This is a genomic window from Arthrobacter sp. AD-310 (genome assembly GCF_054656615.1).
In genome coordinates, this window is record NZ_BAAHNO010000042.1 from 1 (window position 1) to 56,422 (window position 56,422).

47 protein-coding genes and 2 riboswitches are annotated in these 56,422 nt (G+C 67.8%); of the genes, 12 read left to right on the plus strand and 35 right to left on the minus strand.

Translation table 11 applies throughout. From position 1 onward, the window contains the following. The 4 genes from dnaG to ACYQ1Z_RS19250 all read right to left on the minus strand — a co-directional run. Positions 1–1,400, minus strand: a 1,400-nt coding sequence (dnaG, locus tag ACYQ1Z_RS19235) for a DNA primase (RefSeq protein ID WP_459794151.1), incomplete at its 3' end; no start/stop codon positions are given. A gap of 64 nt (positions 1,401–1,464) precedes the next feature. Beyond that, positions 1,465–2,763 carry a deoxyguanosinetriphosphate triphosphohydrolase gene (locus ACYQ1Z_RS19240; RefSeq protein ID WP_459794152.1) on the minus strand — a complete coding sequence of 433 codons (1,299 nt, stop codon included), beginning with the start codon at positions 2,761–2,763 and terminating at the stop codon, positions 1,465–1,467. Beyond that, positions 2,756–3,937: a tRNA dihydrouridine synthase DusB gene (dusB, locus tag ACYQ1Z_RS19245; RefSeq protein WP_459794153.1), complete on the minus strand. Its 1,182-nt coding sequence runs from the start codon at positions 3,935–3,937 to the stop codon at positions 2,756–2,758. Before dusB ends, ACYQ1Z_RS19240 begins: the two co-directional genes overlap by 8 nt. Positions 3,938–4,048: 111 nt before the next feature. Further along, the gene (locus ACYQ1Z_RS19250) at positions 4,049–5,515 is read right to left on the minus strand and encodes a YibE/F family protein (RefSeq protein WP_459794154.1); all 1,467 of its coding nucleotides are present in this window, start codon (positions 5,513–5,515) and stop codon (positions 4,049–4,051) included. Positions 5,516–5,686: 171 nt separating this feature from the next. Here ACYQ1Z_RS19250 and ACYQ1Z_RS19255 point away from each other — a divergent pair, with 171 nt between their 5' ends. Both ACYQ1Z_RS19255 and ACYQ1Z_RS19260 read left to right on the plus strand, forming a co-directional pair. Next, complete coding sequence (locus tag ACYQ1Z_RS19255; protein ID WP_459794196.1) at positions 5,687–6,409, plus strand: alpha/beta hydrolase; 723 nt, start codon at positions 5,687–5,689, stop codon at positions 6,407–6,409. Between the two features lie 63 nt (positions 6,410–6,472). Next, entirely contained in the window at positions 6,473–7,294 is an 822-nt protein-coding gene (locus ACYQ1Z_RS19260) for a lysophospholipid acyltransferase family protein (RefSeq protein WP_459794155.1), read from the plus strand. A gap of 82 nt (positions 7,295–7,376) precedes the next feature. Here ACYQ1Z_RS19260 and ACYQ1Z_RS19265 read toward each other — a convergent pair whose 3' ends face one another. The 3 genes from ACYQ1Z_RS19265 to ACYQ1Z_RS19275 all read right to left on the minus strand — a co-directional run bounded on the left by ACYQ1Z_RS19265 (position 7,377) and on the right by ACYQ1Z_RS19275 (position 10,962). Further along, positions 7,377–8,426 (minus strand): GNAT family N-acetyltransferase, encoded by a 1,050-nt coding sequence (locus ACYQ1Z_RS19265; RefSeq protein ID WP_459794156.1) that lies wholly within the window; start codon positions 8,424–8,426, stop codon positions 7,377–7,379. Positions 8,427–8,428: 2 nt separating this feature from the next. Then, the gene (locus ACYQ1Z_RS19270) at positions 8,429–9,814 is read right to left on the minus strand and encodes a glycine--tRNA ligase (protein WP_459794157.1); all 1,386 of its coding nucleotides are present in this window, start codon (positions 9,812–9,814) and stop codon (positions 8,429–8,431) included. 161 nt (positions 9,815–9,975) lie between these two features. Beyond that, entirely contained in the window at positions 9,976–10,962 is a 987-nt protein-coding gene (locus ACYQ1Z_RS19275; RefSeq protein ID WP_459794158.1) for a DMT family transporter, read from the minus strand. A 32-nt stretch (positions 10,963–10,994) separates the two neighbouring features. Here ACYQ1Z_RS19275 and ACYQ1Z_RS19280 point away from each other — a divergent pair, with 32 nt between their 5' ends. Continuing rightward, positions 10,995–11,228 carry an RNA-binding S4 domain-containing protein gene (locus tag ACYQ1Z_RS19280; protein ID WP_459794159.1) on the plus strand — a complete coding sequence of 78 codons (234 nt, stop codon included), beginning with the start codon at positions 10,995–10,997 and terminating at the stop codon, positions 11,226–11,228. 51 nt (positions 11,229–11,279) lie between these two features. Here ACYQ1Z_RS19280 and ACYQ1Z_RS19285 read toward each other — a convergent pair whose 3' ends face one another. Continuing rightward, complete coding sequence (locus tag ACYQ1Z_RS19285; protein WP_459794160.1) at positions 11,280–11,930, minus strand: alpha/beta hydrolase; 651 nt, start codon at positions 11,928–11,930, stop codon at positions 11,280–11,282. Positions 11,931–12,009: 79 nt separating this feature from the next. On the opposite strand from ACYQ1Z_RS19285, the gene ACYQ1Z_RS19290 reads away from it, so the two are divergent. Genes ACYQ1Z_RS19290 through ACYQ1Z_RS19300 form a run of 3 tightly spaced genes read left to right on the plus strand, consistent with a single transcriptional unit; the run spans position 12,010 to position 14,647 of the window. Beyond that, entirely contained in the window at positions 12,010–12,879 is an 870-nt protein-coding gene (locus ACYQ1Z_RS19290) for an SGNH/GDSL hydrolase family protein (RefSeq protein ID WP_459794161.1), read from the plus strand. 44 nt (positions 12,880–12,923) lie between these two features. Then, positions 12,924–14,060, plus strand: coding sequence for a winged helix DNA-binding domain-containing protein (locus ACYQ1Z_RS19295; protein ID WP_459794197.1), 1,137 nt, complete (start codon positions 12,924–12,926; stop codon positions 14,058–14,060). Positions 14,061–14,083: 23 nt separating this feature from the next. Further along, a complete protein-coding gene (locus tag ACYQ1Z_RS19300; RefSeq protein WP_459794162.1) occupies positions 14,084–14,647 on the plus strand; it encodes a hypothetical protein in 564 nt (187 codons plus the stop codon). 7 nt (positions 14,648–14,654) lie between these two features. Here ACYQ1Z_RS19300 and ACYQ1Z_RS19305 read toward each other — a convergent pair whose 3' ends face one another. Together ACYQ1Z_RS19305 and mmsB are read right to left on the minus strand one after the other, a co-directional pair. Continuing rightward, positions 14,655–16,139, minus strand: a complete 1,485-nt coding sequence (locus ACYQ1Z_RS19305) for a CoA-acylating methylmalonate-semialdehyde dehydrogenase (protein WP_459794163.1) — start codon at positions 16,137–16,139, stop codon at positions 14,655–14,657. Positions 16,140–16,164: 25 nt separating this feature from the next. Next, on the minus strand, positions 16,165–17,067 hold the full coding sequence (mmsB, locus tag ACYQ1Z_RS19310; protein ID WP_459794164.1) for a 3-hydroxyisobutyrate dehydrogenase: 903 nt from the start codon (positions 17,065–17,067) through the stop codon (positions 16,165–16,167). 124 nt (positions 17,068–17,191) lie between these two features. On the opposite strand from mmsB, the gene ACYQ1Z_RS19315 reads away from it, so the two are divergent. After that, the gene (locus ACYQ1Z_RS19315) at positions 17,192–18,109 is read left to right on the plus strand and encodes a LysR family transcriptional regulator (RefSeq protein WP_459794165.1); all 918 of its coding nucleotides are present in this window, start codon (positions 17,192–17,194) and stop codon (positions 18,107–18,109) included. 18 nt (positions 18,110–18,127) lie between these two features. On the opposite strand, the gene ACYQ1Z_RS19320 is transcribed toward ACYQ1Z_RS19315, so the two are convergent. The 4 genes from ACYQ1Z_RS19320 to ACYQ1Z_RS19335 all read right to left on the minus strand — a co-directional run bounded on the left by ACYQ1Z_RS19320 (position 18,128) and on the right by ACYQ1Z_RS19335 (position 23,647). Further along, on the minus strand, positions 18,128–19,246 hold the full coding sequence (locus tag ACYQ1Z_RS19320) for a zinc-dependent alcohol dehydrogenase family protein (RefSeq protein WP_459794166.1): 1,119 nt from the start codon (positions 19,244–19,246) through the stop codon (positions 18,128–18,130). A gap of 86 nt (positions 19,247–19,332) precedes the next feature. Next, on the minus strand, positions 19,333–20,715 hold the full coding sequence (locus tag ACYQ1Z_RS19325) for an MFS transporter (RefSeq protein WP_459794167.1): 1,383 nt from the start codon (positions 20,713–20,715) through the stop codon (positions 19,333–19,335). 253 nt (positions 20,716–20,968) lie between these two features. Then, positions 20,969–22,084: a homoserine O-acetyltransferase MetX gene (gene metX, locus ACYQ1Z_RS19330; RefSeq protein ID WP_459794168.1), complete on the minus strand. Its 1,116-nt coding sequence runs from the start codon at positions 22,082–22,084 to the stop codon at positions 20,969–20,971. A 12-nt stretch (positions 22,085–22,096) separates the two neighbouring features. After that, a riboswitch (SAM riboswitch) is annotated at positions 22,097–22,212 on the minus strand. Positions 22,213–22,321: 109 nt separating this feature from the next. Continuing rightward, positions 22,322–23,647 carry a bifunctional o-acetylhomoserine/o-acetylserine sulfhydrylase gene (locus ACYQ1Z_RS19335; protein WP_459794169.1) on the minus strand — a complete coding sequence of 442 codons (1,326 nt, stop codon included), beginning with the start codon at positions 23,645–23,647 and terminating at the stop codon, positions 22,322–22,324. A 44-nt stretch (positions 23,648–23,691) separates the two neighbouring features. After that, positions 23,692–23,807: riboswitch (SAM riboswitch) on the minus strand. Between the two features lie 167 nt (positions 23,808–23,974). Here ACYQ1Z_RS19335 and ACYQ1Z_RS19340 point away from each other — a divergent pair. Both ACYQ1Z_RS19340 and ACYQ1Z_RS19345 read left to right on the plus strand, forming a co-directional pair. Continuing rightward, the gene (locus tag ACYQ1Z_RS19340) at positions 23,975–24,613 is read left to right on the plus strand and encodes a VOC family protein (protein WP_459794170.1); all 639 of its coding nucleotides are present in this window, start codon (positions 23,975–23,977) and stop codon (positions 24,611–24,613) included. A gap of 203 nt (positions 24,614–24,816) precedes the next feature. Next, the gene (locus ACYQ1Z_RS19345; protein WP_459794171.1) at positions 24,817–26,550 is read left to right on the plus strand and encodes an HNH endonuclease signature motif containing protein; all 1,734 of its coding nucleotides are present in this window, start codon (positions 24,817–24,819) and stop codon (positions 26,548–26,550) included. Positions 26,551–26,564: 14 nt separating this feature from the next. On the opposite strand, the gene ACYQ1Z_RS19350 is transcribed toward ACYQ1Z_RS19345, so the two are convergent. The 6 genes from ACYQ1Z_RS19350 to tdh form a co-directional block, all read right to left on the minus strand. After that, complete coding sequence (locus ACYQ1Z_RS19350) at positions 26,565–27,341, minus strand: CPBP family intramembrane glutamic endopeptidase (protein ID WP_459794172.1); 777 nt, start codon at positions 27,339–27,341, stop codon at positions 26,565–26,567. A gap of 56 nt (positions 27,342–27,397) precedes the next feature. Next, positions 27,398–28,186: a DeoR/GlpR family DNA-binding transcription regulator gene (locus ACYQ1Z_RS19355; RefSeq protein ID WP_459794173.1), complete on the minus strand. Its 789-nt coding sequence runs from the start codon at positions 28,184–28,186 to the stop codon at positions 27,398–27,400. Between the two features lie 96 nt (positions 28,187–28,282). Then, positions 28,283–29,494 (minus strand): imidazolonepropionase, encoded by a 1,212-nt coding sequence (hutI, locus tag ACYQ1Z_RS19360; protein WP_459794174.1) that lies wholly within the window; start codon positions 29,492–29,494, stop codon positions 28,283–28,285. Between the two features lie 11 nt (positions 29,495–29,505). Next, positions 29,506–30,618, minus strand: a complete 1,113-nt coding sequence (locus ACYQ1Z_RS19365) for an NAD(P)/FAD-dependent oxidoreductase (RefSeq protein WP_459794175.1) — start codon at positions 30,616–30,618, stop codon at positions 29,506–29,508. Positions 30,619–30,713: 95 nt separating this feature from the next. After that, positions 30,714–31,922, minus strand: a complete 1,209-nt coding sequence (locus ACYQ1Z_RS19370) for a glycine C-acetyltransferase (RefSeq protein WP_459794176.1) — start codon at positions 31,920–31,922, stop codon at positions 30,714–30,716. 8 nt (positions 31,923–31,930) lie between these two features. After that, positions 31,931–32,977, minus strand: coding sequence for an L-threonine 3-dehydrogenase (gene tdh / locus ACYQ1Z_RS19375; RefSeq protein WP_459794177.1), 1,047 nt, complete (start codon positions 32,975–32,977; stop codon positions 31,931–31,933). 129 nt (positions 32,978–33,106) lie between these two features. Here tdh and ACYQ1Z_RS19380 point away from each other — a divergent pair, with 129 nt between their 5' ends. After that, positions 33,107–34,018 (plus strand): LysR family transcriptional regulator, encoded by a 912-nt coding sequence (locus tag ACYQ1Z_RS19380; RefSeq protein ID WP_459794178.1) that lies wholly within the window; start codon positions 33,107–33,109, stop codon positions 34,016–34,018. A gap of 6 nt (positions 34,019–34,024) precedes the next feature. Here the strand turns inward: ACYQ1Z_RS19380 and ACYQ1Z_RS19385 are convergent, their stop codons facing one another. The 5 genes from ACYQ1Z_RS19385 to ACYQ1Z_RS19405 form a co-directional block, all read right to left on the minus strand. Further along, the gene (locus tag ACYQ1Z_RS19385) at positions 34,025–34,693 is read right to left on the minus strand and encodes a hypothetical protein (RefSeq protein WP_459794179.1); all 669 of its coding nucleotides are present in this window, start codon (positions 34,691–34,693) and stop codon (positions 34,025–34,027) included. Positions 34,694–34,950: 257 nt separating this feature from the next. After that, entirely contained in the window at positions 34,951–36,459 is a 1,509-nt protein-coding gene (gene gatB / locus ACYQ1Z_RS19390; protein ID WP_459794180.1) for an Asp-tRNA(Asn)/Glu-tRNA(Gln) amidotransferase subunit GatB, read from the minus strand. Then, a complete protein-coding gene (gatA, locus tag ACYQ1Z_RS19395) occupies positions 36,459–38,033 on the minus strand; it encodes an Asp-tRNA(Asn)/Glu-tRNA(Gln) amidotransferase subunit GatA (protein ID WP_459794181.1) in 1,575 nt (524 codons plus the stop codon). Before gatA ends, gatB begins: the two co-directional genes overlap by 1 nt. 3 nt (positions 38,034–38,036) lie before the next feature. Further along, positions 38,037–38,333: an Asp-tRNA(Asn)/Glu-tRNA(Gln) amidotransferase subunit GatC gene (gene gatC, locus ACYQ1Z_RS19400; protein ID WP_459794182.1), complete on the minus strand. Its 297-nt coding sequence runs from the start codon at positions 38,331–38,333 to the stop codon at positions 38,037–38,039. Between the two features lie 146 nt (positions 38,334–38,479). Next, on the minus strand, positions 38,480–39,973 hold the full coding sequence (locus tag ACYQ1Z_RS19405) for a CitMHS family transporter (RefSeq protein WP_459794183.1): 1,494 nt from the start codon (positions 39,971–39,973) through the stop codon (positions 38,480–38,482). 208 nt (positions 39,974–40,181) lie between these two features. Here ACYQ1Z_RS19405 and ACYQ1Z_RS19410 point away from each other — a divergent pair, with 208 nt between their 5' ends. Together ACYQ1Z_RS19410 and ACYQ1Z_RS19415 are read left to right on the plus strand one after the other, a co-directional pair. After that, positions 40,182–41,912, plus strand: a complete 1,731-nt coding sequence (locus ACYQ1Z_RS19410; protein WP_459794184.1) for a sensor histidine kinase — start codon at positions 40,182–40,184, stop codon at positions 41,910–41,912. Between the two features lie 2 nt (positions 41,913–41,914). Beyond that, the gene (locus ACYQ1Z_RS19415) at positions 41,915–42,583 is read left to right on the plus strand and encodes a response regulator (protein ID WP_459794185.1); all 669 of its coding nucleotides are present in this window, start codon (positions 41,915–41,917) and stop codon (positions 42,581–42,583) included. Positions 42,584–42,604: 21 nt separating this feature from the next. Here ACYQ1Z_RS19415 and ACYQ1Z_RS19420 read toward each other — a convergent pair whose 3' ends face one another. From ACYQ1Z_RS19420 to ACYQ1Z_RS19465, 10 genes are all read right to left on the minus strand, one after another. Next, positions 42,605–42,985, minus strand: a complete 381-nt coding sequence (locus ACYQ1Z_RS19420; RefSeq protein WP_459794186.1) for a RidA family protein — start codon at positions 42,983–42,985, stop codon at positions 42,605–42,607. A gap of 48 nt (positions 42,986–43,033) precedes the next feature. Continuing rightward, a complete protein-coding gene (locus tag ACYQ1Z_RS19425; protein WP_459794187.1) occupies positions 43,034–43,537 on the minus strand; it encodes a GNAT family N-acetyltransferase in 504 nt (167 codons plus the stop codon). Between the two features lie 100 nt (positions 43,538–43,637). Next, a complete protein-coding gene (locus ACYQ1Z_RS19430) occupies positions 43,638–44,447 on the minus strand; it encodes an inositol monophosphatase family protein (RefSeq protein WP_459794188.1) in 810 nt (269 codons plus the stop codon). After that, entirely contained in the window at positions 44,444–46,783 is a 2,340-nt protein-coding gene (gene ligA, locus ACYQ1Z_RS19435; protein ID WP_459794189.1) for an NAD-dependent DNA ligase LigA, read from the minus strand. The genes ACYQ1Z_RS19430 and ligA overlap by 4 nt, the downstream gene beginning before the upstream one ends. Before the next feature lie 38 nt (positions 46,784–46,821). Then, positions 46,822–47,436 carry a hypothetical protein gene (locus ACYQ1Z_RS19440; protein ID WP_459794190.1) on the minus strand — a complete coding sequence of 205 codons (615 nt, stop codon included), beginning with the start codon at positions 47,434–47,436 and terminating at the stop codon, positions 46,822–46,824. Positions 47,437–47,537: 101 nt separating this feature from the next. Further along, positions 47,538–48,134: a hypothetical protein gene (locus tag ACYQ1Z_RS19445; RefSeq protein ID WP_459794191.1), complete on the minus strand. Its 597-nt coding sequence runs from the start codon at positions 48,132–48,134 to the stop codon at positions 47,538–47,540. A 131-nt stretch (positions 48,135–48,265) separates the two neighbouring features. Continuing rightward, positions 48,266–52,711 (minus strand): FtsK/SpoIIIE domain-containing protein, encoded by a 4,446-nt coding sequence (locus ACYQ1Z_RS19450; RefSeq protein WP_459794192.1) that lies wholly within the window; start codon positions 52,709–52,711, stop codon positions 48,266–48,268. Next, entirely contained in the window at positions 52,708–53,412 is a 705-nt protein-coding gene (locus ACYQ1Z_RS19455) for a hypothetical protein (RefSeq protein ID WP_459794193.1), read from the minus strand. The genes ACYQ1Z_RS19450 and ACYQ1Z_RS19455 overlap by 4 nt, the downstream gene beginning before the upstream one ends. Positions 53,413–53,461: 49 nt before the next feature. Continuing rightward, entirely contained in the window at positions 53,462–55,210 is a 1,749-nt protein-coding gene (locus ACYQ1Z_RS19460; RefSeq protein WP_459794194.1) for a serine/threonine-protein kinase, read from the minus strand. Then, positions 55,207–56,422, minus strand: a 1,216-nt coding sequence (locus ACYQ1Z_RS19465) for an FHA domain-containing protein (RefSeq protein WP_459794195.1), incomplete at its 5' end; no start/stop codon positions are given. The genes ACYQ1Z_RS19465 and ACYQ1Z_RS19460, both read right to left, overlap by 4 nt.

The following is a 56,422-nucleotide window of genomic DNA, read 5'->3' on the forward strand; positions in this document are numbered from 1 at the left end:
CCGCTGGCCGGGGCAGCGCCGGCGTGGGTTCCGGCACCGGAGGGGCGCCCGTTGTCCCCGCGCCTGGCGGCGTTCTTCACTTCGGCGTTGACCAGGCGCAGGACCTCGTTGGGGTCGGGCATGCCCAGCCAGCCGGTCAGGGCCTGGCAGTAGCCCGTCCGGGTGGACGCGTCACGGATGGCGGCCACCACGGGCACGGAGGCCTTCAGGCCCTGCACACGGCCTTCCACGGTGTCCAGGTTGAACTGCTTGAGCGTTGTGCGGATGGCGAATTCGAACAGCGGCCGGCGTGACTGGATCAGGCCGTGCACGGCGTCGTCACCCCTGGCCTGGCGGAGGTCGCAGGGGTCGGCACCTGTGGGTTCAACCGCCACATAGGTCTGGGCCGTGAACCGCTGGTCCTCCTCGAAGGCGCGCAGCGCCGCCTTCTGCCCGGCGGCGTCGCCGTCGAAGGTGAAGATGACCTCTCCCCCGGTGCCGTCGTCGGACAGCAGCCGGCGGGCGATCTTGATGTGCTCGGTGCCGAACGCGGTGCCGCAGGTTGCCACCGCCGTCGTGATTCCTGCCAGGTGGCAGGCCATCACGTCAGTGTAGCCCTCAACCACCACCAGCTGGCGGTCCTTGGCGATGCTCCGCTTGGCGAGGTCGATGCCGTACAGGACCTGGGATTTTTTGTAGAGGGCGGTCTCGGCGGTGTTCAGGTACTTGGGGCCCTGGTCGTCCTCGTACAGCTTGCGCGCGCCGAACCCGATGGTGTCCCCGGCGATGTCCTTGATGGGCCAGATCAGGCGGCCGCGGAAGCGGTCGTAAATACCCCGGTTCCCCTCAGAAAACATGCCGGTCAGCTTCAGTTCCGCATCGGTGAAGCCGCGGCCGCGGAGGTGCTTGAGCAGCGCGTCCCAGCCCTGCGGCGCGTAGCCGCAGCCGAAATGCTCGGCAGCGGCGCGGTCAAAGCCGCGGCCGAACAGGAAGGTCCTGGCCTCGGCGGCGCCGGGGGTCAGCAGCTGGGCACGGAAGAATTCGTCGGCGATCTTGTGCGCGTCCAGCAGCCGCTGCCGGCGGCCGACTTCCTCGCGGCTGGGTCCGGACCCGCCGTCCTCGTAACGCAGCTCGTAGCCGATGCGCGCCGCCAGCTTTTCCACGGCTTCCTGGAAGGAACTGTGGTCCTGCTTCTGGACGAAGGCAATGACGTCGCCGTCCTCGCCGCAGCCGAAGCAGTGGTAGCGGCCCACCTGGGGCCGGACGGTGAACGAGGGCGAGCGCTCGTCATGGAACGGGCACAGGCCCTTGAAGGTGCCCAGCCCGGCGCCCTTCAGGGTGACGTAGCCGTCAACCACTTCCTTGATGTCCGTGCGCTGGCGTACTTCATCAATGTCTTCGCGTTTGATCAGCCCAGCCACAGAAAAATCCTATTCTGCGGGTACGACGGCGGCCGGCAGCCTGCCGCGTTCCCCGCTGCGTAATTCACCACAGCGACGGCAGGCTGCCCACCAGGCGCTCGTACATGGCCAGGGCGGAACCGTCCGTGAGGGACGCCACCTGGTCGATGACCACGCGAAGCCGCGCACCGTCGTCGGCAGCGTCCCGCCAGTCCGCGGCGAACATCGGTTCCAGGTGCCGGTCCCCCGTGGCGCTCAAGGCGGTGACCAGCGCGTGCAGGACTTCCCGCTGGCGTTCGTAGATCGGCTGGCGGTGCTCGGTGGTCATCACGAAGGTCGTGGCCAGGCCCTTCATGACCGCGATTTCCATCACGGTCTCATCCGGAACCATCAGCTCGGCCCCGTAGCGCGTGAGCCGGCCGGGACCGTACACGGCCCGGGTTGTCTCCAGGGCGCTCTGGCAGAACCGGCCGATGAGCTGGCTGGTCATGTTCTTCAGCGCGGCCATGGATTTGCGGCTGCCGTCGGCTTCGCGGACCCACACATCGGTGGCCTCCAGCCGGGCGAGGGCGGCGTCGATGGCAGCGGGATCGTTGTGCGGCAAGTACCACTGCCTGGCGTAGCCCACCACCCGGGCGCGGTGGTCCGGGTTGTCCATCCACCGCAGCTGGAAGTGCCCGGCCACGATCGCGTCCTCCACGTCGTGCACGGAATAGGAGATGTCATCTGCGAGGTCCATGACCTGGGCTTCCAGGCAGGACCTTCGCTCGGGTGCGCCCTGCCGGATCCACTTGAAGATGGGGAGATCGTCCTCGTAGGCGCCGAACTTGCTGGTCCGCTGGCCGTGGATCACCGGTGCCTCCAGCGCGGACCACGGGTATTTGGCGGCCGCGTCCAGGCTGGCGCGGGTGAGGTTCAGCCCGGCGGGCTGCCCGTCGGCGGACAGGACCTTGGGCTCCAGCCTTGTCAGCAGGCGCAGGGTCTGGGCGTTTCCCTCGAACCCGCCAATCGCGTGCGCCACCTCGTTCAGGGCCGATTCCCCATTGTGGCCGAACGGCGGGTGGCCCAGGTCGTGGCTCAGGCAGGCAGTGTCCACAACGTCGGGATCGCAGCCCAGCGCCCGCCCCAGTTCCCGGCCCACCTGGGCAACTTCCAGGCTGTGCGTCAGCCGGGTGCGGACGAAGTCGTCGGTGTCCGGCGCCACCACCTGCGTTTTCGCGCCCAACCGGCGGAGCGCCGAGGAGTGCAGGACCCGGGCACGGTCGCGTTCGAAGTCGGACCGGTAGACACTCTTGGGCGGTTCCTCCACCCAGCGGGCGGAATCGTCGGCGTTATAGCCGGACGTTGTGACAGCCGGGGTCTCGGCCACGGGAGTCTCAGCCACCGGACACGTCCAGTTCAGCGGCGGCGATGTCCCGGGACTGGGCGTCGTTGAGGGCGCGGGAATCGAGCCAGTCCTTGGGCAGGGCGGGCTTCTTCGGAGTGCCGGCACGGCCGCGGGGGCCTTCGGAGTCCACGCCGGGGTACGGCATATCCTGGTCAAGCTCGTCCAGGAGGGACCGGAGTACCTCCAGCGTGGGCACCGTTGCCAGTTTGGCGCGCAGGTCGCCGCCCACCGGGTAGCCCTTGAAGTACCACGCCATGTGCTTGCGGATCTCCCGCAGCGCCTTGTATTCGTCCCCGCCGAACGTTTCGATCATGAGCTGCGCGTGCCGGTACACCCCGGCCGCCACTTGGCCCAGGGTCGGGCGGTGCCGGACGTCGCTGCCTTCGAAGGCTGCCTGCAGGTCGCCGAACAGCCACGGCCGGCCCTGGCAGCCGCGGCCCACCACCACGCCGTCGACACCTGTTTCCCGGACCATCCGGACGGCGTCCTCGGCGGACCAGATGTCGCCATTGCCCAGGACCGGGATGTCGGGGAGCGCTTCGCGCAGCCGTGCGATGGCCGACCAGTCCGCCTGGCCCGAGTAGAACTGCGCGGCCGTGCGGCCGTGGAGCGCGACGGCGGCGACGCCGGAGTCGCGGGCGATCCGGCCGGCGTCGAGGTAGGTGAGGTGGTCGTCGTCGATGCCCTTGCGCATTTTGATGGTCAGCGGGATGTTGCCCTTGGCTGCTTCCTTGACGGCAGTCTGCACGATGGCGGTGAAGAGGTCGATCTTCCAGGGCAGGGCGGAGCCGCCGCCGCGCCGGGTCACCTTGGGCACCGGGCAGCCGAAGTTCAAATCGATGTGGTCGGCACGGTCCTCTTCAACCAGCATCCGTACCGCTGCACCCACGGTGCCCGGGTCCACGCCGTACAGCTGGACGGAGCGGACTTTCTCGTCGTCGTCGTGGGAGATGATGCGAAGCGACTCCGGGGTGCGTTCCACCAGGGCGCGGGACGTGACCATCTCCGCGACGTACATGCCGCCGCCGTATTCACGGCAGAGCCGGCGGAACGCGGAGTTGGTGATTCCGGCCATCGGCGCCAGGATCACCGGCGTGTCGACGGTGATGGGTCCCAGCTTCAGGGGCGGGAGTTCCAGCTTGGGGGCGGGAGGAGTTGCTGCAACAGTCACCATTCCATTGTTGCAAAGCCCGGCAAATCGTGATTCCGGCAGGTGTTCGGCCCGGACCTGTGGCTGGCTGACCAGCAGGAACCAGCCCGCCCGCCCCGCTGCAGTCCGGCGTCAGTTGCCGGCAGCCCGCCGGCCGCGGCGCGTCGCCGGCATGCCGTCAGGCGGGCTGTCGGGTTCTTGTTCCCGCCGCGCGCGGCCTTCCAGCGCCGCGGCGGCGAGGGCCCCCGTGTCGTCGACGCCGTCCGCAACGCTGCGGCCGCCGTCGTCCTGAAGCGCCCTGTCCTGCACCTGCACCCTGTCCTGCTGCTGCACCGTGTTGTGCTGCTGCGCAGCGGGTCCGGCGTCCTTGATGCCGGTCGCCTTGACCACCAGCACGGCGATCAGGGTGGTGACCGGGATGGCCAGGACCAGCCCGATCGAACCCACGAGCGTACGGATGACCTCCTCGGAGAGCTCGGCGCTGGTCAGGGTGTCCGCGAGCGGGCGGTCGTACAGCATCACGATGATGAGGATCGGCAGCGCTGCGCCCGCGTAGGCAAAGGCGATGGTGTACACGGTGGAGGCGATGTGGTCGCGGCCGATCCGCATGGCGGACGTGAAAAGTTTCCGCGCGCTGCTGCCGGGCGCCAGTTCGTACAGCTCCCACACCGCCGAGGACTGGGTGATGGTCACGTCATTGAGGACACCCAGTCCGGAAATGATCAGGCCGCACAGGATTACCCCGGAGATGGAGATGTTGGCCGACGTGTTCACCAGGGTGGTGGCGTCGTGGCTGCCCACGCCGGCGAGGTTGGCGGCGCCGGTCGCCCATGCCGCCAGGAGCGCCGTGATGCCCAGCCCGAAAATCGTCCCCAGCAGGGCCGTTGAGGTCCGGGCCGAAAAACCGTGCGCGAAATACAGCACCCCGATCATGATCACCGTGGATCCCACCAGGGCCAGCAGCAGCGGCGGTTTCCCTTCCACCAGGCCGGGCAGCATAAAGGTCGCCAGCACGAAGTAGGCGCCCACGAGGCCGATCAGCGCCCGGAGGCCGCGCCACCGGGCCACTGCAATCACCACCGCGGCGTACAGCACCGCCAGCAGCACGATGGGCAGGGAACGGACGAAGTCCACGAAGATGTAGGCCGGCGATCCTTGGGAGCCCGCGGCGCCCTGGGCTTGGGACAGGTTCAGGTACCGGATCTGGTCGCCGGGCTTCACCCCGTGGGATTTGGCGACGTCCGGGTTGATGACCACCTTGACCGGGCTGCCGCCCTTGTCCGGCTCCGTAAGGGCAAAGGTGCAATCGGCCCCCTGCTGCGCGGGCGGGTTTTGCGCCTGGCCACCGGAGTCCTGCTGGCCCTGCCCCTGCTGGCCCTGCCCCTGCTGGCTGACGCCCTGCATGCAGTTCTCAACCGACACGCTTTGGATGGTCCCCGTGTCGAACGTGACCCCCGGCGCCGCAGCATACGGGTTGGCCAGCGAGATGCCTTCCTTGCTGCCGGACGGCCACAGCATCGCCATGCCGGCCAGCGTCAGGATGGCGATGGGAATCAGCACCGCCGCCAGGATCCGGTTTGCCCTGCGCCGTGCAGCCATCGCCTGCGGCGTCGGCTCCGAATGACTTTCTGACGTATGGGAGTGGCCGGCGCCCATCAGCAGTGAAACCTCATACCTTGAACTCTACGTCCGGCACCGTAGGGTTGATAAATGGATCAGCGGGAGGTACCAGGCGTGGCCAACCCAATCAGCGAAGACAGCAGCTCCAGGCTGTCCGGGGGCATTTCTGCCGCACCGGCCCACCAGGCGGTGCTGAGCGTCCTGCGGCCCTCGGTTCCCACCCGCGCGGTGGCCCTGGTCCTGCACGGCGGCAAGTCGCACAGCCGCGAACCGGTGGAAGCCAGGCACCTGAGCCCCGCACGGATGGTGCCCTTCGCCCGGCACCTGCACCGCGCCGGGCGCAAGCACGGGCTGGAAGTGTGGCTGCTCCGCAACAGCGTCCGCGGCTGGAACGGCCCGGACATGAGCCCCTTGCAGGACGCCCGGTGGGCCCTTGCGCAGATCACCGAACAGCATCCCGGCCTCCCCGTCTTCCTGGTGGGCCACTCGATGGGCGGACTCACGGCGGTCTGCGCCGCCGACCACCCCCAGGTGGAGGCTGTGGTGGCGCTCGCCCCCTGGCTGAGTCCCCAGACGCCGGTCCGCAATGTGGCGGGCAGGAAGGTCCTGATTGTCCACGGCACCACAGACCGCTGGACCAGTCCCTCCCAGTCGCTGGCGTTCGCCCGCCGGGCAAGCAGTGAAACCGCCAGCGTGCAGTACGTGGCGCTGACAGGCGCGGGCCACTTTATGCTGCGGAAGTTGCGTCTGTGGCAGACCCTTGCCACTGGCTTCGTCATCAAGGCGTTCGCCGAGAGCACCGGCGCCAAGGTCCGCCCGCCCCGCGGCTTCGGCCATCTCCTGCCGGAGTCCGCGGTGCAGGTGACGTTATGACCGGAGGCTGCCCCTTCCAGCCCTGCCCGGCCTCCGGCGTTCGGGCGGGGTAAGGCGGCCTGCATGCTCCGGGGCGTCCCGCCCGGTGACGGACTGTACCGGTTCATGCTGCGGACCGGGCAGTTCCTGCGGTGGGCCTTCCGGATCCGCATCTTGGCGTCGGGGCTTGGACACCTGCCCGCACCGGGGCCGAGGCGGGGTTCCCGCGCGGTCATGCCGGGCAGCGGGGCGGTCTTTGCCGTCACCCACTTCGGCTACCTTGATTTTGCGGTGGCAGAACTCGTCCTGTGGAGGCATTGCCGTGCCAGGCTGCGGTTCCTGATCCACCAGGGTGCCGCCGACCACTGGCTCGCCGGGATGGCGATCAGGACTTCCGGCCAGGTGGTGGTGGGGCGCACCGACCGCAGGGCGGCCTATGGGGAGGCCGTGGCGAAGCTGCGCGCCGGAGAGTATTTGGCGGTGTTTCCCGAAGCCGGGGTGAGCCGCAGCTTCGTGGTCCGCGAGTGCAGGACGGGCGCGGTCCGGATGGCCGCGGAGGCGGGCGTTCCGCTGATACCGGTTTCGGTATGGGGTGCCCACCGGCTGTTGACCAGGGGGCACGGATTTTCGGCTCGGAGGGCCTGGCACGCCCCCGTGCGGATCCAGATCGGTGACCCGCTGCGTTTCGGGCCGGACACAGATGTTCAGGATGCCACGGAGCGGCTCCGCGGTGTGCTCCAGGCCGGGATCGACGCCTGTATTGCCGGTTTCCCGCGGGCACCGGAACCGGGTGCGTGGTGGATGCCGGCGCACCTGGGCGGCAGCGCGCCCACCGAACGGGAACGGCAGGTGATGGACGCGCAGGACGCTGCCGCGCGCCGCCGTCGTGATTCCCGCGCCACGTAGCACCACCCCAAGCAACTAGCGCGAAGTGCCGTTTTGGGCGGTCAAAACGGCACTTCGCGCCACATAGATGGATAGTTGGGTGTCAGTCCGAGACGACGAGGGTCTCTGCGCCCGCGAGCCGGGCTTTGCCGCTTTCCAGGAGGGGTTCGACGGCGGCGCGCAGGGCTGTCATCGAGTCGTCCAGTTCCAGCATCACCGGGTGCTGGTACGCGATGAGTGCGAGGATGTCGCGGACGGCCTCTGCGGCGTCGTCCGCGTCCAGTGCGGGGTCGTGGCCGACGAAAACGTCGGTGGGGGCCCCGGGAGCCGTGCCCTCCGCGCCCTGTTGTTCCAGGTGCGGTGCCGCGTCAGGGTCCGCGGGAGCCGCGTAGCTGACGGCGAAGGCCCGGATCCGGCCCTTCCTGCCCGGCGCGACACCCGCGCCGAACGCGGATTCCGGCTGGGCGCGCAGCACGATGGCGCCGTGCGCTCCCGTGAGGTCGTCCAGGAACAGCTTTTGCACCTGCCCGACGGACAGCACCCCTGGCGAGTCCCAGCCGTGGATGGACGTGTAGTACCGGCCCACGACGTCCGTGAGTTCCACGGAGCCGGTGGCCAGGTCCATCACCACGTCCGAGCCGGCGTTTTCGCCGCTGACGGGCCGGCCGCCGTAATCCTTGTCCGGGAACACCGGAAGTTTCAGCGCCGCGGGCTCCACCACCACCAGGCGGGAGCGCTGGATGGGCGCGAGTCCGGCGGCCTCCGCGAACGCGGCTCCGGGAGTTCCCGGCTCCACCTTGGCGCGCAGCCTGGTGACACCCGACGGCGCGTGTTCGGCTTCGCGGCGCAGCATGGCCAGGAGGCTCGCACCAATGCCTGAGCGCCGGTGGTCCCGGGCCACCTCGATGTAGGTCCAGAGCCGTTCCGGATGCAGCGAGGCTTCATACACGACGCCGGCCGCGACGGGAATGCCGACGCCGTCGATGACGTCCTCGGCCACGATGCAGCGGCGCCACGGGATGCCGCCGCCCCCGTTGGAGGAAACGGCGAGGGCGCCGCGGAACTGACGGGCCTGGGCGGTTTCGGGGTCGCCCCAGATCTCGAGGAGGGCGAGGTCGTCGCCCTCCTGCCATTCGCGGTACTCGATGGCCATGGCTAGGCGCCGATCAGCCGGGCGGCCAGGTAGCCCTCCACCTTGTCCAGGGACACGCGTTCCTGGCTCATGGTGTCCCGCTCGCGGATGGTCACGGCCTGGTCCTCGAGGGTGTCGAAGTCCACGGTGATGCAGAACGGGGTGCCGATTTCGTCCTGGCGGCGGTAGCGGCGGCCGATGGCGCCGGCGTCGTCGAAGTCGATGTTCCAGTTCTTGCGGAGCTGGGTGCCGAGGTCCTTGGCCTTCGGGGACAGTGCCTCATTGCGGCTCAGCGGCAGCACGGCGGCCTTAACCGGCGCCAGGCGCGGGTCAAGCTTCAGCACGGTGCGGACGTCGACGCCGCCCTTGGCGTTGGGTGCCTCGTCCTCGGTGTAGGCGTCGATCAGGAACGCCATGAAGGACCGGGTGAGGCCGGCGGCGGGTTCGATCACGTACGGGATGTAGCGCTCGTTGGTGGCCTGGTTGAAGTAGCTCAGGTCCGTGCCGGAGGCCTTGGCGTGGGTGGAGAGGTCGAAGTCGGTCCGGTTGGCGATGCCTTCCAGCTCGCCCCACTCGGAGCCCTGGAACCCGAAGCGGTACTCGATGTCCGTGGTGCCCTTGGAGTAGTGGCTGAGCTTTTCCTTCGGGTGTTCGAAGAAGCGCAGGTTCTCTTCGCGGATGCCCAGGCCCGTGTACCAGGCCATGCGCTCCTTCATCCAGTACTGGTGCCACTCTTCGTCCGTGCCGGGCTCAACGAAGAACTCCATTTCCATCTGTTCGAACTCGCGGGTGCGGAAGATGAAGTTGCCGGGCGTGATCTCGTTGCGGAAGGACTTGCCGATCTGGCCGATGCCGAACGGCGGCTTCTTCCGGGACGTGGTGAGCACGTTGTTGAAGTTCACGAAGATGCCCTGTGCGGTTTCCGGTCGGAGGTAGTGCAGGCCTTCCTCGCTGGCCACCGGGCCCAGGAAAGTCTTGAGCAGGCCTGAGAACTCCTGCGGTTCGGTCCATTGGCCCCGGGTGCCGCAGTTGGCGCAGACGATGTCCTTCAGCCCGTTTTCGGCGGGGTGGCCCTTCTTTTCCTCGTACTCTTCCTCGAGGTGGTCCGCCCGGTAGCGCTTGTGGCAGGACAGGCACTCGACCAGCGGGTCGGAGAAGACCTCGACGTGGCCGGAGGCTTCCCAAACCTGGCGGGGCAGGATGACGGAGGAGTCCAGGCCCACCACGTCCTCGCGTCCGCGGACAACGGACTGCCACCACTGGCGCTTGATGTTTTCCTTCAGCTCGGCGCCGAGGGGGCCATAGTCCCAGGCAGAGCGCGAACCTCCGTAGATCTCACCGGCCTGGAACACGAAGCCCCTCCGCTTGGAGAGGGAAATGACCTGGTCGAGAACGGATTTTGCTGCCATGGGGGTAACTCCAATTTCTACAGGGCCGCTGGGTGCGGTCCGCGGTTTTTCAGGCCCCGGGCGCTGCCGGCCGTAAGGCACGTCCGGGAGCGCGGCGGGGCGGATGAAGGGATGCGTAAAAGCTGCGTGTCCTAGCCTACCGGCCGCTGCCCGCCCGGATGTTATCGGCGCAGCGCGCCCCGCGGCCACGGCAGGGTCGCCAGGATGATGGCCGCCAGGGTCAGGACTGTGCCCAGCACTGTGGGGAGGGCCACGACGCTGCCCGGGGCGGGAAGGAACACATCCAGCGCCAGCGAACCCAGCAGCTGGCCGGCGATCATCCCGAGGCCCGTGACCAGGACGCCGAGGGTCCGGACCAGCAGGGCCCCGAGGCCAATGAAGACGCAGCCCATGGGTCCGCCCAGGTAGTACCACCACTCCCCCGGCAGCGGGTTGCCCGGACCGGCGACGGCCACCTTGATGCCCAGCACCGTCCACAGGACCAGGCAGCCGGCGATGAAGTTGACCAGGGTGGCGGCAATCGGGGTGCCGTAGTGCACGGTTGCGGTGCCGTTCATGGCCTGCTGGAAGCTCATGAGGAAGCCCGCCGCCACGGGCAGCAGGAGGGGCAGCAGCAGCGCGGCAGCTCCGCCGTCGGGGCCTGTTCCCGGGCCCGACGCAGCAAACCGCGGAGACACGGCCCAGGCGACGGCGGCGATCGTGAGGATACAGCCGATGATGCGGATGCCGGTGACGGACTTCCGGCCGGCGGGGCCAAGGCCCAGCCGGTCCACCAGCAAACCGCTGACTGTCTGGCCCGTGACGGTGGCAACGGTGAACAGCGCGACGCCCAGGATGCCGACCGTGAAGGTCTGGGCGAACACGAAGAGCGCCCCGATGCCGCCGGCCAGGACGTAGGGCCGGGGGAACGCCCGGCTGCGGACGACCGGAAGTATGCGGGCCAGTCCCGCACGGCCGCGCGGCAGGACGAGCGAGATCAGGATCATGACAAGCAGGCCTGTGCTGAAACTCACCACCGCGGCGGTGACGCCGTCGTCGAGCCGGGCACCGAGCGCGCCGTTGATCCGGCCCTGGGCGGGGATGGCAAGGCCTGCGCCCACCGCCAGCGGCAGGCCTGCGAGCACGGGCAGGCGGGAGGTGGAGGTCATTGGATCCACCTTACGTCAGGCATTATTGCTCTATGAGCAACCCCGTTGACGACGTCCCCATCCGCGACAGCATGATCCGCCTCGGCCAGTTGCTGAAGCTCGCCAACCTGGTGGAGGACGGTGTGGAGGCCACCGAGCTGATCAGGAACGGACTCGTCAAGGTCAACGGCGAGATCGACGACCGGCGGGGCCGGCAGCTGCGCAACGGCGATACTGTCACGGTGAACAACCAGACGGTACGCGTGGTGGCGCCCACGGAGGACTGAGCCGACGGAGGACTGAGGGGTCCCACCCTGGCGCGCCCCGCCGTCGTACTCCTATTTCTTTAGGACCTCGTGGGTGAGGAACTCGCCGACGTGCCCGATCTCCTGCTGGTTGATGCCGTGCCACATGCCCGTGTAGAGCACCTTGGTGAGCTTGACGTGCTTGCGGACCCAGCCCATGGTGTAGTCGATCTTGTCCGGCGTGATCACCGGGTCCTGCTGGTCCCTGCCCCAGAACATCGGAATGGTGCCGTCCAGTTCGTCGTCCCGGAAGCTGGGATCGTCGCCTGCGTCCACCACGAAGCCTGAGAGCCCGACGACGGCGGCGAAGTCCGTGGGCCGCTGGCGCAGGAGCGTGGTGGCCATGGCCATGCCCATCGAGAAGCCGAGCAGGGTGACGGACGGGTGCCCGACCCTGATGCTGTCGATCCAGTCCAGCACGTACTCCGATGCACGCTTGACGCGCTCGAGCGAGTAGTCGATGGACGCCGTCAGCGGGAACCACGTGAAGCCGGGACCCATGGCGATCGGCGCCCGCACGGAGGCGACCGCGAAGTCCCCCGGGAGGAGGTCGGCCAGGCTCAGGAGGTCCTGTTCGTTGGCGCCGTAGCCGTGCAGCAGGACGAGCAGCGGTTTGCCGTCGCGCTGGTCCTCCGGGTGGGACCACAGGACAACAGGGGCAGGAAATACTTCGGCTTCAGTCATGGTTTCCATTTTTATCAGCTACCCGAAGGTAACAACCTACGTTCGCGTAGCCGGAGCGGCGAAAGGCAGGATAGGGACCGTGACTGACGCAAGTGCCATCCAGACCCCGCCCGCGCACTCCGGATCCCACCCCTGGACCCGGTACGTGGCCATGGGCGACTCGTTCACCGAAGGCATCGGCGACCCCGAACCTTCAAGCCCCGGCGGCTACCGCGGCTGGGCCGACAGGGTGGCCGAGGAACTGGGCCGCAGCCACCCCGACTTCGCCTACGCCAACCTGGCTGTGCGCGGCCGCCTGCTCCAGCAGATCGTCGACCAGCAGCTGGCACCCTGCCTTGCGCTGAAGCCGGACCTGGTGACGCTGTCCGCCGGCGGCAACGACCTCATCCGTCCCGGCGGCGACCCCGACGCGCTGGCCGAGAAACTCGATTCGGTGGTCCAGATCCTGGCCATGGGCGGAACCACGGTTGTCCTCTTCAACGGGCCTGACACCGGCTCCTCGGTCCTCAGCCGGATCCGCAGCAAGGTGGCCATCTACAACGAGAACCTGCGCACGGTAGCTTCCCGGCACGACGCCATCATCGCCGACATGTGGTCCCTGCGGCAGCTTAGCGACCCGCAGATGTGGGACCAGGACCGGCTGCACTTCTCCCCGCTGGGCCACCACACCATCGCCGCCATGGTGCTGGACGCGCTGAACGTGGATCACACGCTGGAGCCGCTCCAGCCCAAGCCGCTCCCGCCGCGCACCTGGCGGGAAGCACGGTCCGGGGACCTGGTGTGGGCCCGCGAGTACTTCGTCCCCTGGGTGCTCCGCCGGCTGCGGCACCAGTCCTCGGGCGACGGCATCACGGCCAAACGTCCGACGCCGGGTCCCGTCTTCGGCCCGGGAGTTCCACTGGGGTCCGGCGAGGGACCCCTGGGCAGCAGCGAGCCCGCCCGGCGATAACACGCCAGGGCCTGCGGCGCTGGACCCATGGTGGCCAGGTGACGATGGAACCGGACGAGGTGGTTCAGCGGAGGCTGCAGGCACAGATGCTCCGGGAACCGGGTGCGGTGACTGCCGAGGCCGCCCTGCGGAAGCTCCTGGCCGTGCAGTCCCAGGAGTTCGCCTACGCCCGGTGGAGCCTGGCGCAGCGCGTCCCCCGGGCGGCGCCGGTCACCGCCACAGAAATTGAGCAGGCAGTAGGCGAGGGCACGATCCTGCGCACGCATATCCTGCGGCCCACGTGGCACTTCGTCCACCGGGACGACCTCCGCTGGCTGCTGCCCTTGTCAGCGCCGCGGCTTGAGCTGATGAACGCTGCCACCAACCGGCAGACGGGGATCGATGCCGCCACTGCCGCGCGCAGGGCCTCGGTCCTGGCCGGAGCGGTGGCAGGCGGGAACCACCTGACACGTGATGAACTCGCAGGGTCATTGCGGGCAGCGGGGTTCCCGGCGAAGGGCCTGCAGCTGGCGTACCTCATCATGCATGCCGAGGTTTCCGGCATCCTGGTCAGCGGGCGGCCGGTCCGCAGCGCCGGGGGCGCCCTCAAACAGACGTACGCGCTTTTTGACGAGCGGGTGCCCGCCGGATCCGGGACCGCCCGCGCGGACGCGCTCACGGAACTCGTCCGGCGCTATTTCACCAGCCGAGGGCCGGCCACAGTAAAGGACTGTGCAGGCTGGTCCGGGCTGACCGTAACGGACGTCCGGCAGGGAGTGCAGCAAGCACTGGAGGCACATTCCGGCGAGTTGGCGGAAGTGGTGATTGACGGCGTCGACCATTACTGCGCATCCGGGGAGCTCCCGCCTGCTGCTGCGGGGCCGCGGATCGACCTGCTGCAGTGCTATGACGAATACGTGATGGGGTACTCTGCCACCCGGCATTACCTGGGTGGCAGCGCTCCCGCGTTCCCGTTTGGGGGTGAGCCGATGCACGTGGTGCTGTTGGACGGACGGATGGCCGGTTCCTGGCGGCACAACCTGCGAAGGGACCGGTGCGAACTCGACATCCGGCTCGCAGGCTCCGCCGCCGACAGGCCGGCCCCACCCCTGGCAGCTGCGCTCCAGGCGGCCGTGGACCGGTACGAACGGTTTATTGGCGTACCCGTGGTGGCTGTGTCCTCCGGCACTAAGCTTGGATGAGACAACATGAGAGGTGCAGCATCGTGCTCGACCTGTTTTTCTGGATCATCATCCTGTCACTCCTGATCCCGGTGGGGATGCGGATGTACCGCAAATCCGTTGACCGCAGGAACCAGGACCAAGGCTTCTCCGGCGGGTATCCGGGGCAGTTTCCGGAGCCAGGGCAATTTCCGGGACAGTTCCCGGGCTCCGCCGGCCCGCAGAGCAAAACGCCCCGCGACGGCTACACCCAGCAGGACTACTTCGCCGGCGGATTCCGCAGCATCGAACGCCGGCAGCAGCCCGCCGACAATCCCCAGCCGCTGCCCTACCAGTATGGACAGCCGCCGGTGCCCCCCGTGGGTAACGGACCGTGGGCACCCCAGGAACCACCATTCCAGCAGCCCCCGTCCCAGCAGCCTGGGACCGGTCAACCCGGCGCCTACCAGGCCCCGGAGCAGCCGGGCGGGCCAGGTACTCCCCCGCCGCCGTCGGCCCCGCAGGGCTTCCGTGCCCGGAAGCTTGCGGAGCTCGACCAGCAATACAGCAACGGCGAACTGTCGGTCGAGGAGTACATGGCCCGCCGCGGCGAGATCATGAACGGCTGACGGGCGCCTAATCCACCTGCGGGAATCCGAGGTCGATAACGGAGGTGGACGGATCCGGCCACCGCGTGGTCACCACCTTGCCGCGCGTGTAGAAGCGGATGCTCTCGGGACCGTACATGTGCGTGTCGCCGAACAGGGAGCTCTTCCAGCCGCCAAAGGAGAACGTGCCTACCGGCACCGGGATGGGCACGTTGACACCCACCATGCCGGCTTCGACGTCGAACTCGAACTGGCGTGCCGCGCCGCCGTCGCGGGTGAAAATGGCCACGCCGTTGCCGAATTCGTTCTCGTTGACCAGGCGTACGGCGTCACTGTAGGTGTCAGCGCGGACCACTGACAGGACCGGGCCGAAGATCTCGTCGTCATAGACCTTCATGCCTGGCTTGACGTGGTCCACCAGGCTGACGCCGATGAAGAACCCGTTCGAGTCGAACTGCTGCTCGCGGCCGTCAACCACCACCGTGGCGCCTTCGCCCTCGGCGCCGGCAACGTACGACGCCACCCGGTCCCGGTGTTCGGCCGTGATGAGCGGACCCATCTGGGATGCCGGATCCGTTCCGGGGCCGATCTTCAGGCCCGCCATCCGGCTCTTGATCGCCGCCACCAGGTCATCGGCGATATTGCCCACCGCCACCAGGACGCTGACTGCCATGCAGCGCTCACCGGCGGAGCCGTATGCCGCGGAGATGGCGGCATCGGCTGCCATGTCCAGGTCGGCGTCGGGCAGGACCACCATGTGGTTCTTGGCGCCGCCCAGGGCCTGGACCCGTTTGCCGTGGTCCGCGGCGCGCTTGTAGATGGACTGGGCGATGGGCGTTGACCCGACGAAGCTGACCGCCTTCACATCCGGGTGCTCCAGCAGCACGTCCACTGCCTCCTTGTCCCCCTGGACAACGTTAAGCACGCCGGCCGGAAGTCCGGCCTCGGCGAACACCTCGGCGATGAAGACGGCGGACGACGGGTCCTTCTCGCTGGGCTTCAGCAGCACGGTGTTGCCGCACGCCAGCGCGCTGCCGATCATCCACAACGGCACCATGGCGGGGAAGTTGAACGGCGTGATGCACGCGACCACACCCACCGGCTGGCGGACGGAGTGAACGTCCACACCGCTGGAAACCTGCTCGGAGCGTTCCCCCTTGAGCATGTGTGACAGTCCGGTCGCAAACTCGATGTTCTCGAGGCCGCGGGAGATCTCACCCTCGGCGTCGGAGAGGACCTTGCCGTGCTCGCTGGTCAGGATCGCTGCCAGCTCGGATTTGCGTGCCGTGAGGATTTCGCGGACGCGGAAGAAGATGTTGGTGCGCTTGGCCAGGGAGGTGGCCCGCCACGCCGGCAGGGCAGTCTTCGCGGCGGCAATGGCCTCCTCCACCCGGGCGGCGGAGGCGAGAGCCACCTGCTTGTCCTGGGCGCCGGTTGCCGGGTTGAAGACCGGGCCGAACCGTTCGGCGTCGGATACAAGGGCGCCGTTGATGAAATGGGGAATGGTCTGCATGGGTGCCTCTTTCGGAAAAACGTTGTTACTCGGCTGCTGCCAGCGTGCCGTCAACGAGCTTGATGATCATGGAACAGTCCTTGCCTGCTTCGCCGGCATCGATAAGCCGCTGGAACAGCTCCTGGACGTGCCTGCCGATCTCCAGCGGTGTGCCGGTATCCTCTGCCGCGCTGATCGCCAGCCCGATGTCCTTGTTGGCCAGTTCAGTGGTGAAGGTCGGCGCGAAATCGTTGTTGGACGCGGCCGTGGGGACCACGCCCGGGACGGGGTACCAGGTGCGCAGGGCCCAGCTGTCCCCGGAGGAAACAGACGCGATGTCCCAGAAGACCTGCTTGTCCAGGCCCAGCCGGTCCGCCAGGACGGCGCCCTCGGCGGTGGAGGCCAGATTGATCAGGAGCATCAGGTTGTTGCAGATCTTGGCGGCCTGGCCGGTGGTGGCGCCTCCGGTGGGGATAATGTTTGCTGCCATGGGCCGGATGTACTCCGTGGCCTCCGCCACCGCCCCGTCCTCGCCGCCCACCATGAACGTCAGCGTCCCGGCCTTTGCCCCGCTCATGCCGCCCGAGACCGGCGCATCGACGAAACGGAAGCCGGCGGCAGCAGCGGCGTCGTGCAGTTCCTTGGCTGCGGCGATGTCAATGGTGGAGGAATCCACCAAGAGGGTGCGTGTGGCGGCGTGAGCCAGGATGCCTTGGTCCCCCAGATACACCGCCTTGGCGTGCTCCCCCTTGGGGAGCATGGTGAAGACGACGTCGGCGCCGTCCACAGCGTCGGCGATGCTCCGGGCTGGCTTGACTCCTGCGGCTTCCGCCCCGGAGACAGCAGCCGGGTTCAGGTCGAATCCCCGTACGTCGTGCCCTGCTTTGACGAGGTTCGCAGACATGGAGCCGCCCATGTTTCCCAACCCGATCCAACCGATTACCGCCATGGCATAAGCTCCTTCGCTCTGCTCCCGGCCGCCTTGGCCGGAATGCTCAGTGTCCACCGTCACATCCTGTTAGAGTGCAATCAAGGAGAAAAATCACAGATGGCATGTGCATGGATGCACACTGATGGAAAGGTTCGGACGAGTGGGCAGGCTTCCCAACCCGGACGACTTGCTGATCCTGCTGACCGTGGCACGGCTGGGACGGTTCAATGCGGTAGCGGAGGCACTGGGCACCACGCACACCACAATTTCGCGGCGGATCCTGGCGCTTGACAGGCAGCTGGGCGGGCGGACACTCGAACGGAGCCCGCACGGCTGGGAGTTGACAGAGCTCGGCACTTCGGCCGTGGCAGCCGCAGAAGCCATTGAAGAGACGCTCGGCTCGCTGGCAGGAGCCATTTGCCAGGAACACGGCGCCCTCTCGGGCATGGTCCGGATCAGCACCTCCGACGGTTTCGGCGCCGAATTCGTGGCGCCTGCCCTGGTCCGCCTCCAGCAACGCCACCCCCTGCTGAATGTTGAAATGCTCAGCGCCACCCGCAAAGTCAGCCGCAACAGGTCCGGCGTGGACCTCGAAGTGGTGGTGGGCGGAGCAGATGTCAGCAACGCCCAGACGATCTTCCTCACGAACTACTACCTCCGGCTCTATGCCAGTGCCGGGTACGCCCAGCGGCGCGGCCTGCCTGAAACGCCCGACGACGTGGGGCAGCACGGCTTCGTGTCGTACGTTGAGTCGGCACTCCAAGTTGCGGAGTTGGGCCATCGCTCATCCCAGCTGCCCATGCCAAAATCCAGCTTCCAGGCGACGAGCATCTTTGCGCAGGTGGAGGCCGTACGCAGGGGTGCGGGCATCGGGCTGCTGCCGAACTTCATGGTGGCCCGGGACCCCGCCTTCGTGCCCGTCCTGCCGCACGATTTCGAGCGCCAGCTGCCCATCTGGGCTGTCGGCCGGCCGGAATCACTGCGCTCGGGGCGCGTGCAGGCAGTCCTTGCCGCCCTCAGGGAGGAAGTGTCGGCCCGGCAGGACCTGCTCGCAGCCTGAGCTCCGTTCCGGAAGCTTTTACGCCTGGAACAGCCGCCTGACTACCCGCCCGGCTGCCAGCGCGTCCAGCCCTTCGTTGATCTCGGCGAGGGGGCGGGTGTCCGAATGCAGCAGTTCGACCGGCAGCCGGCCCTCCCGCCAGTATCCCAGGTACCTCGGGATGTCCCGTTCCGGCACGGCATCGCCCATGTAGGACCCCAGCAGCCGCTTGCCGGCACCGGCAAACTGCAGCCCCGGAACGGTCAGTTCCGCCGAGGGGTGCGGCAGGCCTACGGACACTACAGCGCCGCCGCGGGTCACGTGCTCCAGGCACGAGGCGATCACGCGGGCGGAACCGACCGCTTCCACGGCAACGTCCACGCCGTCACCGGTGGCATCGGCTACCAGGCGGGCGGCGTCGTCGGGCGTTCCTGCCGCAGTAGCGCCGCAGTCAAGGGCCAGCTGGTGCTTTCCCTGGTTCGGATCGATTGCGATGACCGAACCGGCACCGGCCAGCCGCGCCGCCATGATGGCGGAAAGGCCCACAGCGCCGAGGCCGAAGACGGCAACGGATTCCCCGTCGTCGAGCTTTGCTGTATTGAGCACGGCCCCCATGCCGGTCAGCACTGCGCAGCCGAACATCGCCGCCACCGTGTCCGGAACGTTGTCATCGATGACCACCACCGATTCCCGTGCCACCACCGCGTAATCAGCGAAAGCGGAGACACCCAGGTGGTGGTTGATGCGGCCTCCCTGGCGGGTCCGCAGCAGCGCCTCGCCGTGCAGCAGGTCGCCGGACCCGTTGACCTCGGCCGCCCGGTGGCACAGGGCAGGGCGGCCGGCCCGGCAGGCCCGGCAGTCACCGCAGCTCGGCACGAAGACCAGGACGACATGGTCGCCCACCGAAACATCAGTGATTCCGCTGCCCACGGACAGCACCCGGCCCACCGCTTCATGACCAAGCGCCATCGGCAGTGGACGGACCCGCGAGCCGTCCACGACGGAGAGGTCGGAGTGGCACAGGCTCGAATAGGTGATGGCGATACCGAGTTCACCGGCGCGCGGATCCGGCCGTTCCAGCTCCTCCACCACAAGGGGGCGTGCCTCGGAGTACCTGGCTCCTGAGGGAACGGTGTTGTACAGGACAGCGGCTCGCATGGCAGCTCCTTGCTGTGGCTGGATCGTGGGACGCACAACTGCCCGGATCCGGGCAGCTGCCTTGGCTCGTGCCGCCTGGCGGCTTGCTACTTCTTGTTGGCAGCGAGGAGCGCTGCGGTGCCCTTGGCATCCGCGGCATCCACGTCGTGCAGCGAGATGCCCTTCGTCTCTTTGAGGAAGAACACGGATACTGCGGTCACGATGCAGGCACCCAGCAGGTACAGGGCCACCGGGGTGGAGGACTTGAAGTTGCTGAGCAGCGCCGTGGCGATGATCGGGGCCAGTGAACCGGCCACGATCGAGGTCACCTGGTAGCCCAGGGATACGCCGGAGTAGCGCATCCGGGTGGGGAACATTTCCGCCATGATGGACGGCTGGCCCGCGTACATCAGCGCATGGAAGAGCAGGCCGATGGTGATGGCGGCCAGGATGACCATGTCGTTGGCGGTGTCCATCATGGGGAAGGCAAAGAATCCCCAGGTCCCGCCGAGGATTGCGCCTGCCATGTAGACGGGGCGCCGGCCAAAGGTGTCGGAGAGCTTGCCGACCAGCGGGACGGCGCAGAAGTGGATGAAGTGTGCCACCAGCAGGAGGAGCAGGATGCGGGAGGTGTCAGTCTGGACGACGACCTTCAGGTAGGTGATGGAGAATGTCACCACAAGGTAGTAGAGGATATTCTCGGCGAACCGGAGGCCCATCGCGGTGAAGACGCCGCGGGGGTAACGGCGGAAGACCTCGGCGACGCCGTAGCCCTTCTTTTCCGCGGTGACTTCCTTGCGTGCCTCGATGAAGATCGGCGCATCCTGGACCTTGGTGCGGATGTAGTAGCCGATGATCACGATCACGGCAGACAGCCAGAACGCCACGCGCCAGCCCCAGCCGAGGAAGGCTTCCTGGGACAGCGTGGAGGACAGCGTGAACAGCACACCCGTGGCAAGCAGGTTCCCCATCGGAACTGCGGACTGCGGCCAGCTGGCCCAGAACCCGCGCGAGTGGCTGGGGCTGTGCTCGGCGACGAGCAGCACGGCGCCGCCCCATTCACCACCGACGGCGAAGCCCTGCACGAACCGCAGGAAGACCAGCAACGCCGGGGCCCAGTAGCCGATTTCGGCGAAGGTGGGCAGGCAGCCCATGAGGAAGGTGGCGACGCCAACCATGATGATGCTCAACTGGAGCAGCTGCTTGCGGCCGAACTTATCGCCGAAGTGGCCAAAGACAATGCCCCCGATGGGCCGGGCAACGAAGCCCACGGCATAGGTGACGAAGGCGGCGATGATGCCGTCCAGCTCTGTACCCGAATTGGGGAAGAACGTCTTGCCGAACACGAGCGTGGCGGCCGACGCGTAGAGGAAGAACTCATACCATTCCACGACCGTGCCTGCCATGGAGGCCGTGACGACCTTCTTGAGGCCTGAAGCTTTGACGTCGGTTTCCTCGAGCCGCCCTGCGGCGGAGCGTTCCGTACTCATTAGTGAACTCCTTTGGCGTCTTCGTCGACACCACATGGGACCGGATGGCGGTTTTGTGATTTGCATAACAAAACCGCAGATTCACATGAGTATTCCTCGGGGAAGCTGGGAGCTCAACGGCGAATACCGCAGAAGCGGTGTGCAAAATTGCACAATCGTTCGGTGTGCGCACGGCAGGGCGCGGAAAGACCCGCAAAGCGTCCGGTTTTTCCCTCAGTGCCGGCGCGCCTCCCAGGTCCGGGTGGCTGCATCCTCAGGGCAAGAGGTGACAGCGAAGCTGTGCGCCCAGCTGCCCGATCTCGGTGAGAAAGCCGTCGTGCCCGATCGGGGCTTTGATGAGGTGCACGTCCACGTCCCCCGGGAGCGCCTCTGCAAGCTCGCGGGACTGGGAAGGGAAGTAGAGCCGGTCGGAGTCCACGGCGGCCACGAAGAAACGGGCATCCGAGCGGGCAAGCGACTCGGCGAGGGTGCCGCGGCCCCGGCAGACATCGTGGCTCATCAGCGCTTCTGTCAGGGCGATGTAGCTGTTGGCGTCGAAACGCTTCACCAGCTTTTTGCCCTGGTGGTCAAGGTAGCTCTCGACCTGGTACCGGCCCCGCGCCGCCAGTACTTCACCCTGCAAGGGAGACTCAGGTGCCTGGGGTGCCCGCCCGAACCTGCCGTCGAGCTCCGCGGCGGATCGGTAGGTGATGTGCGCAATGCGGCGCGCCAGGGCCAGCCCGCTTTCGGGGAAGGGCCCGTTGTAGTAGTCGCCACCATTGAAGTGCGGGTCCTGGCGGATGGCAAGGGTCTGGGCCTGCGCGAAGGCGATCTGCTCGGCCGTGCTGGCGGCACCAACGGCGATGACTGCGCACCGCTGCACGCGCCCGGGGTAGGTGATGGCCCACTCCAGGGCCCGGGCCCCGCCCATCGAGCCGCCGAGGACCGCGTACCAGCTGCGGATCCCCAGCCGGTCCGCCAGCCGTGCCTCCGCAACGGTGCTGTCCCGGAGCGTCACCAGCGGGAAGCGGGAACCCCACGGGCTGCCGTCCGGGGAGGGCGACGACGGGCCGGTAGACCCGTAGCAACCGCCGACGATGTTGATGGACACTACGAAGAACCGTTCGGTATCTACCGGCGCGCCGGGGCCTGCCAGCTGTTCCCACCAGCCTTCTTCGTCGCTGTCACCGCGCGTGACGTGGGTGCTGCCGGTCAGGGCGTGTTCAATCAGGATGGCGTTGCTGCCGTCAGCGTTGAGCGTGCCCCAGGTTTCGTAGGCGAGCGTGACATCCGGCAGGTAGCCGCCGCCTTCGAGCTCCAGCCCGCCGATGGAGGCATAGCGGACAATTCCGTGTTCGGGAACGGTGGTACGGGCGACGGTAACCGTCATGGCAAGACCTCTTCTACGCGCTTGCCCACCGGCGGATGACCGGCAGGCCAGGTCTTCACCCGGGGCACCCCACCGCGGAAGGAGGGTTGCCGGCCAGCAAGCCGGGGCTGTCGCTGGCACTCATGACCTGGTTCGAGTGTACGAAACACCACCCGCTCCGGGCCAAGAGTGTGACTGGTTATGACTTCCCGGATTGCCGCCCGCCTGCCGGACCGGCCGCCGTCGTGATTTACCTGCTCAGGCGCCTGGCGCCTCCTTGGCGGCACGGAAGCCGGCCTCAAGGTCGGCCAGGATGTCGTCGATATGCTCCAGGCCCACCGAGAGCCGGACCAGTCCGGGTGCGACTCCGGCGGCCGCCTGCTGTTCGGGGGTGAGCTGGCTGTGCGTGGTCGACGCCGGGTGGATGACCAGGGAGCGGACGTCGCCGATGTTGGCAACATGGGAGTGCAGCTCCAACGCGTCGACGAACCGCTTCCCCGCTTCGGCGCCACCGGCGAGGTTGAAGGCGACAATCGCGCCGGTGCCCAAGGGACCATACTTGCTGCCGCGTTCGTACCAGGGGCTGGAGGGCAGCCCTGCGTAGGCGACCGACTCGACGTCGTTCCTCGCTTCAAGCCAGCGGGCAACCTCGGTGGCGTTGGCCACGTGCCGCTCCACGCGCAGGCTCAGGGTCTCCAGGCCCTGGGAAATCAGGAAGGCGTTGAACGGTGACACAGCCGAACCGAGGTCCCGCAGGAGCTGGACACGGGCCTTGAGGATGTATGACAGGTTGGCTCCCAGCGCCCCGCCCTCGCCGAGGTCCCGGCCGTAGACCAGGCCGTTGTAGGTGGGATCGGGGGTGTTGAAGCCGGGGAAGCGTTCGGGGTCCTTGCTGAAATCGAACTTTCCGGAGTCCACGATGACGCCGGCGATCGCCGCACCGTGGCCGCCGAGGTACTTGGTTGCCGAATGGACCACGATGTCAGCACCCCACTCCAGCGGGCGGATCAGGTACGGCGTGGACAGGGTATTGTCCACTATCAGGGGCACACCCGCCTCATGGGCCACCGCCGAAACGCCCTCGATGTCCAGGACGTCCTGTCGTGGATTCGAAACCACCTCACCGAAGAACAGCTTGGTGTTGGGCCGGACTGCGTTGCGCCACTGGTCGAGGTTGTCGGGGTCCTCGACGAAGGTGACGGAGATGCCGAACTTTTTTAGGGTGTGCGCGAACAGGTTGTAGGTGCCGCCGTAGAGGCTGGGGCTGGCGACAATGTGGTCACCGGCTTCTGCGATATTCAGGACGGCGAACGTCTCCGCCGCCTGCCCGGAGCTGAGCAGCAGCGCGGCCAGGCCGCCTTCCAGGCTTGCGATCCGCTGTTCAACGGCGTCCTGCGTGGGGTTGCCGATGCGGGTGTAGATCGGAGCAAGCTCGGCCAGCGCGAAGCGGTTCGCAGCACTTTCGGCGCTCGGAAACACAAAGGAAGTGGACTGGTAGATGGGGAGTGCACGGGCGCCGGTGGCGGCGTCCGGTTCCTGGCCCACGTGGATCTGGCGGGTTTCGAAGGACCAACCGTTGGACATTTCAAGGCTCCTTTGACATGGGCCCGGCATGCTGGGAGCACCTCGGGCCGCGCTTGCCATCCGGCCGTTACCGGACAGCCCGGTCCTCACCCGGGGCACCCCACCGCGGAAGGAGGGTTGCCGGCCAGCGAGCCGGGGCTTGGCGCTGGCACTCATGACCTGAGCCCAGTGTAGGAACTTCGGTCGCGCGCCGGACAGCATTGTGACGAACATGGTCCGGCAGCTTTATTACCGCTCCCCGGGCAGCCGGAAAGGGCCTGGCCTCGGAAAATCCCGGTAAGGCAACCCTAAGCTGAGAGCCTGATCACAAAGTGCCAAGATGATGGCATGCGCATGGATCACGTCTCTTACGCCTGTGAACAAGATGGCCTCGCGGCCACAACCGAACGTATTTCCTCTGCCCTCGGCGTTGAGGCAGTGAAAGGCGGGGTACACCCCCGGTTCGGAACCCGGAATATGATCATCCCGCTCGCGGGCCACAAGTACCTTGAGGTCGTGGAGGTCCTGGACCACCCGGCATCGGACAAGGCGCCCTTCGGGCAGGCAGTGCGTGCCCGCTCGGCGGCCGGTGGCGGCTGGATGGGCTGGTGCGTCGAAGTGGACGACCTTGCCCCCTTCGAAGAGCGCCTTGGCCGCGCGGCAGTCAACGGCAACCGCAAGTTCCCGGACGGCCGCGAACTGGTGTGGAAGCAGATTGGCATCCTCGGCCTCATCGCCGATCCGCAGGTGCCGTACATGCTCAAGTGGGAGGGCGATCCGTCGCTGCACCCGTCCAACGCCTACGAGAGCAACATCAAGATGAGCTGCCTGACCATTGCCGGCTCCGCCTCGCGGGTAACCGAGTGGCTGGGTGAACCGGTGGAAAAGCCGCTGGAGGATGTTGCTGTTGAGTGGGTTGCCCCGCACGGCACCCCCGGCATCCTCTCGGTCACGTTCGAAACCGCTAACGGGGCCGTCACCATCTGACGCCTCCCTGCCCTGGTCCGGTACAGCCCGACCAGGGCAGCCGGGCGTCCACCGCCCGGCGCAACACTTCGGCCGCTATCAGCTTGTGACAACGGCGTCACTTGCCGATAGCGGCCGAATCCATTTTCCCGCCGGTTTTCTTGCGGCTGCCTGTGAGGACGCCGGCCGACGAAAATGTCAGTGCCTCCACCGATGATGTTGGTATGGGAAACGGCGCAGGGACGGCGGCAGTGATGGAAGGACTTCACGCCTCTTTTGCTGCTCTCGCCGCGCTTACCGCTGAAGACGCCGCCCTCGCCTCTGCCGGAACTCCGGCTGTAGCCGGGGACGGGGTTGATGTGCTGCAGCGGGCCTACGAACTCAGGCTCGAACGCTTGGGCGTGACAAAGAAGCTGCAGGCCCAGCTGTCGGCGCTTCAGGCCCGGGACGCGTCCGGGGCCTTGGACCTGCAGCACGCGATGACACCGCCGGATGCGCCCCTGCACGAGCGGACCTACACGGAGATGTCGACCATCGAGGAGATCGCCGGGATCCTGACCATCAGTTCCGGGGCGGCGTCCGCGTTCGTGACCCAGTCCCGGCAGGTGTGTGGGCTGCCGCCGGTCATCGAAGCCCTGTCCACCGGGGTCATGTCCTGGCAGCAGGCCCGGATTTTCGCGGACGAAACCGAGGCCCTGGACCACCCCGCTGCGGCCGCGCTGGTGGGACACTTCCTCGACCCCGACGCGCCCAACCCCGCCAGGGGCTGCCCCGCACCGGAGCTGGTGCCCACCCGGCTGCGGGCGAAAGTTCGGGGCTGGCGGGAACGCCACCACCCCGAATCCATAGAAAAACGCCACCGCAAGTCCGCGGCGGACCGGCGGGTCGAATACACCCCGGACCGGGACGGGATGGTCTGGATCTCCGCCTACCTCCCAGCAGACCAGGCACTGGCCATCAACAACGGCCTAACCGCAACCGCCAGGACCCTGCAGGGACCCAACGAACCCCGCACCCTCACCCACCTCAAAACCGACATCTTCGCTGCAAGACTCCTCACCAACCGGACAGCCACCGCCCCGGACCCCGGCGGCACGGGCCCGGATGAAGCCAAGGTCCCCACGCCCCGCGCCGAGGTCCTCGTGACCGTCCCGGTGTTCGCGCTCCTTGGCCTCACCGACGAACCCGCCGAACTCGATGGCTACGGACCCATCCCCGCCTCCATCGCGCGTCAACTCCTCGCCGGCGGCGCCGAATCCTTCCGCCGCGTCCTGCTCGACCCAAGGGACGGAACACCCCTGGAAATCGGCCGCACCAGCTACCGCCTCACCAAAGCCATGAAAAAAGCGCTCCAACTCAGGGACAGCAAGTGTGTCTTTCCCGGCTGCAGCAACAACGCCCTCGACAACGACACCGACCACCTCACAGCCTGGCAGCACGGCGGAACCACCGGCATCAGCAACCTCGCCCAACTCTGCCCTCGCCACCACCGCCTGAAACACAACAGCAGCTGGGAACCAACAGCCGCCACAAAAGACGAACCACCCGGCTGGACCTCACCCACCGGCCGCCACTACACAGCCGAACAACCCGACCGCCAACCACCGAAGTGGCCAGCTGGTATGGGTGTGGCGCCGGTGGGAGTGGAAGAACCCGGGAAGGGACAGAGTTCAGGAGGGAAACAGGGTTCAGAAGGGCGCGGTTCGGACGCAGCTCCCGACGCAGGACCAGCCGCACCACCCTGGCCGGATCCTGCCTGGCCCGATCCTGCATGGTTCGATTCAGCACCGCCCGATCTGGAGCCTCCAGGCGACGAACCCGAAGACGAAAACCTCATCGACGCCAACGAACTCGAACCCGACGACCCCATCTGGGAAGCCTTCTACGCCAAACCCTCCAACCTGCCACCCGACCCACAACCGGAATGGATACTCCTGCTCGAGGCCACGGCTCCCTGACCGCAAAGCCTGTATCAGCCGAGACCGACTGCCTTGCCAAAGAGGCTGAAACCGACGAAAGCGACGATGTCGAGCAGGGCGTGGGCAATCACCAACGGCATAACCCGCTTCGTCCGCGTGTAGAGCCAGGCGGACACCACACCCATCACCACATTGCCGATAAATGGTCCGAAGCCCTGGTAGAGGTGGTAGCTGCCGCGGAGCACCGAGCTCACGGCAATCGCCACCGGAACGCTCCAGCCGAATTTGCCAAAGCGGTTCAGCAGGTACCCCACCACAATGACTTCCTCCACCACGGCGTGCCGAAGGGCTGACAGGATCAGCACCGGAACCGTCCACCAGTACGCGTCCAACGCACTTGGGATGATGGCCGTGGTGATCCCCAGTGCGCGGCCCGCGGCGTAGAGCCCCAGGGAGGGAATACCGATCAGGGCAGCCAGCCCGAGCCCCTGCAGCATGTCCTTCCCGGGACGCGCGAAGTTGAATCCGAGCTTCCGGAACGCCGACCCCTGGTTGCCGGCATCCCCGGGCGCCTGCCGCTGGTCGGTAAGGAAGTAGATGACCAGCATCACTGGAACCAGGGCAAAAATGATGTCCAACAGCTGGTAGGTCAGGTCGAAGTACTCGCGCGTGCTCTGGGAGCGGTTAAGCGTCGAAGTACCCTCGGCCAGAGGGGCGCGGGTGATCTTGTCCAGGAGCTGTACGACGGAGTACACAGCCGACTGGCCGAGGGAGAGCCCCAGGACAATCCAGACTTCGAGCTTCAGGCGGCGGCGGGAGGGAACCAGCATGTACCCATCTTGCCTGCAGTTTCTGGAGCGGGGCTGACAGGCGGGTCCGGGAACAGTTATGCCGCTGCGACGATGACTTCGGTGCCGTTGGCTTCGAACGCTGCCTTGTCCCGCGGCGAAATCCCGGCGTCGGTGATGAGCCGGGTGAAGTTGTAGCCGTCCATGGTGGCAAAAGCACGGACCCCAACCTTGGAGGAGTCAGCGATGACGTAGGACACCCGCGCCCGGCTTGCGAGGAGTGCGTTGACCGATGCCTCACCTTCACCCGTGTTGGTTGGTCCCACTTCGGGGTCGATGCCGTTAACCCCGATGAAGGCAATATCCAGCACCACCTTCTGCATGATGATGTCCGTGTAGGGACCCACCAGCTCATAGGACCGCGGGTTGAGGATGCCGCCGGTAACCATCACCTTGATGTTCGGCCGGACAGCCAACTGCCCCGCGATGTTGATGGCATTGGTGACCACCGTCAATGTGGGCTGGTTGGAGGGCGCGTTCAGGTCTTCGCGTGTGGCAAGGATCTGGGCCAGCGCAGTACTGGTGGTTCCACCGCACAGGCCAATGACGGCACCGGGCCGGATCAGTGCCGATGCCGCCTGCGCGATCTGTTCCTTGGCCTGGGCGTGGTCGTCGCGGTTGTAGCGGCCTGGGAGGTCGTAGGCAAGGGCGCCGGTGGTGGCACCCCCGCGCGTACGGGTCAGCAGCCGCCGCTTGGCCAGGCTGTCCAGGTCCCGCCGGGCCGTCGCGGGTGAGACCCCGAGAGTGCTGACGATTTCGTCGACCTCCACCTGCCCCGTCCTGGCCAGCAGGTCAAGGATGGCGGTCAAACGGTCGGTGCGGGTCATGCAGGCCTCTCAGTACTACGGCCACCGCTTTGGATGACGTTTTCTGATCATAACAGAAGCAAAACGATCATCTACCGTCAAGATAAGCAGGAAAGGCTACCGTTGCCGCACGCCGGCCCGCCACACAGCGTACGTCAACGGCATGCCCGGCCGGTAAGCCAAGTGCGTCGCCGACGGCGCGTTGAGCATGTGCAGGTCCGCGCGGTGTCCGACGGCGAGGGACCCCACAGCGCGTTCGCCGTCGGCGTCGTTCCCGGTTTCCTTGTGCAGCGCCAGCGCACCCCCGTAGGTGGCGGCCCGGACAGCCTCGTGCACACTGAGGCGCATTTGCAGCACGGCGGTGGAGACGCAGAACGCCATGGAACTCGTGTAGGACGTGCCAGGGTTGCAGTTGGAGGCGAGCGCCACCTGCACGCCTGCATCCAGGAGTGCGCGGGCCGGTGCAAGCGGCTGGCGGGTCGAGAGGTCGCAGGCGGGCAGGCAGGTCGCCACAGTGCCCCGCTGTCCGTTCCCGGTGGCGGCGTCCCAGCCTGTCCAGGTACCCGCAAGGGCCGCTATGTCCCCCGGCGCGAGGTAGTTCACGTGGTCCACGCTGGCGGCGCCTAGTTCCACGGCCAGCCGCACACCCGGCCCCTCACCGAGCTGGTTGCCGTGCACCCGGAGCCCCAGCCCGGCGTCGCGGCAGGCCAGCAGCACGCGGCGTGACTGTTCCTCCGTGAAGGCACCCTTTTCGCAAAAGACATCAGCCCACTGGGCATAGGGACGCACCGCGGCCAGCATGGGTCCGCACACGAGGTCGGTATAGGCGTCCGGGTCCTGCCCGGCCGGAACCAGGTGGGCGCCGAGGAACGTGACCTGGTTGGCGGCAGTTGATGCGATCCGCGCGCTTCGCGCCTCCTGTTCCACGTCCAGGCCGTAGCCGGTCTTCGTCTCCAGGTACGTGGTTCCCTGCGAGACAGCCTCGGCAACCCGGCCCAGCGCCAGCCGGGTCAGGTCGAAGTCCGACGTGGTGCGGGTCGCGTCCACGGTGACGGCGATGCCACCGGCCGCATATTGCTCCCCTGCCATCCGCGCTTCAAACTCGGCTGTCCGGTCACCGGCAAACAGCAGGTGCGTGTGCGAGTCCACCCAGCCGGGCAATACAGCCCGGCCGCCGGCGTCGACGGCGTCATCCGCTGCGGGTGCATCGGCGGCCGCACCGATCCAGGCAATACGTTCTCCCTCGACCACCACCGCCGCGTCTTTCAGGACCCGGTGTTCCAGGTCCTGGGTCATCAGTTCGGCGATATTGGTGATCAGTGTGCTCATGGAACCATTCTTCAGCGCCGGACCGACCAGCGTGTGGCAGCGAGCGCCTGCGCTGTCCGGTATTCCGGACTGTCCGCAGCAGGTTGGTCACCGGAGGCACCGGCGAGGATCTGGGAGGCGGCAAGTTCGGCCAGGGCCGAGGATGTCTGGAACCCGTAGCCGCCCTGCCCGGCGAGCCAGTAGAAGCCGGGCGCTTCGGCGTCGAATCCTGCCACGGGGACGCCGTCGGCTGCCTCGGTGCGGAGCCCGGTCCAGGCCTTGCGGACGGCGCCGATACCGAGGGTGGTCACGGCGTTCAGCCGGCCCACCAGCCGCTCCACATCCCCGGGCCTGGGCTGGGCGTCCTCCGCCCCGCTGGGCACGTGTTCCGACGGCGAGATGAGCACGTCGCTGCCTTCCCGACGGAAGTAGAAGGAGTTGTCCGCTGCCGCCACCATGGGGCTGCGCTCCGGCAGGGGGTTGTCGACGGCGGCAATCGCCGCAGTGCGCCGGTAGGGCTGCAGTCCCAGCTTTTCCACGCCGCTGAGGACTGCCAGTTCGTCCGCCCAGGCACCCGCGGCGTTGACCAGGACGCCGGCCTCGAAGGCTTCGGTGCCCGCACCCACTTCCCAGCCGGAGCCGACCCGCTGGGCGGAGTGCACTCGGACACCGGTAAGAATGTCCGCACCCGCGGCGGCGGCCCGCTGCCGGTGGTCGGCCAGCAGCAGCGGAGAATTGCAGCCGAACGATCCGGTATCCAGTCCGGCGGCGGCGAAGGATTCCGGAACCAGCGCCGGGCAAAGCTCCAGCGCCTCGGCATGGGTGATGGGCTGCATGGCACCGCTTGCCTCGGCGGCGACCTCTGCCTCGGAACCTATGAGCATGAAGCTTCGCGGCGACAGGACCGGCGCCGGCAGTTCCTCGTCACGGGCGGCGATCAGCTCAAGGGTTCGCACCGTCAGGTCCTGGACGACAGGCGGGCCGTAGCTGGGGATCAGCTGCCGGGCGGAGCGGGAAGACGTGTGGTAAGCCAGCTCCTGCTCCGCCTCCACCAGGGCAACGCTGCAGCGCCCGGCCAGCGCGGAGGCGAGGGACAGTCCGGCAATGCCGCCGCCCACAATCAGGACATCGTAATGAGTTGCCATGCCATCATCCTTACAGAGATATCGCCGGCTGCGGAGCTATCCGGCGCTGCGGGCCGGTCCCGCACTGCATGCTGGCTCCGCGCGCCGGGAAGGGCTCAGGCGGCAACTTCCGCACGGCTGGCGACGAAGGCACTCACGCATGCTTCGACGTCGTCCGCTGAATGTGCGGCCGAGAGCTGGACGCGGATGCGCGCGGCACCGCGGGGAACCACCGGGAAGCTGAAGGCGGTGACGAACACGCCGTGCCGCAGCATCCGGTCGGCCACCTGGGCGGCCAGGACGGCGTCGCCAAACATGACCGGTACGATCGCGTGCTCGCCAGGCAGCAGGTCGAATCCTTCCTCGCTCATCCTGCGGCGGAAGAGGGCAGCGTTCTCAAAGAGCCGGCTCCGAAGGTCGGCGGAATTCTGCACGAGGTCCAGCGCCTTGATGGTGGCGGCCACGATGGCCGGTGCAAGCGAGTTCGAAAAGAGGTAGGGGCGTGCCTTCTGCCGGAGCATGGCCACGATTTCGGAGCGGCCGGACACGTAGCCGCCGGACGCGCCGCCCAGGGCCTTGCCGAAGGTGCCGGTGTAGATGTCGACACGGTCCGCGACACCGGCATGCTCAGGAGTGCCTGCGCCGGTGGGACCCATAAAACCGACGGCGTGGGAATCGTCCACCATCACCAGGGCGTCGTACTTGTCAGCAAGGTCACAGATCGCTTCGAGCGGGGCCAGGTAGCCGTCCATCGAGAAGACGCCGTCCGTGACGATGATCTTCCGGCGGGCGGGCTTGTCCTGCGTCGAGGCCGCTGCCAGCTGGGCTTCCAGGTCCGCCATGTCCTGGTTGGCGTACCGGTATCTTTGTGCTTTGCAGAGGCGGATGCCGTCGATGATGGAGGCGTGGTTCAGGGCGTCGGAGATGATCGCGTCCTCCGGGCCGAACAGCGACTCGAACACCCCTCCGTTGGCATCGAAGCAGCTGGAGAACAGGATGGTGTCCTCGGTGCCCAGGAACCGGGAGACCTTGGCTTCGAGTTCCAGGTGCAGGTCCTGGGTGCCGCAGATGAAGCGGACGCTGGCCATGCCGAAGCCGCGCTCGTCCATCGCGTGCTTGGCCGCTGCGATGATCTCGGGATGGTCGGCGAGGCCGAGGTAGTTGTTGGCGCAGAAGTTCAGGACACCGGTGCCGGCCGCGCCGATCTGGCCGGCGGTGATGTGGCTGGACTGCGGGGATCTGATGCTGCGTTCGGTCTTGTACAGGCCGGCAGTGCGGATCTCTTCCAGCTCGGTGGCCAGCTGGTCCTTGATCGAGGTGTACATGGTGTTCCTTAGAGTCGGGTCCAGTCGAGGACAACCTTGCCGCCCGTACCGCTGCGGGCGATGTCAAAGCCCTTTTCCCAGTCCGTGGCGGGCAGAGTGTCGGTAACCACGGCGGAAATTCCGGCATGAAGCACGGGGTTGGAGGAGAACATGGCGCTCATGGCGTACCAGGTTTCGTACATTTCCCGGCCGTAGATACCTTTGAGCGTGAGCATGTGGGTGACCACCTTGCCCCAGTCGATGGTGATGTCCTGGCTGGGCAGTCCGAGCATCGCGATCCTGCCGCCGTGGTTCATGTTGTCAATCATCTCCGGCAGCGCGGTCGGGTGGCCGGACATTTCCATGCCGATATCGAACCCCTCGCGCATGCCCAGTTCACGCTGGGCATCACTGACCCGCGTGGTGGAGACGTCGATGGCAAGGTCGGCCCCGAGCTGCCGGGCAAGTTCCAGCCGCGGGCGGGAGACGTCGGTGATGGCGATCTTGCGGGCGCCTGCGTGGCGGGCGACGGCGACCGCCATCAGCCCGATCGGCCCAGCGCCGGTGATCAGCACGTCTTCGCCCACCAGCGGGAAGCTCAGGGCGGTGTGGACGGCGTTGCCGAAAGGATCGAAAATGGCGCCGAGCTCGGGTGTGACGGACGGATCATGATGGACCCAGACGTTGGTCTCCGGGATCACCACGTACTCGGCGAAGGCGCCGTCCCGCTGAACCCCGACGCTGACGGTGTGGATGCACATCTGGCGGCGTCCGGCACGGCAGTTCCGGCAGATGCCGCACACGACGTGGCCCTCACCGGAGACCCGGTCCCCCACCTTGACGTCGCGGACATCCCCGCCAACCTCCACCACTTCACCGTAGAACTCGTGGCCCGCGATCAGGGGGGCTTCGATGATCCCCTGCGCCCACGCATCCCAGGACTGGATGTGGAGGTCAGTACCGCAGATCCCGGTGGTCATGACCCGGATCTTGACGTCTGCGGGACCGGCTGCGGGTTCCGGCCGGTCCACCAGTTCGAAGCCCGGCTGCGGGCCCGCCTTGTACAGAGCCTTCATTGGCTTCCTTACTTTTCTCAGCTCGTTGGCAGGGTACTGCCTTCCCCATTACAGCCCTACCAAAGCTTTAGCACAACAGGGTTTTCCTCAATCGATGATGTAGCAGTTACTAATGCATAAGATAGGGGAATGGAAATCCACCAGCTCGAAATCCTGCGGGAACTTGGCGAGCTGGGCAGCGTCAAGGCCGTGGCGGACACCCTCATGGTGACGCCGTCCGCCGTCTCGCAACAGTTGGCCCTGCTGCAGCGCAGCGTCGAGGTCCCGCTGACCCGCAAGGAGGGCCGCAACCTGGTCCTGACCGACGCCGGCCGGGTACTCGCCGACGCGGGCGCCGCCGTCGTCAGCGCCATGGCCGATGCCCGGGGCGCGATCGGCAACTACCACGGCGCAGCCAGCGGTCGGGTCACACTCTGCGGTTTCCATAGCGCGGGCCAGGCCGTGTTCGCGAAACTGGCCCGGGCCCTCGATGCGCCGGGACAGCCGAGGATTGAGCTCTCGGACGAAGATGTGGCGCAGCAGGACTTCCCTGCACTGACGGCCCGGTATGACCTGGTGCTGGCGCACCGGATGGACCACAGCCCGCGCTGGCCCGCCGAACGCGTCACGGTGATCCCGCTGCTGCACGAGCCGCTGGACGTGGCCCTGCCGGCCGGGCACCCGCTGGCAGCCAAGCGCGCGGTGTCCGCGGACGACGTCGGCGGTGAGGCCTGGGTGACCAGCCACGTGGGCTACTCCCCCGCCGATGTCCTGTCCGCCGTCGCGGCCGTATCCAGCCGCGAGCTGAACATCGTGCACCGCATCAACGACTACTCCACCGTGGCAGCGCTGGTGGCGGCCGGCGGCGTGGTGGGACTGCTCCCCCGCTACACCGCAGGCCCGGTCCTTCACCCGGACATTGTGCTGCGGCCGCTCGAGGGGATCAGCACCCGCCGCAGGATCGACCTCCTGGCACGCCCGGAAAACCTGAAACGCCGCGCGGTGGTGACAGTGGCTGAGGCGCTGCAGGACATCATGGCCGGGCTCGTCAAGCAGGGCTGAGGCAGGCTATTCAGCGGGCTCCGTGCCTTGGCCCGGACCGTTGTTGTGGCCAGGATTTGAAGTGTGACCCAGTCCCCTGCCCTGGGAATTTCCCCTTCCCTCGACGTGCCCCTTGCCGTGTCCCTGCCCCTGGCCGCGTCCGAGCCCAAGGCCGGGAACATCCCCGGCACCTTCGACGATCCGCTCAGCGGTGGCCTGGCCCCCGTCTTTCACACCCGAAATACGGACGACCTCCCCTGCCGTGATGTCCTCAATGGTGCCTGCCGGGGGCCTTGGCCGGCTGCCGTCGTCGCCCGTTCCCGGAGCCGTGGTGACCTTCGTGTCGGCGTTGACGGCGTAGGACTGGCTGAAGCCGTCTTCGCTCTTGACGGTGATGGAGGTTGTGCTGACGGCTTCGACGGTGCCGCGCTGGGCAAGGATCGTATGGAAGGCGCCGTCGGCGTCCTTGACAACGCTTTCGCTGTGCTGGAGCTGCGGCCGCTGGGCCCTCCCTGGTTTTTCCTGCTTGTCCTGTTTGTCCTTTTTGTCCTGGCCTGGAGCGGACTGGGACTGCGACGGCGAGGGAAATGGCGAGTCCGCGGACCAGGCGATCGCCGCACCCGTACCGGTGAGGGCAAGGGCGACTGCCCCGGCGAGAAACGCCTTCCGGATCCCTGGCTGGTCCTGCAGTGGCATCGCGATCCCTTCCCGTGGCTGGCGGGTCCCCCGGCCGGCCAGTCCCTTGGCTGGCCGGGGCCGGATTTTCCACCCGGGCCCCGTGCGCTCAAGTGTAGGGCTGGGCCGGCGCGCGGGATATAGGTACTTTTGCGGCCGCGGCACCTGAGTACCGTGTCCGCACAGTCGAGTACTTAAAGCCCAACTGGGTCGCAGTAGGTGTCGTTTTGAGGGCTCAAAACGACACCTCCTGCGACCCAGTTGGGTGCGGAAGGTGGCTACGCGGAGACGCCGAGCTTCTCCAGGATCAGCTCGCGGACACGGCCGGCGTCGGCCTGGCCGCGGGTCGCCTTCATAACGCCGCCCACGATGGCGCCGATGGCCTGCACCTTGCCGCCGCGGATCTTGTCTGCGACGTCGGGCTGCGCGGCGAGTGCCGCGTCGATGGCTTCCAGGAGGGGCCCGTCGTCGGACACGACGGCGAGGCCGCGCTTGTCGACGATCTCCGCCGGGGTGCCTTCGCCGGCGAGCACGCCGTCGAGGACCTGCGAAGCCATCTTGTTGTTGATCTTGCCGTCTTCCACCATCTTCGCGAGTTCAACGATGGTGGCCGGCTGGATGCCCAACTGGCCGGGGTCGACGTCGGCGGCCTTGGCCCGGCCCACGATCTCGCCCATCCACCACTTGCGGGCTACGGACGCCGAGGCACCCGCAGCGATGGTTTCCTCGATTTCGTCCAGGACGCCGGCGTTCACCACATCGCGGAACTCGAGGTCGGAGTAGCCCCAGTCGGCCTTGAGACGCTTGCGGCGCTCGGCCGGCGGCTCGGGCAGGCTGGCCCGAAGTTCCTCCACCCATTCCCGGGACGGAACCACGGGAACCAGGTCCGGCTCCGGGAAGTAGCGGTAGTCGTCGGCATCGGACTTGGCACGGCCGGAGGTGGTGGTGCGGGTGTCCTCGTGCCAGTGCCGGGTTTCCTGGATCACCGGCTCGCCCGCGTCAAGGACGGCGGCGTGGCGCTGGATCTCGTAGCGGACGGCGTGTTCGACGGCGCGCAGCGAGTTCACGTTCTTGGTCTCGGAGCGGATGCCAAAGCGTTCGCGGCCGTGCGGGCGCAGCGACACATTGGCGTCACACCGGACATTGCCGCGTTCCATCCGGGCGTCGGAAACGCCGAGGTTCTTGACGATTTCGCGGATGGCCGCCACGTAGGCCTTGGCCAGTTCCGGAGCCCGGGAACCGGCGCCCTCGATCGGCTTGGTAACGATTTCCACCAGCGGCACGCCGGCACGGTTGTAGTCCACGAGGGAGAAGTCGGCGCCCTGGATGCGTCCGGTGGCACCGCCCATGTGGGTCAGCTTGCCAGCGTCCTCCTCCATGTGCGCGCGTTCGATTTCCACGCGGAAGACGGTGCCGTCCTCGAGTTCAACGTCCAGGTAGCCGTCGTACGCGATCGGCTCGTCATACTGGGAGGTCTGGAAGTTTTTCGGGGTGTCCGGGTAGAAGTAGTTCTTCCGGGCGAAGCGGCAGGACTCGGCGATCTTGCAGTTCAGGGCAAGGCCGATTTTGATGGAGGACTCCACGGCGGTCTTGTTCACCACCGGCAGGACGCCGGGCAGGCCCAGGTCCACCTCGTTCACGTTGGTGTTGGGCTCATCGCCGAAGACGTTGGGCGCCGAGGAGAACATCTTGGTCCTGGTGTTCAGTTCGACGTGGACCTCGAACCCCAGGACGGGGTCGTACTTCTCCATCGCCTCTTCGAAACTGAGGATGGTGTCGGTGCTCATTATTTTGCCTCCTGGGTTTCGAGGGCGGCAGTGCCGGCAAGGTCGGGGGCCTGGGCGAGCAGCGGGCCGCCCCACTTGGCCTCAAGCAGCGATTCGAGGACGGCGCCCACGCGGTACAGGCGGGCGTCCTCCCGCGCCGGGGCGAGCAGCTGGATGCCCACGGGCAGTCCGTCCTCGTCGGCAAGGCCGCCGGGCAGCGACAGGCCGGGAACGCCGGCGAGGTTGGCCGGAATGGTGGCGACGTCGTTGAGGTACATGGCCAGCGGGTCGTCCAGCTTCTCACCGAGGCGGAAGGCCGTGGTGGGGGCCGTGGGAGAGATCAGCACGTCGGCAACGGTGAAGGCGGCGTCGAAGTCGCGCTGGACCAGGGTCCGGACCTTCTGGGCCGAACCGTAGTAGGCGTCGTAGTAGCCGGCGGACAGCGCGTAGGTGCCCAGGATGATGCGACGCTTCACCTCGTCGCCGAAGCCCGCCGCGCGGGTTGCACCCATAACGCGTTCAATCGTCATCGGCCCGTCTTCGGGAAGGACGCGCAGGCCATACCGGACGCCGTCGAACTTGGCCAGGTTGGAGGACGCCTCGGAGGGCATGATCAGGTAGTAGGCGCCCAGCGCGTACTGGAAGTTGGGGCAGGACACCTCAACGATTTCGGCGCCGGCTTCCCGGAGCAGGTCGAGGGACTCGTTGAACCGGTTTTCGACGCCGGCCTGGTAGCCCTCGCCGTGCAGTTCCTTGATGATGCCGATCCGCAGGCCCTCGACGTTGCCGGTCTTCGCGGCAGCGACCAGGTCTTCGAGGGGCTCGGGCAGCGACGTGGAGTCGCGCGAATCGTGGCCGCCGATGACCTGGTGCAGCAGTGCGGAGTCCAGGACGGTGCGGGTGACCGGGCCGATCTGGTCCAGGGAGGAAGCCATGGCGATGGCACCGTACCGGGAAACACTGCCGTAGGTCGGCTTCACGCCCACGGTGCCGGTGACTGCGCCGGGCTGGCGGATGGAGCCGCCAGTGTCCGTGCCGAGGGCGAGCGGCGCTTCGAAGGCGGCGACGGCGGCAGCGGACCCACCGCCGGATCCGCCGGGGATCCGGTCCAGGTCCCAGGGGTTGCGGGTGGGGCCGTAGGCCGAGTGCTCGGTGGAGGACCCCATGGCGAACTCGTCCAGGTTGGTCTTGCCGAGGATGGGCATCTTCGCAGCCCGCAGGCGCTCCACGACAGTGGCGTCGTACGGGCTGTGCCAGCCTTCGAGGATCTTCGATCCTGCGGTGGTGGGCTGCCCGATGGTGACGATGAGGTCCTTCACGGCGATGGGCACGCCGGCCAGGTAGTGCAGGGCGTCAGCTTCCGCTCCCCCGGCGGCGCGGATGGCGTCCACCTCGGCGGCGACGGCGAGGGCTTCCTCGGCGTTGACGTGCAGGAACGCGTTGACTCCGCGTTCCCCGCCGTCAACCTCGGCGATGCGGTCCAGGTGCGCCCGGGTGACCTCGACGGCGGTGACCTCGCCGGCACGGAGCTTTTCGGCCAGCTGCGCGGCGGACAGGCGGATCAGGCTTTCGGCGCTGGTGTTCTGTTCAGTCATGGTTTAGTCCTCATCCAGGATTGCCGGAACCTTGAAACGGTTATCGTCCGAATCCGGGGCGCCGGACAGCGCCTGTTCCGCGGTGAAGGTGTGGCCCACGACGTCCTCGCGCAGCACATTGCTGAGCGGGATGGGATGCGAGGTGGCCGGGACGTCGTCACCGGCGGCTTGACTTACGGATTTGACGGAATCAACGATGACGGCGAGTTCTCCGGCCATCCTGTCCAGCTCCTGAGCACTCATCTCGATGTGAGCGAGCCGCGCGAGATGCGCAACGTCGTCACGGTTGATCGCAGCCATGGATCTCCCCTGCAAAGTTCGAATTGTTTTCCGATCCATTCTAGTGGGGAAACGGTGATGCCCGTCTGACGACCCCCAGCGGGCGTCAGACGGGCACCTTCGTTGCCCGGGCGTGCCACGGGGGCACAACCGCGGGCAGCTACAGACTAACCGATACCAATGGCTCCAGTCAGCATGCCTACACCAAGCATCACCAGGGACACCACGGCGCTGCGCCAAAGGACCTTTTTGTGGTGGTCGCCCAGGTCAACCTTCGCCAGCGAGACCAGCAGCAGGATGGCCGGAACCAGCGGGCTCTGCATGTGGAAAGGCTGTCCGGTGATGGACGCTCGGGCCATCTCGGCGCCGCTGATGCCGTAGTGGGCGGCGGTTTCGCTGAGGACGGGCAGCACACCGAAGTAGAAGGCATCGTTGCTCATGAAGAACGTCATGGGGATGCTGAGCACGCCGGTGATGACGGCCATGAGCGGGCCCATGCTGGCCGGGATGATCTGGACCAGCCAGGCGGACATGGCTTCAACCATGCCGGTCCCGGTGAGGACGCCGGTGAGGACGGAGGCGGCCATGACCATGCTGACGACGGCGACGATGGACGGCGCGTGTGCCACGAGCTGGGTGCCCTGGTCCTTGACGTTGGGGAAGTTCACCAGCAGGGCGATCGCCGAGCCCACCATAAAGACGTATGGCAGGGGCACGAGGTCAGCGACGAGCATGCCCATCACGGCGACGGTCAGGGCCAGGTTGAACCAGAACAGCTTGGGCCGCAGGGTGCTGCGGTTGGGATCCAGGGCTGTGTCGGCCATGGCGGTGTCGTGCTCGTCCACCAGGGTCTCCGGGCGTTCCAGGAGTGCCACGCCCGCGGGAGTCGCGCCACCGGCGGCGGGGGCTGCTCCGCCGGAGGAAGTTCCGCCGGAGCCTGCGCCCTTGCGTCCACGGCCGGCACCGGCGGTGGACGAACCACCAGTGGCCGTGCCGCCGTCGAACCCTTCGGCGGTATCGGGAACACCCCAGATTTCCGGCTGCGTGGCGCGGAGGCGGTTGCGCTCCTGCAGGCCCAGGATCCAGGCGAAGGCCAGGACAACGGTGATGCCGGCGAGCAGCGACGGGAGCATGGGGACGAAGACGTCGTTGACGTCGATGTTCAGCGCCGTGGCGGCACGGGCCGTGGGGCCGCCCCACGGGACGATGTTCATGGTGCCGTTGGCGAGGCCGGCCACGCAGGTCAGGACAACGGGGCTCATCTTCAGGCGGAGGTAGATCGGCAGCATGGCCGCTGTGGTGAGGATGAAGGTGGTCGAGCCGTCACCGTCGAGGGAGACGGCCGCAGCCAGCAGCGCGGTGCCCAGGACCACCTTGGCGGGGTCGTTGCCCAGCTTGCGGAGGATGAACTTCACCAGCGGGTCGAACAGCCCGACGTCGATCATCAGCCCGAAGTAGATGATGGCGAACATCAGCAGGGCCGCGGTGGAGGTCATGGACTTCATGGAGTCCAGGACCATGTCGCCGATGCCGAGGCCGGCACCGGCGAAAAGGCCAAAAACGGTGGGGACGATGATCAGCGCCAGCACTGGCGTCAACTTCTTCGTCATGATCAGCACCATGAATACCGCGATCATGGCGAATCCAAGTATTACCAGCACAGCCGGCTCCTTCTTGTGAACGGCACCACAGCGTTGTGATGCGTGCTACAGACTGTAGGGTGGCGGCGGTCACGGCAGTGCCTTTGGCTCAATTGATTGGCATACTGCTTATTGGGAGCATTTTGCTCATTGTGCTCACGGGCGGAAGGGCCCGGTGCACACCACCGCCCGGCCCCGCGCCCCGTGCCACGCCCGTCAAGGAGGATGAATGCAGCGTTCCGCACCCCGGCCGCCGCTGCGGTTCTCCACCCAGACGCTCCTGCTGCAGCTGGCCGTGGTCCTGCTGGTGGTCCTGCTCAGCGCCGCCGTGCACGCCTGGCTCACCTACGACCGGGTGGGAAGCGACGCCGAAAACCAGGCCCTGACGCTGGCCCGCACCGTGGCCTCCGATCCCGATATCCGCGCCGATGTGCAGGCGATCAGCAAACAGGCCGGCACTCCCCCTGCCACCGAACTCCTTGCCGGGCCGCTGCAGGCCGCCGCAGAGGCCGCCCGCACCCGGACCGGGGCGTTGTTTGTGGTGATCACTGACGAAACCGGCCTCCGACTGGCCCACCCGGACCCGGAACGGCTGGGTGAACAGGTCAGCACGGACCCCACCGAGGCCCTGGCAGGGCGCGAGGTCACCACCCGGAACACCGGAACCCTTGGCCCGTCGGCCGGCGCGAAGGTGCCGGTGTACGCGCCGGACAGCACCACCGTGGTGGGCGAGGTCAGCGTGGGCTATTCCATGGAAACCGTGGGCCAGAGCGTGGCCCGGGACATCGGACCGGTGGCGGTGACGGCTGTGGCCGCCCTTCTGGCGGGGGTGTTGGGCTCGTTCCTGCTGCGCCGCCGGCTGCAGCGCCTCACGCTGGGACTGGAACCGGAGGAGATCAGCACGCTGGTCCACGACCAGGTGGCGGTGCTGCACGGCGTGGACGACGGCGTCATCGGGGTGAGTGCCGACGGCCGGATCAGCGTCTTCAACGCCGCAGCACAGCGCCTGCTCAACCTTCCGGACCTGGCCGGCACACGCTGGGCGGACGCCCCGGTGCCCGGCCAGCTGAAGTCGCTCACCCGGCCGGGCACCGCCGCCGGCGGGGAAGCCCTGGAACTCGTGGCCGCAGGCCGCGTGCTGGTGGCCACCGCCCGCAAGGCGCTGCACCGGCGCGAAGACCTGGGCTGGGTAGTGATGCTTCGCGACCGCACGGAGCTGCAGGAACTCACCCGCCAGCTGGATGCCGTCGCCACCATGTCCACCGCCTTGCGTGCCCAGCGGCACGAGTTCGCCAACCAGCTGCATACACTGGCGGGCTTCCTGGGCATCGGGCAGCACCGGCAGGCCCGGGAGTACCTGGCGCAGCTGGCGGCCACCGGTCCCCTGAAGTTCCCCGTGGAGCAGGCCCAACTGCTCCAGGACCCGTACCTGCAGGCGTTTGTGGGGGCGAAGGGCGTGGAGGCCGACGAGCGGGGCGTTGCCCTGCGGATCGGGCCCGAGACACTGGTGCGCGGCAGCGTCACCGACGCCCAGGACGTCACGACGGTGCTGGGCAACCTGATCGACAACGCCGTCAACGCCGCCGTGGCCGGTTCCGCGGCCGACCGTTGGGTTGAGCTGGAGGTGCTGGACGAGCCGGGCGACGACGGCGGCACGCTGCACGTCGTCGTCGCCGACTCGGGTGACGGGCTCGCTGAGGGGACGGACGCCGAGGAGGTGTTCGCCGAGGGTTTCACCACCGCGACCGGCGCGCTGTCCAGGACCGGCGGCCTCTCCAGGAACAGCCGTTCCGGCGGCGGCCAGGGTTTCGGGCTTGCGCTCGCCCGGCAGCTGGCGCGGCGGCGCGGCGGCGACGTGACGGTACTGGACCGCGGCAAGTCCGGCGGACCAGGCGCGGTCTTTATGGCTACCCTGCCGGGCACGACGTCGGCAAAGGCTTTTAGTGAAGGGAGGCCATAACGATGGCTGACGACTTCCGGGTGCTGATCGTGGATGACGACTTCCACGTGGCCAAGCTCCACGCCGCCTACGTGGATTCGGTGGCGGGCTTCCTTGCGCTGGCGCCGGTGGGCACGGCGTCCCTGGCGCTGCAGGCGATCCACAGCCTGCGGCCGGACCTGGTGCTGCTGGACGTCTATCTTCCGGATGCGTCCGGCATTGACCTGCTCCAGCAGCTGGACGTCGATACGGTAATCCTGAGCGCCGCCTCGGATGCCGCGTCCGTGCGCACGGCCTTCCGGCGTGGTGCGCTGGGCTACCTGCTGAAGCCTTTCACGGCTGACGCGCTGTCCCAGCAGCTGCGCTCGTATGCCCGTTACCGGCGGTTGCTGTCGCAGCCCGGCGCCTTGGACCAGGAGGCGGTGGAGCGGGCGAAGCGCGCGCTCCTGCCGGGCGATGCCACGCCGTCGGCCAGGCCGCGCTCGGCAACAGAGGCGGCTGTGCTGGAATCGCTGGAGCCCGGCGAACAGTACTCTGCGGCCGAGGTGGCGGCCCGGGTGGGGGTCTCCCGCGCAACGGCGCAACGGTACCTGTCCTCGCTGGCGGACGACGGCGCCGTGGACATCCAGCTGCGGTACGGGACGACGGGCAGGCCGGAGCACCGCTACGGCCTGCCCGCCGGACCGGGCTGAAAGTCCGGGCCGGGCTGGGAGTTACGCGCTCTTCTGGGCCACAAGCTCGATTTCGACGAGCATCTTCGGGTCCAGGAACGGCAGCACGTGCACCAGGGACAGAGTGGGGCGGATGTCGCCGAAGACTTCACCATGGGCGCGGCCGGCTTCCTCCCACTTGCTGATGTCCGTCAGGTACAGCTTGGACTGGACCACGTCCTCGTAGCTGAAACCGGCGTCTGCCAGGACCTTGCCGAGTTTCTGCAGGATGTACTGGGTCTGGGTGTAGAAGTCCTCGCCCACAATGCCGTCCTCGCCGCTGGCCGCGGTGGCTGAGATGTAGAGCGTGTTGTCCACCTGGACCGCGCGGGAGTAGCCGAGGGTCTGTTCCCAGACGGAGCCGGTGCCGAAGGTTTTACGCATGGTGGTGCCTTTCAAAGCTGGATTCGGGTCGCCACCACTGTAGGGCCGCTACAGGTCCAGCCGGTAAACCAGCAGTTTTGTGTCAGTTCCGGGGACGAACCAGTCGCGCACGGGGACCCGCCGGAAGCCGTTCTTGCGGTAGAGGCCATGCGCGCTCTCCCACGTTTCACCGGTGGTGAGGGCGATTCCCGTGATGCCGGGCAGGACACGGGCGTAGGCGATGATGGCGTGGACCATGGCCTGTCCTGCCCCGCTTCGCTGGACGGCAGGATCCACCACCAGCATGCGGAATTCAAGTTCGTCCGGCCGGGCGATGTCCGCATAGGGTTCGCCGGCCACCGCCAGCGTGACCGAGCCGACCACTGTGCCCTCCCGCTCCGCCACCCAGATCGTCGCCTGGCCGGCCCGTACTGCGACCTCCTGGATCTTGCGCATGTAGGGGTGCCCGGCGTCGTCGAAGTACCCCGCGGCCAGGTAGGAATCGCGCGTGATGCGGGCGACGGCGTCGTAATCCGCTTCGACGGCGGGACGGACGGTTATCTGCGGATGCACCCGTCAATGGTAGTGGCGGCGGCCCGGCGCAGGGCGCGAAAGGGCGCTTTCCGTGACAGAACTATCAGTACGGGCAGGCCTTTCCGTTGCCGGGCGCCGCCTACAGCGGAAACTTCCCGGACAGCTCGAGCCCGGCGGCGCAGGTCCACGCGTCCAGCCGGTCCCGGTCGCTCGGCCCGCCCTCCAGCGGGCTGGCCAGCCGGGGCCGCCGCACCCAGCAGCCCGCTTCCTCGGCGATCAGGGCACCGGCGGAGAAGTCGTGCTCGTTGAGCCCGCGTTCACCGTAGGCGTCGTGTGTTCCGTCCGCGACCAGGCACAGGTCCAGTGCCGCGGACCCGAGGCGCCGGACGTCGGCGAAGCCGTCCATGAGCGTGCCGAACGCCGCCGCCTGGTCAGCACGCACGGCGGGGTCGTAACTGAATCCGGTGGCGAGGATCTGTCCCTTGCGGCCCGGGACGGGCCCTTCCAGCCGCGTCACGGTGCCGCCTTCTTCAAGCCACGCTCCTTCGCCCCGGGAGGCGTAGTAAATGCGGCCCAGCGCGGGGGCGTGGACGACGCCGGCCAGCCAGGTGCCGTCCGCGTCGGCGACCGCCACGGAGGTGGCGTAGTAGACGATGTTGCGGATGAAGTTGGTGGTGCCGTCCAGCGGGTCGATAGACCACCGGTACCCGGTGGGCGCGTCCGGCCGGGTGGTCCCGTGCTCCTCGCCGGTGATGCTGTCGTTTGGGCGGGCCGCGGCGATGGCCTCACGGACGGCGTTCTCGGCGGCGACATCAAAGGCGGTGACCCAGTCCCCGGCGGCGCCCTTGTTGCTGGCCTGCAGTGCGTCGCTGTTGCGGGAGGCAAGGACGGAGGCTCCCGCCGCCGCGGCATCCCTGGCAATGGCGAGGAGTTCGTTCGGCGCTGTCATGCTGATTCCTCCGCGGGCAGGGTTGCCTCTTCGGCAGCGTCCGGGCCGGTGTCTTCTTCCTCGGTATCCGGTGCCGCGCCCTCCCCCAGGGCTGCCGGACCGCCGTCGAGCAGTTTGCGGAACCCGTCCTCGTCCAGCACCGGAATGCCGAGTTGTTCGGCCTTGTCCAGTTTCGTGCCGGCACTTTCGCCGGCCACCAGGTAGCTGGTGTTCTTGGAGACCGAGCCGGCTGCCTTGCCGCCGCGGACCAGGATGGCTTCCTTTGCCTCGTCGCGGCTGAAGTTCGGCAGCGAACCGGTGACCACCACCGTCAGCCCTTCAAGGGTGCGTGGCGTTGACTCGTCCAGTTCGTCCTCCATCCGCACCCCGGCGGCCGCCCAGCGGTCGACGATCTCGCGGTGCCAGTCCTCGGCGAACCATTCCTTGAGGGCCGCGGCGATGGTGGGCCCCACGCCGTCCACGTGGGCGAGGTCTTCCTCGGAGGCTGCCCGGATGGCGTCCATGCTGCCGAAAGCCTGTGCCAGGGCACGCGAGGCCCGCGGGCCCACGTGCCTGATGGACAGCGCGACGAGGACACGCCACAGCGGCTGCGCTTTTGCCTTCTCCAGTTCCTTGAACAGCTTGTCCGTGGTGGCGGTGGGCCTGGACGGGGACTTGGCCGTGCCCTTGCTGTAGAAATAGGGCACCAGCTCGTACTCACCCGTGCCGACACCCTTGGAGCGTTTTTCACGCCGGATCCGCACGTCTGCGAGGTCCTCGGGTTTCAGGTCGAACAGCCCTGCCTCGGAGGTGAGCGGCGGCACCTCCGGCTCTGCGGGCTGGGTCAGCGCGATGGCCGCTTCCCAGCCCAGCGCCTCGATGTCGAAGGCGCCACGGCCGGCGAGGTGGAACACACGCTCCCGGAGCTGGGACGGGCAGGATTTCGCGTTGGGGCAGCGGATGTCCACGTCGCCTTCCTTGGCGGGGGCCAGCGGAGTCCCGCAGGAAGGGCACTCGGTGGGCATCACGAAATCCCGGACCGGCGGGTCCTGCTGGTCCCGCAGGGCCAGGACCGGGCCAACGATTTCGGGGATAACGTCACCGGCCTTGCGCAGGACCACGATGTCGCCGATCTTGACGCCCTTGGCCTTGACCACTTCCTGGTTGTGCAGGGTGGCCATCTCGACGGTGGAGCCCGCCACCTTGACCGGCTCCATCATGCCGAAGGGGGTGACGCGTCCGGTGCGGCCCACGTTCACCTGGATGTCCAGCAGCTTGGTGTGCACTTCCTCCGGCGGGTACTTGTAGGCCACCGCCCAGCGGGGAACGCGGGTGGTGTACCCGAGGGCGCGCTGGGTGGCGAAGTTGTCCACTTTGATGACGATGCCATCGATCTCGTGGAGCAGTTTATGCCGCTGGTCGCCGTACCTGGCGATGAAACCAAGGACGTCCTCACGCCGTTCCAGCACCTCGAAGTAGGGACTGACCGGCAGGCCCCAGTCCTTGAGCAGAGCGTAGGTTTCGGACTGGCTGCCCGCATCCAGTCCTTCGCGGGCGCCGATGCCATGGACGAACATGCTCAACGGCCGCTTGGCCGTTTCGGCGGGGTCCTTTTGCCGCAGGGAGCCGGCGGCGGCGTTGCGGGGGTTGGCGAGCGGGGCTTTTCCGGCCTCGATCAGGGCCTCGTTGAACTCCGCGAAGGCCTTGGACGGAATGAACACCTCGCCGCGGATTTCCACCTCTGCCGGAAAGTTGCTTCCGTGCAGCTGTTGGGGGATTTCCTTGATGGTAAGGACGTTGTGGGTGATGTCTTCACCGGTAAAGCCGTCACCGCGGGTGGCGGCACGGACCAGCCTGCCGTCCCGGTACAGCAGGTTGACGGCGAGGCCGTCGATCTTGAGTTCGGTGAGCCAGGCTGTCTTGCCGGCGCCGTTGCCCAACTTTTCGATGCTCGCCTCGGCCCGGTTCAGCCAGGCTTCGAGTTCCCCGATGGAGAAGACGTCCTCAAGGCTGTACATGCGCTGCAGGTGTTCCACCGCCGCGAACGCCGCAGAAACTTCGCCGCCCACTTCCTGGGTGGGTGAATCGTTGGACACCAGTTCCGGGTGCAGGGCCTCGATTTCCTCGAGCCGGCGGAAGAGGTCATCGAATTCCGCGTCGGAGACGAGGGGTGCGTCCTCCTGGTAGTACGCGAAACGGTACTTCCGGACGAGGTCCGCCAGGTTCTCGTATTCCTCGCGGACCGATTCTGCGGGGACTGTTTCAGAAGGGGCTGTTTCGGAACGGGCGCTGTCCGTCCCGTCGGGGCCGGCGGTCCGGGTGGCTGTCTGTTCTGCGGGGCCTGGTCCTGTACTCACAGACCTATCTTGCCTTACCGGTACGACACCCGGCGGTGTCAGTGGGTGCGCAGGCGGTTCCTGCCCCACCAGATGAAGGCGCCACCGCCTGCTCCCACCAGGAGCGTGCCTGCGGCGATGGGCAGCAGTTCCGGACCGCCGGTGCCTGCTCCGGACCCCGCCGTGATGGCTGCCGCCTCCGTTGCCCTGGCGGAGCGGGTAACAGGCGTGTTCCAGTCAGGCACAGCGGCGGAGCTGTTCGGGGGTGCGGGGCTGGTGCCGGGGGCGGTGGCTTCGGCAGGCGCCCCACCGGGCGCGGCCCCGTCGGCCGGGTCCGGCGTGGACGGCACGGTGCCCGGTACGGCAGCGGCCGGGGACGCACCCGGCGCCTGGGGTCCGGCGGGCGCTTCTGCCGCGGGTGGCGGGGCCGGGGTTCCGGTCGTTGTCTGCCGGGGCTGTTCGGGGTCTGCGGGTTCCGGCCTGCCATCGAGGATGGGCAGGCAGACCAGGCCGCAGTCGTCGGCCGGGGCTTGCGCACCCGGCGTCGCGGCAGGTGTCGTTGCGGCGGAATCCGCGGCTGCCAGCCTGCCCGGAAAGAAACTGACCGCCATGGCAAGGGCTGCTGCGGCTGCGGCGATCGACACAACACGGAGGGCCGGTGAAGACGGGGTCATTACTGCCTTTCAATGCGCGCAGTCCCCCGCCGCGGCGTTTTCTGGTGTCCCCCGGAAGTCTTCTACAGCCCGGCCCCGGGCCGCAAATCCCCGGCTCGACGTCAGTGTGCGCGGAGGCGGTTCCTGCCCCACCACGCGAAGGTTCCTCCGCCGACGCCCACCAGGAGGAGGCCGGTTGCGATGGCGGGCAGGTCGGGTCCGAGTGGACCGTCGCCCTGGCGGGACACGGAGGCAGCCTGGGTGGCTTTGGACGACCGGGTGACCGGGACATTCCAGTTGGATGTTGACGACGGCGAACCGGTCGCCGGGGTCGTGGCGCCCGGGCCGGGGGTTTCCTCCGCCGTGGTTTCTGTGGCAGCAGGTTCTTCGGGCACGTCCGCGGCCGGCATGTCAACGGTCCGGGCAGGGGCTTCAGGGGCCGGGACGGACGGCGCCGTCGGCTGGGGCGCGGCAGGCTGGTCCGGCTGCGGATCGTCCTCGGGCCTGGTGGTTTTGCCCGGCCGCGGATCGTCGGGACTGGTGGCGGTCGGCTCCTGCGTACAGCCTTCCGAGCAGCCCGGCGCGGTGGTGGCGGTGCCCGTGGGCTCAGGTGACTCGGCGTAGGCCGGACCGCCTGCTGGAAGGCTCAGGGAGAGCGCGAGCACGGCCGCGGATGCCGTTGCCGAGACCGCGCGGAGTACCGGGGAGGACGGGGTCATGGATACCTTTCGGTGCGCGCAGTCCCCCCTCTGCGGCTTTCTGGTCTCCGAGAAGTCTTCTACAACACGCCGCCGGGCCGCAAATCCACGGGACACCACCTGGATTTGCGGCCCGGCGGTTATGGCGCTTCCTACCCGCGGTTTTCCGGGGGCAACGCCACCTGGATTTTGCGGGCTTTGCCGCGGCCCACCAGGTACCCCCGGCCGGGGATGAACTCGGGGCTGACCCGGCCCAGGGAGGTGTTCAGCAGGCTGTCGCCTTCGATGTCGCCGGGGTTGAGCAGCAGGCCCCGCCGGCCGGACTTGAATGGCTGGGCGAGCTGCCAGGCAGAAGACCAGGTGGAGGTTTCGGATTCGCCGACCACCCACTGGTCTGCCTTAATTGATGCGGTAATGAGCCGGGCCAAACCGGATTCGGCCAGGGTGTCCGTGAACTCCGTGAGGCCTTCGATGAAGATCGCAACCTTGCCCGGGTTGGCGGTGGAGTGCTCCATCAGGTCCTCCGCGACCCCTGCCAGGTCATCAGGACCCACCACCGAGCGGTTCCAGAGCGGCAGCGAGGCGACAGCGGAGCGTCGGGATCCCACGTACACAAGCTCGGTGTCGGGGTTGGACCGGCGCAGGGCGCAGGCAAGGGTGACCAACGCCACGGTCCGGCCGGCACCGGGCGGCCCGGACAGCAGCAACGGCCCGCGGGCCATCGCCTCGGCGGGCTGCAGGGATTCGTCGTCCACTCCGATGACGGGCAGGTCCGGGCTGCCGGCGGGCAGGACGTCGAGGTCCACCTGCTCGGGAAGCCGTTCGATGCCCGGTGCGGTGTCCAGTCCCTGCCGCAGCATCGCTTCACTGAGCTTGTGGACTTCGCGGGCCTGCAGGGCCAGGTTGGAGTTTCCGCCAAGGACGGCGAGCTGGACCTCCCGGCCGTCCAGCAGGCCGCGGCCCGGCGGTGAGGCGGCGCTCAGGACGTCGCGGGGGACGTCCATGGTGATGTAGTCGTCCTCGGAGGACAGGCGGAGCACCAGCCGGCGCTGGATTGAAGCCAGCAGTGACGGCGGGACGGCGTTGGGCCGGTCCCCCGTGACAACCAGGTGGATGCCCAGTGTGCGGCCGTCGGTGGCAAGCTGCAGGAAGATGTCCCACAGCCCCGACAGCCGGCTGTGTTCGTACGCTTCGCGGAAGGCGGACATGCCGTCCACCAGCACAAAGATGCGCTTCTCGTCCGGCCGGTTGGCGAGCTTGCGGTATTCCACGATGGTGGATGCCCGTACCTCGGCGAAGCGGGCGGAACGCTGCTCGGCGATGTCGCGCAGGAGCCGCAGCAGCCGGCCCACCCGCTCCACGTCGTCGCCGTCGATGACCTCGCCCACGTGCGGAAGTTCTTCAAGCATCCGCAGCCCGGACGAGCCGCAGTCGATGCCATAGACGTGGACGGGCCCGCCGCGCGGTGTCACCGCCGCGGCGATGGCGATGCCGCGGAGGGCGGCGGACTTTCCGGATCCGCCCGTCCCGTAGATCGCCATGTTGCCGTCCTTGTCCGGCTCGTAGAACACGGTGGGCTGGTCCTGGCGTGCGGGGTCGTCGGCCACGCCCAGCAGCAGTTGCTCATCCGTGCGCGGGTTGGGCAGCTTGGAGAAGTCGTAGGTCTTGGCCAGTTCGTCCAGCCACGGCTTGCGCGGCGGAGAGATTGCCAGGGTGTCGGCTGCCCGGACGATGTTCGCGGTCATGCGGGCGATGTCGTTGGGTCCGGCCGGTTCCTGGTCCACAGGTTTTTCCGGTGCCGGTGCTTCCCAGCTGGGCCCGGACCCGAAGGCCATCTCGACGATGTCGATCCGGGGGCGCTGCGGCTTGTCCGTGGTCCAGCCGCCGGCGTAGCCGGTCTGGAAGCCCTGGATCCGGCCCGGACCGGTCTTCGCGGCGCCGCGGCCGGGAATGCCGGGATCGAAATAGGCGGCGTCGGGGACACCCAGGATGTCCGTGGCGTCATCCTCGTCGGCCATGCGCAGCGCAACCCGCAGGTTGGTGTTGGCGCGCAGGTTGTCCTTGATCACGCCGGCCGGGCGCTGGGTGGCCAGGATGAGGTGCAGCCCCAGTGAGCGTCCGCGCGCGGCAACATCCACCACGCCGTCCACGAACTCGGGGACGTCATTTGCCAGGGCCGCGAATTCGTCCACGATGATGATGAGGTAGGGAGGGGCGTCGGGATCGGCCTCCCGCTGCAGCGCCAGGAGGTCCTTGGCCTTCTTCCGGTTCAGCAGCTGTTCGCGGTGGTGGAGTTCGGCCCGGAGCGAGGTCAGGGCACGGCGCACCAGGTGCGGCGAGAGGTCGGTGACCAGCCCCACCGTATGCGGGAGGTTGATGCAGTCCGCGAACGCGGCACCGCCTTTGTAGTCCACGAACAGGAAGCTGACGCGGTCCGGGCTGTAGGCGGCCGCCATGCCCATCACCCAGGACTGCAGGAATTCGGACTTGCCGGCGCCGGTGGTGCCGCCCACCAGGGCGTGCGGGCCCTCGTTCTTCAGGTCCAGGTACAGCGGCTCGATGCCCTTGGAACCCACCAGGGCGCGGAGCGTGCCGTTGTCCTTGCGGTTGGGCACCGCGGAAGCGTGGACGGAGTTGTTCTCGGTCCAGCGTTCGGCCACGGCCTGGGGATTGTCCAGGAAGTCCTTGCCGATCAGGGTGGCGTAGGACACGGCGCGCGGCAGGTCGGAGTCGTCGTTCAAGGGTTTGCCCACATCAACCACGGGGGCGAGCAAGCGCGCCAGCTGCCCGGCCAGTTCCGCGTCCACGCTTTCGCAGCTGACGGGGTAGGTATGCAGTCCCAGGCGCACCTGGCCTGTCGTGGTGCCGTGGTCGCCGTCGACCACCATGAAGTCGCGGCAGGCGGCCGGGAGGGCCTGGATGTCCGTGGCCACCCACAGGACGTGCACGCCGGAGTCCGGTCCGCGTTCGGCGAGGCGGGTGAGGCGGCCCCGGTCCACCGGGGCGTCGTCCTCGACGATCACCAGGACGGACGGCAGAACGGGGCCTGCCACCTCGTGCTTCGCCGGATCGACCTCCGGCCGCAGCTCAGGGCCGGAGCGGCGGGCGGCGGCTTCACGGGCGTCGAGCAGGTCCTCGAGCCGGGCCAGGAGCGAAGAGCCGCCGGCGGAGCCCGCCGCCAGGTGGTCGCCGGAAAGGGGGCTGTGGCCGGAGCCGACATGGGGCAGCCACTGCAGCCAGTCCCAGCGTTCCCGCGACTGGGCAGAGGTAACGGCGGTGAGGACCACTTCGGCGGGCGAGTGGAGCCCCACAAGCTGCAGCACCATGCCGCGGGCAACGTCGTCCACCAGTCCCCGCGCGCCGGCGATGCCCAGCGACCCCGACGTGCGGAACTGGGAGACAACGGGCACGCCCTCGATGTTGCGGAACTGCTTGAGGCTGTCCTGGATCTCGCGGGTGTACTGGACTTCGGTGTCGTTGCTGGACGGTTCCTCCAGCTGGAGGCGCGACGGCATGGTTCCCAGCCCGAACCTCAGCCCGAGGAAGAACTTGTGTTCCGGGCGGTGGGTCCAGAGCAGCGGCCCCAGCTTATAGATGGCGTCCACGGTGTCACTGACTGAAGGCGCCTCCTGCAGCCGGACGGCCCGTTCCACCTGCTGCAGCTCGGTCACGTCCTGGCGGAAGGCCGCCATGGAGGCCCGAAAATGCTTAAGGCCTTCCTTCTGCTGGCGGCGGGTGCGCATCCTCTGGTCCACGTAGTGGCCGACGATGAACAGCGGCATCAGCATCATGAACACCATGGACAGGGCGTTCCGTGTGATGGCGAAAATGATGGCGCCCATCAGCAGCGGTGTGACCAGCATGATGTAGGGGAACGGCTGGTCGTCGGGGCGCTTGGGCCCGGACGGGGCCACGCGCTTTGGCTCCTCGAAGCGCGGCACCACCCGCGGTGAACGGTTGAAGTCCACCAGGGGCGACGACGGCGCTGCCGCATGGTGGTGCCCCAGCTGAACCACCGTGATGGTGGTGTCGCCCAGGGTGATGGTGTCCGAGGAGTTCAGGGTGGCACGGGTGACGGGAAGCCCGTCCATCAGGAGCCCGTTCGCCGAGTTGGTGTCAACGATTTCCACGCCCTCCCCCACCGTGATGCGGGCGTGGCGCTTGGACGTCAGCGGGTCGGTGAGCCTGATGTCGACGTCCCGGTCGCGGCCAATGTAGCTGGTACCGGCCGGCAGCGAAAATTCGCGCCCGACGTCGGGTCCTGACAGGACGCGGAGGGTGGCGGCCGCGGGTCCGCGGCTGCTGCCGGGCAGGTGGAACTCGTCACTCACCTGCGCCAGGGACACCACCGAGCCGGGGCGGAGCCCGGATTCAAGCAGGTTGTCCGAACGGGTGAGGACGTTTCCGCTGATGCCGGCCCCCACAAAGGCCTCGTCAATGCGGAGGGAAAGATTGTCCGGGACCGGGACGCCCTTGCGGCCGGGGTCGGCGGCCCACAGTTCTGCGGCGATATCGGCCACCGTGGCCAGGCCGTCCACCGTTACGGCCAGGTCCTTGGCCTCGGCGGGCTCGCGGCGGAGGGTCAGTCGGATCCTCATCCTTCGTCCACACCCCGCATCTTTTCCAGGAGGTAGAGATCCTCAGGGGTCACCAGGTGGGACGTGACGGCGTGTTCCACCAGCCGGGCGCGGCGGTTGGTGGCTAGCTTGCCGCCACCGCCGCGCAGCCCCACCACGCCAACCCGGTCCAGCTTGTCGCACACGTTGTCCAGCTTCCGGTTGAACCGGGTCAGGGCCCAGCCCAGTGTCTTGGCCGCCGCGGCCGAGGAGGGGATGGCGCTGAAGCCCGTGCCTTCGCGCCGGAGCATCGGTTCGGCGAGCGCCACGATGAGTGCTTTCTGCGAGTCGGTAAACACCACCGGACCGATGGTGGTGTCACCGGTGCTGCCGCCCTCGCGTGCCTCCTGCCGGAAGGACGGCGTCTTCAGGTGCACGGCGAACTCATATGTTGTGGGCCCGGCCGTGAAGATGATGTTGGTGTGGCTGAACACCAGCGGGATCCGGGCTCCCGGTGCGAGCCACGCCTGCATGCCGCCGGAGCCGTCGGCCACGGTGGCGGAGAGCATGCTGCCCACGTTGCTGAGCCACCAGATGCCGTCGTAGCGGGCCACCTGCAGGAACTGGCGGTGCAGGTAAGGGTTGTCGTCAACTTCCAGGTCGCCCTCGCGGCCGATGTTGAAGACGTCCTCGTCCGAGGGCTCGTACCATTCGCCGCAGAAATCTATTGCTAGATCCCCCATGTTCTGTGCCTCCTCGTTGGGCAATGTGTGTGCGTCATCAGTCGGTCGGCTACCCGTCCAGGCAGGCGACGGCGTCCGGGCCTTCAGGGGAGGCGCTGCCGTCGGCCCGGACCAGGATCACTTCCAGGCAGATGGGAGGTTCCCCGAAACCGGAGACAAAGGCCGCCTCCACGCTTGTGGTCTCGTAGGGCCCGTCCGCCCTGGCCGATTTGGAGCGGTACTTGTAGGTGTCGCCGTCCTTGGGCTGGGGGTTGGTCCACGAGAAGACGATGATGTTCGGGTCTTCGGGCTTTCGTGACGCCGTGAGGCCTTCAACGTTGGGAACAACGCCGTTATCCAGTGCATCGGCCGGGGGTTTGCCGGCCTGCAGGGTTTCTGCCGCCCGGGGCGTCTCCGGCGCGGCGTTGGCCACGACCAGCCCCACGACCGCGGCGAGCACCAGCAGGGTACCGCCGGAGATGGCCAGCCAGAGGTTGCGTTTGCCGTGATCGGCGCCGCTGCCGGCCGGTTCGACGGCTGCATCCCCGGCGGGTTCCCCTCCGGGGGCAGGCCGGTGGATCGTGGTGTCGGCTGCGTACCCGTCGTTCGGCGCACCGGCATTTGCGGGGGCGGTGGCGGCGGCGCCGCGCAGGACGGTTGCCTGCGCCCAGTCCTGCGGGCCGCCGTCGTGCGTTGCCTGCCCGCTGCCGGACGCGGCGGGCGGGGGGAAGCGCGACGGCGGGGCTGTGGACCCCGGGGCTGTGGATCCCGGAACTGTGGATCCCGGGGCTGGCGAGTACGGAGTTGGGGAGTCCGGGGCTGCCTGCGGGCGGGTGCGGGCGGGGAAGGTGGGGCCGCTGCCCGTCCGCTCGGGATCGATGGCGGCGATGCTGCGGACGCGGGTCTCCTCAACCCCTTCGTCCGGGTGGCTGTCCTCCTGGTGCGGCTCCTCCAGCACCTCGAACGGTGTGACCGAGAGGTTGAGTTCCGCCTGGATGCGTTGGAGGGCCAGGGCAAATGCGTGCGCGGAGGAGTACCGGGACTGCGGGGACTTCGCCATCGCCGTGGACAGCGCCAGTTCAAGGGATTCCGGCACGTCGGCGCGGCCGAGCCGGGGCACCGGCAGGTTGCTGATCCGGTTGATCAGCTCGCGCTGGGAATTGTCCGCGCCCGGCATAACAAACGGTGAACGGCCGGCCAGGAGCGTGTAGAGCGTGGCGCCCAGCGCCCAAACGTCCACCAGGACGCCGTCCACGCTGCCGTCCCGGAACTGTTCGGGCGGGGACCACGGAATGGACATACCCGAGTCGTCCTCCGAGTCACCGGCGAGCGTACCGGCGATGCCAAAGTCGGTGAGCGCCGGTCGGTTGTAGTCGGTGACCAGGATGTTTGCGGGCTTGATGTCGCGGTGGGCAATGCCGGCCCGGTGGGCTGTTTCGACGGCGGAGGCCACCTGGATGCCGACGGCCAGGACCTCGTCCACGCTGAAGCGCTGGCGCCGGTACCGGACGTCCAGGCTGGGCCGGGAGCAGTACTCCATGGCGAGGTAGGAGTGCCCGTCGTCGGTGACTTCCGCTTCGAAAATGGTGACTATGTAGGGGTGCGAGGACAGCTGCGCCATCAGGTTGGCTTCGGATTCGAAGCGGCGCCTGGCACCCTCGGTCTTGAGGTCCGAGACGAGGACCTTCACTGCGACCTTCCGGCGGGGGCGGTCCTGCTCGTACAGGTAGACATCGGAGAATCCTCCGGACCCGAGCAGGCTGATATACGTGAACCCCGGGATCCGGGGCGGCGGCGCTACAGGCCGTTTGGAACTCAAGGAATCTCCTCAAAACGCAGCGAGATGTTGTCTCCCAGCTCGGCGATGTCGCCGTCCAGCAGGATGGCCATCTCATTTTGGGCGAGCCGGCGCGGGGGCTGTCCCTCACGCACCAGGACGGTGCCGTTGGTGGCCTTCAGGTCGCAGAGCATCACATGCCAGCCCTCCAGCCGGACCTCCACATGGGACCGCGAAATGTCGCCGCCCGGGCTTGCCACCTGGACCAGGCGCGGCATCACGCCGCCCTGCACGCGGGACACCGACGGCTGCCGGCCGATCACAAGCGACTGGTCAAGGTCCAGCAGCTCCCCCGTGGACAGGCGCATCCTGCCCAGCCGGGGGCGGGCCACCTGCACGGCATCCTGCAGGAGGGCGCCGCCGCAGGCCGCACAGGTGGTACGGGTCGGCGGATTTGGATGGCCCTGCGCGCAGACCCGGGCCAGCACCTGCGGACCGCCGGTGGCAGCAGTGCTGCCGCCGGCGCTCGCGCCCGCCGTTGCGGTGGCGGGAGCGTTCGCGTTTGCGGCGAGGCTGCTCTTCATGACCGTTTGGCCGTCGTGGTCGCCGTCGAAACCGGCGGGACCCTGCACTTGGAAGGGACCTTGCCCTTGCGCGGGACCCGGCACTTGGGCGGCGCCGGCAGGAGAAGGCAGCGGCATGGATGCCGGAACGTTCGACGGCGGCGATCCCACCGGCGTGCCGGGGGTTCCGGATGCCAGGGGTGCCGGAGCGGGTGCCTTCGGGCTGTTGTCCCCGCCGGTCCGCCACGGGACCGAGTCGATCAGGACCCCCGCGGGCGGCGGGACAGGCAACTCCGGTGCCGCCGAGGCGTCGGGTGTTTCCTGCACTGGACTTTCAGGGCCGGAACTTTCGGGGGCCGGACGTTCATGGGCAGGATTTTGGAGTGGGGAGTCCAGCGCGGGAGCCGGCTCTTCCGCCGATGCAGGCACCGCGACGACGGGGGCCTGCTTCAATAAGGGGGCAGGGGCGGAGGCGTCCCCGCCTTCCCCGGGCTCTTCCCGCACTGCGGCGTCTTCAATGTTGCGCATCACGGTGCGCTCCCAGAGGTGGTCATAGGAGCTGGTGAGGTCGGTGGCCGGGATTGACGCGGCAAGTCCGGCGTCGGCAGGATCAGGATCTCCGGGACCGGCAGCCAGCGGCTCCGGGGCCGCAGGGGCATCCCGCCCGGCATGGCCGGCGGCGGGGCCGGCG

What these genes read in the sequence shown, in the direction of transcription:
- ACYQ1Z_RS19270 (WP_459794157.1), bottom strand. Translation starts at nt 9,814, where the DNA reads ATGGCAGCAAAATCCGTTCTCGACCAGGTCATTTCCCTCTCCAAGCGG.
- ACYQ1Z_RS19250 (WP_459794154.1), bottom strand. Translation starts at nt 5,515, where the DNA reads ATGGCTGCACGGCGCAGGGCAAACCGGATCCTGGCGGCGGTGCTGATT.
- ACYQ1Z_RS19365 (WP_459794175.1), bottom strand. Translation starts at nt 30,618, where the DNA reads ATGGCAACTCATTACGATGTCCTGATTGTGGGCGGCGGCATTGCCGGA.
- gatC (WP_459794182.1), bottom strand. Translation starts at nt 38,333, where the DNA reads ATGGCTGCGATCAACCGTGACGACGTTGCGCATCTCGCGCGGCTCGCT.
- ACYQ1Z_RS19420 (WP_459794186.1), bottom strand. Translation starts at nt 42,985, where the DNA reads ATGCGTAAAACCTTCGGCACCGGCTCCGTCTGGGAACAGACCCTCGGC.
- ACYQ1Z_RS19445 (WP_459794191.1), bottom strand. Translation starts at nt 48,134, where the DNA reads ATGACCCCGTCCTCCCCGGTACTCCGCGCGGTCTCGGCAACGGCATCC.
- ACYQ1Z_RS19265 (WP_459794156.1), bottom strand. Translation starts at nt 8,426, where the DNA reads ATGGCCATCGAGTACCGCGAATGGCAGGAGGGCGACGACCTCGCCCTC.
- ACYQ1Z_RS19385 (WP_459794179.1), bottom strand. Translation starts at nt 34,693, where the DNA reads ATGCCACTGCAGGACCAGCCAGGGATCCGGAAGGCGTTTCTCGCCGGG.
- ACYQ1Z_RS19345 (WP_459794171.1), top strand. Translation starts at nt 24,817, where the DNA reads ATGGGAAACGGCGCAGGGACGGCGGCAGTGATGGAAGGACTTCACGCC.
- metX (WP_459794168.1), bottom strand. Translation starts at nt 22,084, where the DNA reads ATGACGGTTACCGTCGCCCGTACCACCGTTCCCGAACACGGAATTGTC.
- hutI (WP_459794174.1), bottom strand. Translation starts at nt 29,494, where the DNA reads ATGAGCACACTGATCACCAATATCGCCGAACTGATGACCCAGGACCTG.
- ACYQ1Z_RS19280 (WP_459794159.1), top strand. Translation starts at nt 10,995, where the DNA reads ATGAGCAACCCCGTTGACGACGTCCCCATCCGCGACAGCATGATCCGC.
- ACYQ1Z_RS19355 (WP_459794173.1), bottom strand. Translation starts at nt 28,186, where the DNA reads ATGACCCGCACCGACCGTTTGACCGCCATCCTTGACCTGCTGGCCAGG.
- ACYQ1Z_RS19285 (WP_459794160.1), bottom strand. Translation starts at nt 11,930, where the DNA reads ATGACTGAAGCCGAAGTATTTCCTGCCCCTGTTGTCCTGTGGTCCCAC.
- ACYQ1Z_RS19455 (WP_459794193.1), bottom strand. Translation starts at nt 53,412, where the DNA reads ATGGGGGATCTAGCAATAGATTTCTGCGGCGAATGGTACGAGCCCTCG.
- ACYQ1Z_RS19430 (WP_459794188.1), bottom strand. Translation starts at nt 44,447, where the DNA reads ATGACAGCGCCGAACGAACTCCTCGCCATTGCCAGGGATGCCGCGGCG.
- ACYQ1Z_RS19370 (WP_459794176.1), bottom strand. Translation starts at nt 31,922, where the DNA reads ATGTACACCTCGATCAAGGACCAGCTGGCCACCGAGCTGGAAGAGATC.
- ACYQ1Z_RS19380 (WP_459794178.1), top strand. Translation starts at nt 33,107, where the DNA reads ATGGAAATCCACCAGCTCGAAATCCTGCGGGAACTTGGCGAGCTGGGC.
- ACYQ1Z_RS19440 (WP_459794190.1), bottom strand. Translation starts at nt 47,436, where the DNA reads ATGACCCCGTCTTCACCGGCCCTCCGTGTTGTGTCGATCGCCGCAGCC.
- ACYQ1Z_RS19305 (WP_459794163.1), bottom strand. Translation starts at nt 16,139, where the DNA reads ATGCAGACCATTCCCCATTTCATCAACGGCGCCCTTGTATCCGACGCC.
- gatA (WP_459794181.1), bottom strand. Translation starts at nt 38,033, where the DNA reads ATGACTGAACAGAACACCAGCGCCGAAAGCCTGATCCGCCTGTCCGCC.
- ACYQ1Z_RS19320 (WP_459794166.1), bottom strand. Translation starts at nt 19,246, where the DNA reads ATGCGAGCCGCTGTCCTGTACAACACCGTTCCCTCAGGAGCCAGGTAC.
- ACYQ1Z_RS19315 (WP_459794165.1), top strand. Translation starts at nt 17,192, where the DNA reads ATGGAAAGGTTCGGACGAGTGGGCAGGCTTCCCAACCCGGACGACTTG.
- ACYQ1Z_RS19325 (WP_459794167.1), bottom strand. Translation starts at nt 20,715, where the DNA reads ATGAGTACGGAACGCTCCGCCGCAGGGCGGCTCGAGGAAACCGACGTC.
- gatB (WP_459794180.1), bottom strand. Translation starts at nt 36,459, where the DNA reads ATGAGCACCGACACCATCCTCAGTTTCGAAGAGGCGATGGAGAAGTAC.
- tdh (WP_459794177.1), bottom strand. Translation starts at nt 32,977, where the DNA reads ATGAAGGCTCTGTACAAGGCGGGCCCGCAGCCGGGCTTCGAACTGGTG.
- ACYQ1Z_RS19450 (WP_459794192.1), bottom strand. Translation starts at nt 52,711, where the DNA reads ATGAGGATCCGACTGACCCTCCGCCGCGAGCCCGCCGAGGCCAAGGAC.
- ACYQ1Z_RS19335 (WP_459794169.1), bottom strand. Translation starts at nt 23,647, where the DNA reads ATGTCCAACGGTTGGTCCTTCGAAACCCGCCAGATCCACGTGGGCCAG.
- ACYQ1Z_RS19410 (WP_459794184.1), top strand. Translation starts at nt 40,182, where the DNA reads ATGCAGCGTTCCGCACCCCGGCCGCCGCTGCGGTTCTCCACCCAGACG.
- ACYQ1Z_RS19340 (WP_459794170.1), top strand. Translation starts at nt 23,975, where the DNA reads ATGCGCATGGATCACGTCTCTTACGCCTGTGAACAAGATGGCCTCGCG.
- ACYQ1Z_RS19415 (WP_459794185.1), top strand. Translation starts at nt 41,915, where the DNA reads ATGGCTGACGACTTCCGGGTGCTGATCGTGGATGACGACTTCCACGTG.
- ACYQ1Z_RS19295 (WP_459794197.1), top strand. Translation starts at nt 12,924, where the DNA reads ATGGAACCGGACGAGGTGGTTCAGCGGAGGCTGCAGGCACAGATGCTC.
- mmsB (WP_459794164.1), bottom strand. Translation starts at nt 17,067, where the DNA reads ATGGCGGTAATCGGTTGGATCGGGTTGGGAAACATGGGCGGCTCCATG.
- ACYQ1Z_RS19350 (WP_459794172.1), bottom strand. Translation starts at nt 27,341, where the DNA reads ATGCTGGTTCCCTCCCGCCGCCGCCTGAAGCTCGAAGTCTGGATTGTC.
- ACYQ1Z_RS19260 (WP_459794155.1), top strand. Translation starts at nt 6,473, where the DNA reads ATGCTCCGGGGCGTCCCGCCCGGTGACGGACTGTACCGGTTCATGCTG.
- ACYQ1Z_RS19275 (WP_459794158.1), bottom strand. Translation starts at nt 10,962, where the DNA reads ATGACCTCCACCTCCCGCCTGCCCGTGCTCGCAGGCCTGCCGCTGGCG.